This window comes from Pseudomonas tensinigenes (assembly GCF_014268445.2).
GTDB classification, from domain to species: Bacteria; Pseudomonadota; Gammaproteobacteria; order Pseudomonadales; family Pseudomonadaceae; genus Aquipseudomonas; species Aquipseudomonas tensinigenes.
Map to the genome: position 1 here is coordinate 6353015 of NZ_CP077089.1, position 57671 is coordinate 6410685.

A 57671-nucleotide genomic window follows, 5' to 3' on the forward strand; every position below is an offset into this window, starting at 1 on the left:
GGCAGCGGATCTTCGGCACCGCCATCGGCCTGACCGTGGCGTGGGCGCTGTTCGATCTGTTCCCGAGTCCGCTGGTGCAATCGTGCTTCGCCATTGCCGCCGGCGTGGTGTTCTTTACCAACCGCACCACCCGCTACACCCTGGCGACGGCGGCGATCACCATCATGGTGCTGTTCTGCTTCAACCAGGTCGGCGATGGATACGGGCTGTTTCTGCCACGCCTGTTCGATACGCTGCTGGGCAGCCTGATTGCCGGCCTGACGGTGTTCCTGTTCCTGCCGGACTGGCAGGGTCGACGCCTCAACAAAGTGCTGGCCAACACCCTGACCTGCAACAGCATCTACCTGCGCCAGATCATGCAGCAATACGCCGCCGGCAAGAGTGACGACCTCGCTTATCGCCTGGCCCGGCGCAACGCACACAACGCCGATGCGGCGCTGTCGACGACACTGGCAAACATGCTCATGGAGCCGGGGCATTTCCGTAAGGAAGCGGATGTCGGCTTCCGCTTTCTGGTGCTGTCGCACACGTTGTTGAGTTATCTGTCGGGACTGGGCGCGCATCGCGAGACGCAGTTGCCGGCGGACGTGCGCGAGCATTTGATTGATGGCGCCGGGGTGAAACTGGCAACGAGCATCGACGAAATCGCCCAAGGGCTGGCGAACAAGCAGCCGGTGGCGATTCAGAGTGACGAAGAAGAAGCGCTGGCCAATGAGCTGGAGCAGATGCCTGATGAGATTGATGAAGGTCAGCGGTTGGTGCAGACGCAACTGGCGTTGATTTGCCGGCAGTTGGGGCCGTTGCGCACGTTGGCGGCGCATCTGATCAAGGACACCAGTGAGGTCAGCGCTGGCTGACAGGACGTCTTCGCGAGCAGGCTCGCTCCCACACTGGATTTATGCACGACACAGACCCCCTGTGGGAGCGAGCCTGCTCGCGAAGAGGCCATCAGACACCCAGCAAATTCAGGATCAGAAACTCACATCCCATGCTGCCTCAACAACTTGTCATAACTGCCATCCGCCTTCATCGCCGCAATCGCCTTATCAAACCCCGCGACAATCTGCTCATGCTGCGGATTCTTCAGGCTCACCAGAATGTGCAGGCTGTTCTCACTCAACGGCTTAGGCAAAAACTCCACCGAATTGCGCACCTTGGCTGATTCCCGCGCCAGGTAATACTTGGCCACATACTCATCTTCCAGCGTCAGCTTGACCCGATCCGCCGCGAGCATGCGCACGGCCATGGCAAAGTTATGCACAGGGACTTTCTGCAACGCCGTGTCGGCATCGAACGGCGCCGAATAGGCGTAGCCACGCACCACCGCAATCGGATAGGTGTGCAGTTGTTGCAGATTGGAATACTCGAGTGGTGTGTCTTTGCGCTTGAGAAAGCGGATGCGGTTGAGCAGGTATTCCCCGGAAAACTGGCCGAGCCTGGTCCGTTCGTCGTTGTACCAAGCGTTGACCAATACATCGTAGCGGCCCTCGCCAACGCCAAGCAGCGCCCGCGCCCACGGCACCTGCTCGTAGCCGCTGGCATAACCGGCCCGGGCCAGCGCAGTTGTGACGATGTCGGTGGCCAGTCCGCCGTTGATCAGCGTGTCGTCGGTAAAGGGTGGCCAGATATCAAACACCAGCCGCAGCTTATCCGCTGCAGCGGTCTGAGCCAGCAAGAGCAATCCGGTCAAAGCAAAGGCTCGATGCAAACGCGGCATGCTTGAAAATCCTTAGCGGGCGAGTTGCCCAGCATGTTTTCAGTCAAAACCCCAAGGCCCCTTACCGGCAAAACCCAGGCCCTAACATTAGCTCATTGCAGCCAGTGCACAGGGCTCTCCAGCAGATTACACAAAGTCACCGCGGCTGCGAGAAAGGAATGATGGCATTTTGACCTTTGTCACAGACTCTTACGCCATACAGACATCTTTGCCGCAGGCGCTTAGTATCCGGTGACACGTTCAAGGAATCGGCAAATGACAATCGAATGGGTCTGCAAACATCACAGTGATCTGGGCAAGGAGCAGCTGTACGCGCTGTTGAAAATGCGCTCGGACGTGTTCGTGGTCGAACAGAAATGCGCCTATCCGGACCTCGACGGTCAGGATCTGGAAGGCGATACCTATCACCTGATGGGCTGGGAGGATGACCAGTTGATGGCGTACCTGCGCCTGCTGGATCCGGAATCCCAGGGTGGCGACGTGGTGATCGGCCGCGTGATTACCGCACCGCAAGGGCGCGGCAAAGGGCTGGGGCACGAAATGATGGAGCAGGCTTTGAAACAGGCGGAGAAGCATTGGCCGCAAGTGCCGATCTATCTGTCGGCGCAGGCGCATTTGCAGGGGTATTACGGCAAGTACGGGTTTGTTGTGGCGGGTGAAGAGTATCTGGAAGATGACATTCCACACATTGGGATGCGTCGCCCTTAAGTGCCCCTTCGCGAGCAGGCTCGCTCCCACAGGGAAACGCATTCCAACTGTGGGAGCGAGCCTGCTCGCGAAGGCGTCAGCTCAGGCACCGCAGGACTCAGGGATACTCCAGAACAGCCTTGATCTGCCGCAAATTACGCTCGATCCACCCGCGATCAATCGCTCCCCACTCACGAATCCGATAGCGCCCCGCATGATTGCGTGCGCCCTCTTCCTGCTCGAACTCACAAACGATATCCAGATCGGCCAACGCGGCAATCGTGTCCTGCGCCGTGCGCCGGGGCATGCCGGTCACTTCGGTCAGCGTCGGCACACTCGGCGCCAGACCGCTGTCGATCAGGTACGCCACATACAAGCGGCGGTAGAAACTGCTTTTGGTCTTGCTGACGTCCATCCACACCTTCCTGGTTGCGTACTGTTAAGCCTGCATATCCCGCCACGTCAGGTACACGCGCAGATCAAACTCGACCTGGTGATACCCCGGCAGCATGTGCTCGCATAATTTATAGAACGCCTTGTTGTGATCCGATTCCTTGAAGTGCGCCAGTTCATGCACGACGATCATTTTCAGAAAGTCCGGCGCGGCATCCTTGAACAACGAGGCGATACGAATCTCTTTCTTGGCCTTGAGCTTGCCGCCCTGCACCCGTGAAACCGTGGTGTGCAGGCCCAACGCGCGGTGGGTCAGGTCGAGGCGGTTGTCGAACAGCACCTTGTCGATGGCCGGGGCGTTGCGCAGGTATTCCTGCTTCAGGTCCAGCGCGTAGCTGTACAAGGCCTTGTCGCTCTGCACGTCGTGGCGCCCCGAATAGCGTTGATTCAGGTATTCGCCGAGCCGCCCTTCGGCGATCAGTTGGCGCACCTGATCCTGCAATTGCGCAGGATAGGCCTGGAGGTACTTCAGCACAGTCATGGACGAGCGACACGGTTCGAAAAGGTGCGCCAGTGTAGCGAATTCAACCGGGCAGTGCGCTCCAGTCGAACGGCTCGGCGAAGCTCGCAGCGTCCTCGGCGATCAATGGCCGCGCCACGAGGAAGCCCTGCACGTACTCGCAGCCGTGGGCTTGCAGCCATTGATATTGCTCGATGGTTTCAACGCCCTCGGCGATCACCAGCAAACCGTATTGCTTGCACAGACTGATGACCGTGCTGACCAGTGAGGCGTCCCGTTTGGAGTCCGGCAATCGCGCGATGAGATGGCGATCGAGTTTTAGCGTATCGAGTTCCAGATCGCGCAGATGCGCCAACGAACACGGCCCGGAACCGAAGTCATCCAGCGCCACGCGCACACCGAGATGGCGCAGCAAACGCAGCTGTTTGCGGGTTTCATCGGGGTTTTGCATCAGCGCCTCTTCAGTGACCTCGACCTCCAGCTGCCGAGGCTGCAAGGCGTGTCGCTCCATGACCTGGCGCAATTCGGTGACCAGATTCGGCAGGCTGAACTGCGTGTTGCTCAAGCTCACACCGAGCACCAGATCTTCGGCAAACAGGGTTTCCCAGGCTTTGCGCTGGCCGGCACCGCGATGATAAATCCAGCTGCCGAGACGGCTGATCAACCGCGCCTCTTCCAGCAACGGCAGAAACAACCCCGGCGGCACATCGCCGACACTCGGGTGCTGCCAGCGCAATAACGCTTCGAAGCCACGAATCTGGCCAGTGTCGATGGCCACTTGCGGCTGATACACCAAGTTGAAATCGCGGTTTTCGATGGCTGCACGCACGCTCTCCTCGAGCATCAGCCGCGAGCGCGCCCGGCCATTCATTTCATGATCATAAAAGCGATATTGCTGACGTCCGGCGCGTTTGGCCTCGTACATCGCGATATCGGAGGCACGCAGCAATCCGTCAAGGTTGGAGCCGCAGTCCGGGTAAGTGGCGATGCCGATGCTGGCGCCGAGAGCGATGTCCAACCCTTCGATCTGCTGACAGATCGACACCCGCTCGATGAGTTTTTCGGCAATCTTCGCCGCTTGCTCGGGAAACTCCAGATCCAGCAGCGCGGTGAATTCATCCCCGCCCATGCGCGCAAGAATGTCGAACGGTCGCAGGCAGGCTTTCAATTGCTCGGAGACCCAGCGCAGCACACGATCGCCGGCATCGTGACCGAGCGAATCGTTGACCCGTTTGAAGCCATCAAGGTCCAGATACAGCAACACCCAACTGCTATCACTGCGTTCACCACGCAGCAGCAAGTTTTCAACGGTCTGGTAAAACCCGCGACGGTTGAGCAAACCGGTCAGTGGATCGGTGACCGCTTGAAATTCGAGCTGCTGGTGCAAGTGCCGCACCACCGACATATCGAGCACGGTCACCACCATCGCGTGTTGCTCGGAGGGCAGCGCGGCGCAGGACAGCGCCACCGGCACCTGCTGGCCGGGCGCGGTGCGCAGCAAGGCGTCGTGCAGCCTCAACGTCTCGCCACGTTTATAGCTGGCATAAAACTCGGAATCAGCCCACAGCGGAATGTGCGGCTTCTGTAGAAAATCGAGAAACTCCTTACCTTCCAGCTCCTTCACCGGTGCATTCAGCAACCGCGAAATCGCTGGGTTGGCAAAGCGGATCAAGCCGTCCTCGCCCACCACCAATATCCCCTCGGCAGCGTTATCCAGCACCGAGGCATTGAAGGCGCGCGCCACTTCCAGGTCATGACTCAGGCGCTGCAAGGCGCGGCGATTGCGCTGGTGTTCCAGCAACGCCTGCACTTTGGGCTTGAGAATCTGTGGGTCGAACGGTTTGAACAGGTAATCCACCGCGCCACTGGCGTAGCCCTTGATCACGGCGTCCTGGGATTGCTCGTTGGCAGTCAGAAAGATAATCGGCGTCAGCCGCGTGCGCTGGCTGCCACGCATCAGCCGCGCCACTTCAAAGCCGTCCATGCCCGGCATCTGCACGTCCAGCAGCACCAGGTCGACATCGTGGGAGAGCAGAATATTGAGCGCTTCGAAACCGGAGGCTGCGGTGAGGACGTGCCAATCCTGGCGCTGCAGCAACGCGCGCATGCTGATCAGATTTTCAGGGTAATCATCAACGATCAAAAGGACAGAGCTGCCTTCACCTGGCGGGGGTTGCGCGCATTCCATGCTGCTTCTCTTGTCGGGACTTCAGGGCGATTCCGGTAAAACCGTACATACATCGAGCCTTCACTCTAGTCGTGGATCCGAAAAAGCAGAAGCTGTCATCAGGCCATCATTTAACCAAAGCGTAAGTTTGCCGACTAACGGTCACCGCTGAAGCCCCCGGAAACCGGCAGAGATGGCATTTCGACAGGATGTTGACGTCAATCATCCGCCAAACGGGCATTAACAAAAAATCCCTCTACGCTTATAAAGGCCGCCCCAAAACGTGCGGGCTAGAGCTTCTGGCACGTACGTGCAGTGAAACTTGAGTGGAAGAACAGACATGATCGATCTCGCAACCTGGAACCTCAGCGTTCCCGTTGGCAGCCCGCCATACACCGTCGAAACCTCCAAACTGGTGAACGGCTTCAAAGATCAGTACTTCCATTCCGACACCGGCACCTTGTTCTTCTGGTCACCGGTTACCGGGTCAAAAACCGAAAACGCCATTTATCCGCGCACTGAACTGCGGGAGACCTACAGCAACGGCACGCTGCGCAATTGGTATTACCCGGACGCCGACAATTCGTTGCGTGCGACAGTGACGGTTAACAAAGTGCCGAGCTCCGGCAAGATCGTCATCGGCCAGATACACGCTTATGAAAGCCAGAAGCCGATGGTCAAACTCGAATACCAGTACAAAACCAAAACCGAGACCGGCAACCTGGTTATCAAGGTGCGCATGCATCCGGATGACGACGAAAGCCGCGTCATCACCCTGGCGACCGGGATCAAACTGGATCGCGAATTCAACTACCTTATTCACCTGAGTCCTGGCGGTGCACTGGGTGTGAGTGCGGCGGGTTATCAGTGGGATTCACAGATCAGCGCGACCTGGCGCAACAAGCCGCTGTATTTCAAGGCTGGGGTTTATGTGCAGGACAACACCGGGTATACGAGTGAGGGTGGGCAAGTGACCTTCAGCAAGCTTGATATTGATCATGACAAGTAACGACCGCGCGAAAAATATGTTTAGTTTTTGAAATCATTAGATAAATGCAGGTGACGAAACAGACAACCTCTTCGCCACCTGATTTATTATTTACCCAAAACAAAACTATAAAAATAACAACCTATCCCATTACGCAAGCCAAAACAGTTAGTGCTTTTCTCCTTTGAAGTTAAATTTCCCTTCAACCTTTACTCCCGGCTTCGTGAAAAGAAAGCTCCCCTCTGGATATTCGCCGGTTTTTTTCAAAATCAATTTTCCATCACGATAATCGACCTGTCCCTGATCCGGAAAATCCGTGCGAGCGAAAATTTTGTCTTGATTGAATACGATGTCGTACTCACCCACAGCCATCATCCGATCAAATCGCAACATCACGAAGTAGTGTCGACCAGATACTTGCCCGTGCGCTTTAAAATAAAACCAGTCATCATAAGTTTGTCTATATGGTCGGCTTTCATAGGTAATCGGGCCGTTTCCAACGTCCAGTGTAACGTCTACCATTCCAAAATCATCCATCTTTGGATATTTGTCCAAATCTTCCGTTTTGATAGAGCCCATACCTTATTCACTCCAAAAATCAATTGAAGGGCCACAGTAAGAAATCACTCCCCCCTTTCCAACTGTAACTTCTGACAGGTTGTTAGATCATTTGGAAATCAAAAACCATTTCAATAACGAATAACAGGTAGAAACAATCAAAAAAGCTATAAGCGCTGAATATTCGCTCTTATTACCACCGAGAGTACCTACACCGACGGTTGATTGATGACCGACAACGCCGACGCAAAAGGCAGCTGGCAAGGAGAAATAGACTGCTTGAGAGGTCATCCGACAGTCAGTGCCATCCGCGCTCACACGATGGTGGGCACCATGCCTTGACCGGTTATCACTGGAAAGAGAAGCCTCTTCCCCAGTCAATTCACTGCACTCATTCAAGTACGGAGGCACCGCTTTACGGTGGGTTATTCGTTCAATTGAAGCGCTGGATGCTCGGTTGAGCCGCTTTTACATCCAGCCTTTAAACAGCGCTGTTTAGATCTGTCAGCAGTTACTTCCGGATGCCTACAACAGCTTGCGTCGTTGCCTACGGGTACGCCAGAATCCGCCGGCTTGTGCGCCTGGCGGGCCATCGGTAACTTGATTCGCGTCACTGATTTCCAGTGATCGGGTTTAGTAGCCCGTGGTGTTTTTCAGTTTTGTGCAAAGCGCATCCGTCGGTAATTGCTGTCCGACTTGATGGTGGCTGTGTGCAGGGCGCTTCGGCGCGCCGGTTAATGCTGAATACTCCCCGGTCTACTAACCTGCGCACAGCTGCCACCCTTCTTTTAGTAGAGAAGACGAAGCGGCTCCATCAGGAGTTTTCAGCTAATGATCAAATCAACGCCACACCCGCCGGTCACTGACCCGGCCTCCCCGTACGAATCCCTCAATTCCAAAAAACTCAGCGACGCCGCCGAACGCGCCCTCGACCATTACCTCAAACCGTCCGCCTTCATCATGGCCAGCACGCATAAACCCGAGCCCATGTACCTCGCCAACCCGAAGTACAACACCGAATCCCTGCTGGCCAACGCCAGCGAAACCCTGGGTTCAGCCAGCGAAATGCTCAACAACTTCGCCGCCATGCTCGACACCTCACACCGCAAGACCGCGCTAGGCATTGCGCAAGTCGTCATGCTCGGTGAACTGGCGGTGAATCAGGCGCTGGATCACGTTGAACTGAAGGAATAGTCGTCCACAAACGGCCCGCCTCACCGCGGGCTTCTTGAGCCAATTAGATTAAATGTTCCGCATACGCTACATTGACATCAAAATGTGACGGTAGCGCAACATGGATTACTCTCTTTTAATTACCCGTCTCGGCATTCAATTACGTGAAAAACGTATAAATCGTGGCCTGACGCAGGCGCAGCTCGCCGAGCTGGCGGGACTGACGCGATACAAAGTCATCGCGGTGGAGAAAGGCACCCTTTCTGTCGGCATGATCGCTTACGCGCGGGTTTTGGCTGCGTTGGACTGCGAACTCTCGGTGGTTCCAGCAACGATGCCAACCCTTGAAGAGCTTGGAGATTTATTCGAATGAAAATGTCCTCTCTTCAAGTCAGTACCCCTGAGGGTAATAGCGGCAGACTGTTCAGCGATGCCGAGGATTTCACTTTCCGTTATCACGAAGATGCATCGCCACAAATGGCGATCAGCCTCTCGATGCCTGTGCGACATGACGAATTTCGTCGGCGCGAGCTGCACCCTGTTTTTCAGATGAACCTGCCAGAAGGCTATGTATTGGAGCAGTTGCGCAACCGCCTGGCCAAAACTGTGAACGTCGACCCGATGCTGCTACTGGCGCTTTCCGGCAGTACATCGCCGATTGGCAGGGTTCATGTACGCTCTGAAACCGTTGATGCATTGTTGCAGGCGCAAGAATTTCCGGGAGAAAAACTCGAAGAGATTCTCACGTGGGACGGTACGGAAGATATCTTCGCCGACATGCTTGATCGCTACATCCTGCGGGCGGGCATTTCAGGTGTTCAACCCAAGTTGCTGGTGCCGGAGCGGCAAGAAATAGAATTGCCGAGAGTGACATCCAAAACCTCGGATCTGATCATCAAGAGTGGCAGAGACGAATTTCCGGGCCTGGCGATCAACGAATTCCTTTGCATGTCCATGGCGAAAGAGGCGGGTATTCCCGTTCCACCGTTTTACCTTTCCGACAACGCCAAACTGTTTGTCATGCGCCGCTTTGACCGCGACGACCAGCTCAATCCGATTGGGTTTGAAGACATGGCGGTGCTGATGGGGCTGTCGGCTAATCAGAAGTACAGCAGAAGTTATGCGGCAATCGCCAAGGCTGTTCGAGTGTTTTGTCCGGTGAGACACTGGCGTACGTCGCTTGATCAACTCTTCGATAGCGTCGCCCTGAGCTGCATCGTCGGAAACGGCGACGCTCATTTGAAAAATTTCGGTTTGCTCTATTCCGAACCGACGCAACGCGACGCGCATCTGGCGCCGGCTTACGACATCGTCAACACCACGGCCTATATTCCAGAAGATGTTTTGGCATTGGATCTGGCGGGCAACAAGTCAATGTTTGCCTCACGACAAGGGCTCCTGGAATTTGCTCACACCTGTGAAATCGACCAACCCAAGGAGCGCATTCAGCATCTGCTTGCTTCGGTTGAAGCAGTGCTCAAGCGCTATTCCCAGTATCGTGAGCAGGCTCCTCATGTGGTCAACGCCATTGAGCACGCGGCAGCGCCGTTTTCTCTGACTTTTGGATAGCGTTGTAACCACAAGAAATAACCGTCCACACCCACCTAACGACGTTTTTTTATCAGCAGTTTTAAACCACTCAAACTTAGCTAACCCTAGCCTTCAACTCCCCCCCCTCAGATAATGCTTATACATCGCTTCCAGCGAAATCTTACTTAAATAAATCAGCCCACTTTTGACACTGCCTATTTTTTGGCATCTCCTTAGTTCACTTACAAAAAACGCATAACCCTTATAGCAAATAAATATTAAAAACTGTCATTTATTACAGGTACTCGCACGAGCATAAAAAACTATTCTTGTTGAAGCAACATGAAATAGAACAAGGCACACAATTAAATCTATTTCTTTTCGCACATCGAAACAAACCACAAGTCCACCATTCAAGGAGATAGACATGTCACACCCAATAAATGGCGATTACATCAATGGCGGCTACGACGTCGAGCAAGAGGGCTATTAGCTTTGGAATTTCCAGCCATGATGAAGCCAGTGGTAGATTCAGCGGGACATTAACTGAGTACAAGCCCAAACTCCCTACAGCCACCCAGGATATAAAAGGAGGGTTCAAATTTAATAGAGACACTAGTTCTACATCGTTTAACTTCGAGACGCCTACAGACAACTGGGATTTGCAATCACCATACTTGGAGAGCCCGAATCAATTCGCGATAATGAACGCTACCCGCACCCCTAAAGACCAATCGCAACCGCCTCAAAAATTGGTTTTTCTTAAAGCAGGGCCGCGCTCACGTACTTAGTCATTCTTACATTCACCAACGAAGTGCGCCTTCATGAAGGCGCATTTTCATCAGGCGAAACAGTCGCCCACAAAAAACCCGCCTCACGGCGGGTTTCTTTTAAAGCAGTTCAACACTCAGGCTCAGTTAACCTTGGCGTTCAACTCACCCTTCAGATAACGCTGGTACATTGCTTCCAGCGAGATCGGTTTGATCTTCGATGCATTACCGGCAGTACCGAACGCTTCATAACGAGCGATACATACGTCACGCATCGCAGTCACGGTGGCGCCGAAGAATTTACGCGGGTCGAATTCGCTCGGGTTGGTGGCCATCAGGCGACGCATTGCGCCGGTGGAGGCCAGGCGCAGGTCGGTGTCGATGTTGACTTTGCGTACGCCGTATTTGATGCCTTCGACGATTTCTTCAACCGGTACGCCGTAGGTTTCTTTGATGTCGCCGCCGTACTGGTTGATGATCGCCAGCCACTCTTGTGGCACCGAGGACGAACCGTGCATCACCAGGTGGGTGTTCGGGATGCGTTTGTGGATTTCCTTGATGCGGTCGATCGCCAGCACGTCACCGGTAGGTGGTTTGGTGAACTTGTAGGCGCCGTGGCTGGTGCCGATGGCGATTGCCAGGGCATCGACCTGAGTACGTTTGACGAAGTCAGCGGCTTCTTCCGGGTCGGTCAGCATTTGGCTGTGATCCAGAACGCCTTCGGCGCCGATGCCGTCTTCTTCACCGGCCATGCCGGTTTCCAGCGAACCCAGGCAGCCCAGCTCGCCTTCTACCGAGACGCCGCAGGCGTGCGCCATGGCCACGGTTTGTTGGGTAACGCGGACGTTGTAGTCGTAGTCGGTCGGGGTCTTGCCGTCTTCGCCCAGCGAGCCGTCCATCATCACCGAGCTGAAGCCCAGTTGGATCGAACGCTGGCAGACGTCAGGGCTGGTGCCGTGATCCTGGTGCATGCACACCGGGATGTGCGGGAATTCTTCGATCGCGGCGAGGATCAGGTGACGCAGGAAAGGTGCGCCGGCGTATTTGCGAGCGCCGGCCGAAGCCTGAACGATCACCGGGGAGTCAGTCTTGTCAGCGGCTTCCATGATGGCGCGCATCTGCTCAAGGTTGTTGACGTTGAAAGCTGGAACGCCGTAGCCGAATTCGGCTGCGTGGTCCAACATCTGGCGCATGCTGATAAGTGCCATTGTGTGTGTCTCTCCCGGTTGAGGGTCGTTAATCGTGCCAGCCTGCCGGAGCGGCGGCGGCTATTCAAGTGATTGCAGATCGGGGGTTGAGGCCCGGTCTGGTGATTCGATAAAGCAAAATCCTGAGAGCTACACAGAAACCCTGTGGGAGCGAGCCTGCTCGCGAAAGCAATCTTGCAGTCGCTGATGCAGTGCCTGTCAGACCGCTTTCGCGAGCAGGCTCGCTCCCACATTAGAACTGTGGTGTGTCAATTACTGCGCTTTGCAGCCGCGGCCGATCAGGTCATTGGTGGCGACCCAGTACACCAGGCCTTCCTCTCCCTTGACGTGAAACGCCAGCATGCCGTCGCTGTACAGCGTGCCCGAGGCGCCCGGCTCTTCTTTCAGGCGATAGACCTGATCACCGCCGCCCAGTCGAACGTCGACTTCCTTCTGACCGGCATCGGCGTAGCGCCACAGCACTTTGGCCTGGCTGTCGCAGGTCCAGGTCGTCCAGTTGTCCGCCGGAGCAGACGACTGAAACAGGTTCAACTGCGCGCAGCCGCCCAACAATGCCAACGCCGCAATGGCGATCAAGCCTTTCATCCGTGTTCCTCGACTGACGGCGCACGCCGCCAGTCCTGAGTTAAAGAGTCAGACCCGTCAAGGACAACCATGTTCCTTGGCCGGGGTTTGCGTCTCGTATTTGTCCAGGCCATCCGGCCCCGAGCGCTTGTTCAGCACCGGGTTGGTTTCGGCCTGCCAGTCGGCTTGATAACAGCCCTTCTGCGACTCGCTCGGCGCCGGCGTGGCTTCGGCCTTCGGGTTACTCCCGCAGGCCGCCAGCGTACCGGTCAGCAACAACAGCGCTAACGACTTGACCATGAAAACACTCCTTTGCCTGGCCAAACGGGCGGCCTCAGGCCTTGGCCCGACTTTCCAGGACTTCAACGGCTGGCAGCACTTTGCCCTCGACGAATTCGAGGAACGCGCCACCACCGGTGGAAATGTAGGAGATTTGCTCAGCCACGCCATATTTATCGATGGCGGCCAGAGTGTCGCCACCGCCAGCAATCGAGAATGCCGAGCTTTCAGCGATGGCCTGGGCCAGCACTTTGGTGCCGTTGCCGAACTGGTCGAATTCGAACACGCCGACCGGACCGTTCCACAGAATGGTTTTCGACGATTTCAGCAGTTCGGCGAAGTTGGCCGCGGTTTGCGGGCCGATGTCCAGAATCATGTCGTCTGCCGCGACGTCAGCGATCAGCTTGACGGTGGCTTCTGCGGTTTCAGCGAACTCTTTGGCGACCACTACGTCAACCGGCAGTGGCACGCTGACTTTGGCAGCGATGGCACGCGCGGTGTCGAGCAGATCCGGCTCGTACAGCGACTTGCCAACCGGGTGACCGGCGGCCGCGAGGAAAGTGTTGGCGATGCCGCCGCCGACGATCAGTTGATCGCAGATCTGGCTCAGGCTGTTCAGCACGTCGAGTTTGGTCGACACCTTGGAGCCGGCAACGATGGCCGCCATTGGCTGAGCTGGCGCGCCGAGGGCTTTGCCCAGCGCGTCCAGTTCAGCGGCCAGCAGCGGGCCAGCGGCAGCGACTTTGGCGAACTTGGCGACGCCGTGGGTCGAACCTTCGGCGCGGTGAGCGGTACCGAAAGCGTCCATCACGAACACGTCGCACAGGGCCGCGTATTGCTGGGCCAGTTCGTCAGCGTTCTTTTTCTCGCCTTTGTTGAAGCGCACGTTTTCGAACAGCACGATGTCGCCGGCCTTGACGTCAACGCCGCCCAGGTAATCAGCCACCAGCGGCACTTCACGGCCCAAGGCCTTGCTCAGGTAGTCGGCGACTGGCTTGAGGCTGTTCTCGGCGGAGAACTCGCCTTCGGTCGGACGGCCAAGGTGCGAGCAGACCATCACCGCCGCGCCTTTTTCCAGGGCCAGCTTGATGGTCGGCAGCGAAGCCAGGATACGCGCATCGCTGGTGACAACACCGTCCTTGACTGGGACGTTGAGGTCTTCGCGGATCAATACGCGCTTACCTTGCAGATCGAGGTCGGACATCTTCAACACGGTCATGGGTCGCACTTCCTACGGTTTTTTTGAAGTTGCTGTTTGCAGATAGTGTTCTGCAACGTCCAGCATTCGGTTGGCAAAACCCCATTCGTTGTCGAACCAGGCCAGGATGTTCACCAGCTTGGGGCCGGAAACACGAGTCTGACTGGCATCGACGATGGCCGAATGTGGGTCATGGTTGAAATCACAACTGGCGTGCGGCAGCTCGGTGTAAGCGAGCAAGCCTTTGAGCGGGCCATGGGTGGCGGCCTCGCGCAGGATCCGGTTGACCTCATTGGCGTCGGTCGCCGTGGCGGTCTGCATCGTGATGTCGAGGCAGGATACGTTGACCGTCGGCACGCGTACGGCTTTGGCCTGAATTCGCCCGGCAAGTTCCGGCAGCAGGCGCTCGATGCCACGCGCCAGACCAGTGGACACCGGGATCACCGACTGGAACGCCGAACGGGTGCGGCGCAGGTCTTCGTGGTGATAAGCGTCGATCACTGGCTGATCGTTCATCGCCGAGTGAATCGTGGTGATCGACACGTAATCGAGGCCGATGGCCTTGTCGAGCAGGCGTAACAACGGCACGCCGCAGTTGGTGGTGCAGGAAGCGTTGGACACCAGCAGTTCGTCGCCGGTCAGGCAATCCTGATTGACGCCGTAAACGATGGTGGCGTCGACATCCGCCTCGCTGGCCATCGGCTGCGAGAACAACACCCGTGGCGCGCCGGCGGCGAGAAAGCGCTGGCCGTCTTCACGGGTGTTGTAGGCACCGGAGCATTCGAGCACCAGATCGACGCCCAGCGACGCCCAATCGATGCCTTCGGGGGTGGCACTGCGCAGGACCTTCACGCAGTCGCCATTAATATGCAGACAATCGCCTTCTACTCGCACCTCGCCCGGAAAACGGCCGTGGGTGGAGTCGAAGCGTGTCAGGTATTCGATGCTGGCCATGTCCGCCAGATCGTTGATCGCGACAATTTCAAACCCGGCTTTCTCGCCTCGCTCAAACAACGCACGCAAGACGCAACGACCAATCCGGCCGTAGCCGTTGAGTGCAACTTTGTAAGGACGCGGTTGAGGCATGGGGTTCTCGATAGTATTCGCTAACAACACAACCCCATGTAGGAGCTGCCGAAGGCTGCGATCTTTTGATCCTGTTTTTTAAGATCAAGATCAAAAGATCGCAGCCTTCGGCAGCTCCTACAGGGGAACGCGGTGGCTGGGGCCACCGCGTTCGTACTGCTTAGTCTTCCAGCAGCTCTTCAGCCTGACCCAGGATGTTTTCCAGGGTGAAGCCGAACTCTTCGAACAGTGCCGAAGCCGGAGCCGATTCGCCGTAAGTGGTCATGCCGATCACGCGACCTTCCAGACCCACGTACTTGAACCAGAAGTCGGCGTGAGCCGCTTCGATCGCGATACGTGCGCTGACTTGCAACGGCAGCACGGCTTGCTTGTAGCCAGCGTCCTGAGCATCGAACACGCTGGTGCACGGCATGGACACCACACGCACTTTGCGGCCCTGCTCGGTCAGCTTGTCAAAGGCTTGAACCGCCAGACCGACTTCCGAACCGGTGGCGATCAGGATCAGCTCAGGCTCGCCTGCGCAGTCCTTCAGCACGTAACCGCCACGGCTGATGTCGGCAATCTGGCCGGCATCGCGTTCCTGGTGCTGCAGGTTCTGACGCGAGAAGATCAGTGCCGAAGGGCCATCTTTACGCTCCAGCGCGTTTTTCCAGGCCACTGCCGATTCAACGGCATCGGCTGGACGCCAGGTGTCGAGGTTCGGCGTGGTGCGCAGGCTGGTCAGTTGCTCGATCGGCTGGTGCGTCGGGCCGTCTTCGCCCAGACCGATGGAGTCGTGGGTGTAGACGTGGATCACTTGCTTCTTCATCAGCGCGGACATGCGCACAGCGTTGCGCGCATATTCCATGAACATCAGGAAGGTTGCGCCGTAAGGCACCAGACCACCGTGCAGGGTCACGCCGTTCATGATCGCGGTCATGCCGAATTCGCGCACGCCGTAGTACATGTAGTTGCCGCTGGCATCTTCAGCGCTGACGCCTTTGCAACCTTTCCACAGGGTCAGGTTGGAGCCGGCGAGGTCAGCCGAACCACCAAGCAGTTCCGGCAGCAGCGGGCCGAACGCGTTCAGGGTGTTCTGGCTGGCTTTACGGCTGGCAATGGTTTCGCCTTTGGCCGCGACTTCAGCGATGTAAGCCGAGGCTTTTTCGGAGAAATCGGCCGGCAGCTCACCGCTCAGGCGACGTACCAGTTCGTTGGCTTCAGTCGGGAACGCAGCGGAGTAAGCAGCGAAACGCTGATCCCACTCGGCTTCGGCCGCGCGACCTTTTTCCTTGGCATCCCACTCGGCATAGATGTCGGCCGGGATTTCGAACGGGCCGTGGTTCCAGTTCAGCGCCTGACGGGTCAGGGCGATTTCTGCATCACCCAGTGGAGCGCCGTGGCAATCTTCTTTGCCCTGCTTGTTCGGCGAACCGAAACCGATGGTGGTCTTGCAGCAGATCAGGGTCGGCAGCGGGCTCTTGCGCGCGGTCTCGATGGCGGTCTTGATCTCTTCCGGATCGTGACCGTCAACGTTACGGATCACTTGCCAGTTGTAGGCTTCGAAACGCTTCGGCGTATCATCGGTGAACCAGCCTTCGACTTCGCCGTCGATGGAGATGCCGTTGTCATCGTAGAAAGCGATCAGCTTGCCCAGACCCAGAGTACCGGCCAGGGAAGCGACTTCGTGGGAAATGCCTTCCATCATGCAGCCATCACCCAGAAACACGTAGGTGTGGTGGTCAACGATGTTGTGGTTTGGACGGTTGAACTGCGCAGCCAGAACTTTTTCTGCCAGAGCGAAACCGACGGCGTTGGCCAGACCCTGACCCAGCGGGCCGGTGGTGGTTTCAACGCCCGGGGTGTAACCGAATTCAGGGTGGCCCGGGGTACGGCTGTGCAGTTGACGGAACTGCTTGAGGTCGTCGATCGACAGGTCGTAACCGGTCAGGTGCAGCAGCGAGTAGATCAACATCGAGCCATGGCCGTTGGACAGCACGAAGCGGTCACGGTCGGCGAACGATGGATTGCTCGGGTTGTGCTTGAGGTAGTCGCGCCAAAGCACTTCGGCGATATCTGCCATACCCATAGGGGCACCGGGATGGCCGCTGTTGGCTTTTTGCACGGCATCCATGCTGAGGGCACGAATGGCGTTGGCACGCTCACGACGGCTAGGCATCGCTGATCTCCTGGGTTCTGGTAAGTCGAAACGGAAAAAAGGAGGGCATTTTCCCTCACCGGGGCGCCTCGGGGCAATGACAGATAGTCATCCGGGGGCGTTTTTCCAATGGATAGCAGTGGTTTCGGTAGGTGAAACCTTTCCGCTGTTCGTTTGTAGAGTTAACCGTTTCGGGAGAAGTGCCATTTATCGAGCAATATCAAAACTTTTTGATATTGCCCTTGCGATGAATTCCCCCCGTCTCTAGACTGCGGCCCTATGAATTTACGCGTGCCTTCCATTCGCCATGACGATTGCGACGAGCTGGCGGCCCTGTGCAAGGCCGGCGGCGATCCGTTGCGGCTGAATGTACTGCGCGCATTGGCCAACGATTCGTTCGGTGTTCTGGAGTTGGCGCAGATCTTCGGCATCGGCCAGTCCGGCATGAGTCATCACCTCAAGGTACTGGCACAAGCCGACCTGGTGGCGACGCGCCGTGAAGGCAACGCGATTTTCTATCGCCGCGCCCTGCCCCACACCGAACTGCTCGGCGGCAAGTTGCACGCGGCATTGTTAGAAGAAGTCGACAATCTGGATCTGCCTGACGATGTGCAAGCGCGCATCGAGCAGGTTCACGGCCAGCGTGCCGCCGCCAGTCAGGACTTTTTCGCCCGGGTCGCGGAGAAATTCCGTGCCCAGCAAGACTTGATCGCAGGCCTGCCGCAGTACCGTGACAGCGTGCTGGCCCTGCTCGACAAACTGAACTTCGATGGCGCTGCCACGGCCATTGAAGTCGGCCCCGGCGATGGTGCTTTTCTGCCGGAACTGGCGCGTCGCTTCGGCACCGTAACCGCGCTGGACAACAGCCCGGCGATGCTCGAACTGGCGCGTCAGGTTTGCGTTCGTGAACAGCTGGCTAACGTCAGCCTGCAATTGGCCGATGCATTGAATGGCACAAGCCTTCAGGCCGATTGCGTAGTGTTGAACATGGTGTTGCACCATTTCGCCGCGCCGGCCGATGCGCTCAAGCACATGGCCGACCTGCTGCAACCGGGCGGTAGTCTGCTCGTGACAGAGTTATGTAGCCACAACCAGAGTTGGGCCAGGGAGGCCTGCGGTGATCTGTGGTTGGGGTTTGAACAGGACGATTTGGCCCGTTGGGCCACCGCTGCGGGACTCGTTCCCGGGGAAAGCCTCTATGTAGGCTTACGTAATGGTTTCCAGATCCAGGTCCGCCACTTTCAGCGACCGGCTGGCGACACTCACCATCGGTAAATTCAGGAAAACATCGAGATGAGCGAATACTCCCTCTTCACCTCCGAGTCCGTGTCCGAAGGACATCCGGACAAAATCGCCGACCAGATTTCCGATGCGGTGCTGGACGCCATCATTACCCAGGACAAACACGCACGTGTTGCCGTGGAAACCCTGGTCAAGACTGGTGTGGCCATCGTTGCCGGTGAAGTGACCACCAGCGCCTGGGTCGATCTGGAAGAGATCGTGCGTAACGTGATTCTCGACATCGGCTATAACAGCTCCGACGTCGGCTTCGACGGCGCGACCTGCGGCGTGATGAACATCATCGGCAAGCAATCCCCAGACATCAACCAAGGTGTTGACCGTGCCAAGCCTGAAGATCAGGGCGCCGGCGACCAGGGCCTGATGTTCGGCTATGCCAGCAACGAAACCGACGTTTTGATGCCAGCACCGATTACCTTCTCGCACCAGCTGGTACAGCGCCAGGCCGAAGCCCGTAAATCGGGTCTGCTGCCTTGGCTGCGTCCGGACGCCAAGTCGCAAGTGACTTGCCGTTACGAAGGCGGCAAGGTTGTCGGTATCGACGCTGTTGTTCTGTCGACCCAGCACAACCCTGAAGTGTCGTACAAAGACCTGCGCGAAGGCGTGATGGAGCTGATCGTCAAGCACGTGCTGCCTGCCGAACTGCTGAGCAAAGACACCCAGTTCCACATCAACCCGACCGGCCAGTTCATCATTGGCGGCCCGGTAGGTGACTGCGGTCTGACCGGTCGCAAGATCATCGTCGACAGCTACGGCGGCATGGCCCGTCACGGCGGCGGCGCGTTCTCCGGTAAGGATCCATCGAAGGTTGACCGTTCGGCTGCCTATGCTGGCCGTTATGTTGCCAAGAACATCGTCGCGGCCGGCCTGGCCGAGCGTTGCGAGATTCAGGTTTCCTACGCGATCGGCGTGGCTCAGCCAACTTCGATCTCGCTGAACACCTTCGGCACCGGCAAGATCAGCGACGACAAGATCGTCAAACTGGTCCGTGAAGTGTTCGACCTGCGTCCATACGCAATCACCACCATGCTTGATCTGCTGCACCCGATGTACCAGGAAACTGCAGCGTACGGCCACTTCGGTCGCACGCCAGAGACCAAGACCGTTGGCGAAGACACCTTCACCACCTTCACCTGGGAAAAAACCGACCGCGCCGACGCCCTGCGTTCTGCTGCTGGTCTGTAAGACTTCCCCGGCGGTACAAAAAAGCCCCGCACGGTTCGCGCCGTGCGGGGCTTTTTCATGCGCGCTCAATACCCTGTGGGAGCGAGCCTGCTCGCGAAGAGGCCCGAACAGACAATATTACTTTCCAACCGAAACACCCGGCAAAACAGCTCGCCAACCCACTTCAAAATCCTCGCCTAGCCTTCAAGCATTCCCCCTGAGCAAGGACGCTCAACATGCTTGCCACGCTGCGCCTTTTTTCAACTCTTCTGCTGAGCTTCACCCACCTGATCGCTTACGCCGCTTGCCCTGACTGGCCTGCCCCCACCGCACAAAACGAAATCGCTACCCTGCAAAAACAGATCAACCAATGGGACGACGCCTACCACCGCGAAGGCCGCTCACTGATTGCCGATGAGCTCTACGACCAATCCCTTGCGCAACTGAACGAGTGGCGAGCGTGTTTCAAAGTGCCCTCGCCACCCGATCCTTTGCGCACAGTTTCAGGCTCAAACGCGCACCCCATCGCCCATACCGGCCTGGATAAAATCCACAAAGATGAGGCCGTGGGGGCCTGGCTACGTGATCGCAAGGACGTCTGGATACAACCCAAAGTCGACGGCGTCGCAGTGACGCTGATTTATCGCGCGGGCGTTTTGCAACAGGTCATCAGTCGCGGTGACGGGGTTCGTGGGCAAGACTGGACGCCATCAGCGCAGAAGATCGGCGCCATTCCTCAACGCCTGACACAACCGTTGGATCTGCTGGTGCAGGGCGAACTCTACTGGCGCTTGAACGAGCACGTGCAAGCTCGATCCGGCAGCGTTAACGCTCGCTCCACCGTCGCGGGCCTGATGGGACGCAAACCCCTGGATGCCGAGCAAGCCTCCGGTATCGGACTGTTCGTCTGGGACTGGCCACAAGGCCCAGCGCAATTGCCCGAGCGAATAGCCACGTTGGCGACGCTGGGTTTCGCCACGATTGAACCGTACAGTCATCCTGTCGCCGACTTTGCTGCAGCACAGAAATGGCGCGATCACTGGTATCGCTCACCCATGCCCTTTGCCACTGACGGCGTGGTAATGCGCCAGAGCCAACGACCACCCGCCGAGCGCTGGCAGGCTCGCGCTCCGTATTGGGCAGTTGCGTGGAAGTATCCTTTTGCTCAAGCGCTGGCCGAAGTGCGCAAGGTCAACTTCAAGATCGGTCGCACCGGGCGTATCACGCCAGTACTCGAACTCAAACCCGTCATGCTCGATGACCGGGAAATCAAACGGGTCAGCGCCAGTTCCTTCAAACGCTGGCAAGACCTGGATATCCGCCCCGGCGACCAAGTGGCAATCAGCCTCGCCGGCCTGACCATTCCACGGCTCGACAGCGTGGTGCTGCGCGCCGCCGAACGCACAGACCTCAACATCCCCAACGCCGACGACTTCCACGCATTGAGTTGCTGGCATCCCACGCCCGGCTGCGAAAGCCAGTTTCTCGCGCGCCTGACCTGGCTCAGTGGCAAACAAGGGCTGGCGCTGCAACATGTCGGTCGTGGCACTTGGGAGAAACTTTTCGAAACAGGCCGCGTGAACAACCTGCTGGATTGGTTGACCCTCGAGGGGCCGGAGCTTGCTAACATTGCCGGCTTCGGCGAACGCAGCAGCGAACGCCTGATGAACAGCTTTCACAGCGCTCGCCAGCGGCCGTTCGCCCAATGGCTCAAAGCCTTGGGCTTGCCGCCAACCGGTCAGGCACAACTGCCTGATTCGTGGCAGGCGCTGGCACAACGCGACACCGAACAATGGCAGGCCGAAGCCGGTATCGGCCCGGGACGCGCAGCGCAATTAAGCGCATTCTTTCGCGATCCGCAGGTACTGGCCTTGAGCGAAACCCTACATGCCGCCGGAATCGACGGTTTCTGACTACGCAATCCCGGCGCGCCGGGAACCCATCGGTCACTGAGGCGCTCCAACAGCGCAGTGCCTGACCGACCCGATTGCCTTTGCACATGGAGCTTTTATGAAATTTCTCGCACCGCTCGCCATGCTGACCCTTTGCGGCGTGATGGCCGCCCCTGTCATGGCCGACGAAGACGCCCCGGGCCTGACCGGTTGCGCTGCCAAGAAGCAGGGCATCATGAATCAGATCGAACAGGCCAAGTCGCGCGGCAATGCCGATCAGCAGGCCGGCCTGGAAACGGCCTTGCGTGAAGTGACCGAGCATTGCACCGATGCAGGCCTGAAGAAAGAACGCGAAAACAAGGTGCTCGAAGCCAAACACGAAGTGAGCCAGCGCCAGGCCGATCTCGACAAGGCCATGAAGAAAGGCGACCCGGAGAAGATCAACAAGCGCAAAGACAAACTGGCCGAGTCGCGCAAAGAACTGCAGGATGCGCTGGACGAAATCGATAAGTGATAAGTAATGCGGTGGACTTGATGCCCTCTTCGTCGGATCGCCGCCCGGAGCCGGCTCGCTCCCACAGTTGACCGGGTTGTCTAGGTGAACACCGTCTAATGTGGGAGCGAGCCTGCTCGCGAAGGCGTCAGTTCAGCTACAGAAATCAATGATCGCGAAACTGTTTATGGCAAGCGCTGCAGGCATCCTCAACTTTCTGCACCGCCGGCCCGAGATTGCTGGCCTTGTACGGCTGAACCTGACTGGCGACCACCAATTCACCGGTGGCTGCTTCCAGGGTGCGGGCCATTTCCTGAAACTGCGCCTGCTTCTGCCAGACATCGTCTTTGGCGCTGGTGTGATCTTCTTCGCGAACCTGCGGAAAATGCTTCCACGGTTCATGGGACAACGCATCGAGCTTGAGCGCGCCGTCGGCGAACTTCGGCCCGTCGAACGGAATACGCCCACGCAACATGCCGCCCAGGTCTTCGCCGGTTTTGAGCATTTGCTTGAAGATCGTTTTGCGTTGGCCCAACGGAGAATTCGGATCGACACCGCCACAGGCGGACAAGGTCAGACAGGCCAGCAATACAACAGAAATGCTTTTAAGAGTCATGGTGGCTTCAGGTCACGGAATTCGGCGGCCAGTATCCTCGCGTCACCACCAAACACCAATAGCCCTATTAAAATACGGGTTGTTCGAACGCATGGAGCACTCGGGCAACCGGCACAGGAATTACTCCATGAATAGCCGTCTCAAGGCCTGGCGTCACCCGCTGATCGTCACGCTTCCACTGTTGGCGATCCTCGCTGGCTGCACCGGTGGTGACACCGCCAAGCCAAAAACCCATGCGCTGGCCACTTATTCCAGCGCCACTTGGGAGGCCTTGCCAGCAGTGTCCGATAGCGATCTGGTCGCCGGTTTCGGTTCGTGGCGCAGCGCCTGCACCCGACTCAAGGCTGATGCAGTCTGGGGCACAACCTGTGCAGCAGCAGCCAATGTGCCGCAGAGCGCCGCAGAGATTCGGGCGTTCCTCAAACAGAATCTCGATGTCTACGGCCTGCGCGCTGAAAACGATAACCCCAACGGGTTGATCACCGGCTACTACGAGCCAGTCTACCCCGGCAGCCTGACGCCCACCGACGTGGCCAACGTGCCGGTGTATGGCGTGCCGGAAGACATGATCATCGTCTCGCTCGACAGCATTTATCCCGAACTCAAAGGCAAACGCCTGCGCGGTCGCCTCGAAGGCCGAGTGCTCAAACCTTACGACGACGCAGCAACCATCGAATCCAAAGGTGTGAAGGCCCCCGTGGTGGCCTACCTGACCGACCCGATGAATCTGCAATTCCTGCAGATTCAAGGCTCCGGACGCATTCAGACCGAGGACGGCAAACAGCTGCGCATCGCCTACGCCGATCAGAACGGCCACCCGTACCGCCCAATCGGCCGCTGGCTGGTCGAGCAAGGTGAGCTGAAGAAAGAAGACGTGACCATGAACGCGATCAGCAACTGGGCCAAGGCCAATCCGTCGCGCATCCCCGAACTGTTGGGTAGCAACCCGAGCTATGTGTTCTTCACGCGCAATCCGGACAGCAATGAAGGCCCACGCGGTTCGCTGAACGTACCGTTGACTGCCGGCTACAGCGCGGCGGTGGATCGCAAGGTGATTCCACTGGGCAGCCTGTTGTGGCTATCAACCACAAAACCGGATGGCACTGCACTGGTCCGCCCGGTGGCGGCGCAGGACACCGGCGGCGCGATTGCCGGCGAAGTACGCGCAGATTTGTTCTGGGGCACCGGTGATGCGGCCGGGCAACTGGCCGGGGACATGAAACAGCAGGGGCAGATCTGGATGCTCTGGCCCAAAGGTGCCGCGTTGCCGCAAGTGCCGCAGGTGGCTGATACAGAAAAGAAGTAACCCTTAGGATCTTTGTCGTCTGAACAATGGCTTTCGCGAGCAGGCTCGCTCCCACAGTTGGAATGCATATCCATGTGGGAGCGAGCCTGCTCGCGAAGAGGCCATCAGCAACACCCGAGCATCAGACCGAAACAAAGAAGAACGAAGCAATCAGCCCCATCCCCACAAACCACACCAGCGACCGCAAGATCGCCCAGTCCGCCAGGTAGCAAATGATGTACAGCAGGCGACTGGTGATAAACATCACCGCCAGCACATTGACCGTCACCAACTGCGCGGTTCCCACCAGGTGCGCGACGATCACCGCCGCTGCAAACGCCGGCATCACTTCAAAGCTGTTCAGCTGCGCCGCGTGTGCCCGACGAGCCACACCGTTGAGACTTTCAAGAAAGTCGCGCGGATCGTGGTTGTCACTCAACCGGTAGCCGCCCACGGCTTTCGCCACGCCAGTGCAGACATACGGCAGAAAAATCGCAATCAATACACACCACAGAGCCACCGTCATAACGCCGTCCTTTTTCGAGTTATAGAATTCGCGGGCGGTCAGAACTTCATCACCAACATGCCGATCAGCACCAGCCCACAGGCTAAGAGCCGCGGCCGGCCGAAAGGTTCTTTCAAGTAGCGCATGCCGAACAGCACCACCAGAATCACGCTGATCTCACGCAATGCCGCCGCCTCTGCAATCGAGCCCAATTGCATCGCCCACAGCACCAGAGCGTAGCTGGCCAATACGCAGAAGCCCACCGCCAACCCCAGCTTCCATTGCTCACGCCAGAACAACATGAACGCCGGACGCTTGGCGACCCACGCCAGCAACGGAAACGGCCAGGCACTGAGCAGCGTGACCCAGACCAGGTAATCGAGCGGATGCGACCAGCGCCGCAACGCCTGGCCATCGATGTAGGTGTAGCAGCCGATGCACAGGCCAATCAGCGCCACCACCGGCAGCATCGACCACGGCAAATGCTTGCCACCGCCGCCCTGCCACAACAGACAAACCATGCCCAACGGAATCAGCATGATGCCGAATATCTGTTGGGTGGTGAGCACCTCTCCGGCGAAAATCAGGGTCAGCGCAAGCACCACCAGCGGCGACAATCCGCGCATCAGTGGATAGACCAAGCCGAGATCGCCGACCCGATACGCCTGAATCAGCAGGTAGCGATACAGCAATTCAAACGCTGCCGAAGCCAGAATCCATGGCCAGATTTCCATGGGTGGCAAGCTCACGAATGGCAACGCGATGGCGACGACCAGCAGCGCCACAGTGTCCATGCACGCCACCACCAGCAGCCGCTCGGCGCTGAACTTGATTAACGTATTCCACGTCGCATGCAACAGCGCCGCCATCAATACCAACCCCGTCGCCAGCACGTCTTACCTCTTATTTTTATGAGTCCCCATGTAGGAGCTGCCGCAGGCTGCGATCTTTTGATTCTGATTTTTAACAGCAAGATCAAAAGATCGTCCGAACGCGGCCCGAGCCTGCGGCAGCTCCTACAGTGAATCGTCGAATAGTCAGATTATTGATTCGCGATGTGTCAGCAGCTGTTTATACTGCAAGCGACCACGCCGCACTCAGTTGCGCACAGAAAAATTCCAATAACTCTTGCCTGCGCCGCCTCTTTTCGAAAGCGGTCGTCGGCCTGCGTATGCCTGATCAAAGCGTCAAGACTACCGACAGAGACCTTGCGCATGCCACTCGCCTTGCTTGCCCTCGCTGTTGCCGCATTCGGCATCGGCACCACTGAATTCGTCATCATGGGCCTGCTGCCCGATGTTGCTCGCGACCTCGCTGTGAGCATTCCTCACGCGGGTCTGCTGATCACCGGATACGCACTTGGCGTAGTGTTCGGCGCGCCAATCCTGGCGATCGGCACCGCGAACATGCCGCGCAAAGCGACGCTGCTGGGCATGACGCTGATGTTCATCCTTGGCAACGTGCTCTGCGCCCTGGCGCCGAACTACGCGACGCTGATGGCCGCTCGCGTTGTCACCGCCCTCTGTCACGGCGCGTTCTTTGGCATTGGCTCGGTGGTCGCCGCCGGACTGGTCGCGCCGAACAAACGCGCGCAGGCGATTGCGATGATGTTCACCGGCCTGACACTGGCCAACGTCCTCGGCGTGCCATTGGGCACGGCGCTCGGGCAATACGCCGGCTGGCGTTCGACTTTCTGGGCGGTCTCGGTGATTGGTGTCGTCGCCGCCCTGGCGCAGTGGCTGTGGTTGCCGAAACACATCCCGATGGACAAGGCCAACCTCGCCAGCGAATTCAAGGTGCTGGGCAAGGTCAATGTGTTGCTGGCGCTGGGTATGAGTGTGTTGGCCTCGACCAGCCTGTTCAGCGTGTTCACCTATATCGCGCCGATCTTGCAGGACATCACCGGCGTCAGCCCGCACGGCGTGACGGTGATGCTGCTGTTGTTCGGCGTCGGACTGACTGGCGGCAGCATGCTCGGCGGGCGTCTGGCTGATAGCCGTTTGTTGCCGTCGCTGGTTGGTGTAGCCCTGGCGGTGGTGGTGATTCTGGCGGCGTTCAGTCAGACCAGCCGTTCGGTGGTGCCGGCGGCGATCACCTTGGTGCTGTGGGGGATTTTCGCCTTTGCGCTGTGCCCGATTCTGCAACTGCTGATCATCGATCAGGCCCATGAAGCGCCGAACCTCGGTTCGACCTTGAATCAGAGCGCTTTCAACCTCGGTAATGCGGCGGGTGCGTGGATCGGCGGGCTGGTGGTGGCCAGTGGCGCGGATCTGGCGGACTTGCCGTGGACCGGTGCGCTGGTCGGTGTGTTGACGGTGCTGACGGCGCTTTTGTTTATTTATCTGCAACGTCGTGAGGCGGCGGCGGTCAATGTGTCCGGCTAATCGTGTTGTGCCAGACAGTGCCCTCACCCTAGCCCTCTCCCAGAGGGAGAGGGGACTGAATGGGGGATATTTGAGAGATACGCCGACGTGAACCCGCTTTGCTGAATCCATAAGCGATAAGGTCTTCCAGGTCGATGTCTGACGCCAGACACCTCGGTTTGCCCCCTCTCCCTGAGGGAGAGGGGACTGATCGGGGGATGCTTCAGAAGTACGCCGACTTGAACGCGCATTACCGAATCCATAATCGACTCGGTTATTCAGGTCGATGCATGCCGCCAGACAATAAGGTCGGCTCCCTCTCCCTCCGGGAGAGGGCTGGGGTGAGGGAAGCTTGTGCCCTCTGTCGCTCTCAGCCCATCAAACCCCTGCGCCCAAGCATCGGGCGCGCTCCACTCACCCCTCATCCAAAGGACCCCGGATGCTTGAACTTGTCGCCGCTTTCATCTGCCTCACCACCCTCCTGACTTTCGTCAACTTCCGCTTCATCGGCCTGCCGCCGACCATCGGCGTGATGGTCACCGCACTGCTGTTCTCGCTGATCCTGCAAGGCCTGAGCGTACTCGGCTACCCCGGCCTGGAAGAACGCGTACAGCAACTGATCGGCCAGATCGACTTCGGCGATCTGTTGATGAACTGGATGCTGTCGTTCCTGCTATTCGCCGGCGCCTTGCACGTCAACCTGAATGATCTGCGCAGCTACCGCTGGCCCATCGGCCTGTTGGCAACCTTCGGTGTGTTGATTGCCACCACGGTCATCGGCAGCCTCGCCTATTACATTTTTGCCCTGTTCGGCTGGCACGTGAGCTTCTTGTATTGCCTGCTGTTCGGCGCGCTGATTTCGCCGACCGACCCGATTGCGGTGCTCGGTGTACTGCGTACCGCCAACGCTTCAAAGCCGCTGAAAACCACCATCGTCGGCGAGTCGCTGTTCAACGACGGCACGGCGGTAGTGGTGTTCACCGTGCTGCTGGGCATCGCCCAACTCGGCGAAACCCCGACCCTTAGCGCCACGGCGATGCTGTTCGTTCACGAAGCCATCGGCGGTGTGCTGTTCGGCGGCCTGATCGGTTATCTGGTCTATCGAATGATCAAGAGCGTCGAGCAGCATCAGATCACTGTGATGCTGACCTTGGCGCTGGTCATTGGCGGTTCGGCGATGGCCACCGAAATTCATGTTTCAGCGCCGATTGCGATGGTGGTCGCCGGTCTGATCATCGGCAACGTCGGACGCAATCTGGCGATGAATGACATGACCCGGCGCTATCTCGACGGCTTCTGGGAATTGCTCGATGACATGCTCAACGCACTGCTCTTCGCGCTGATCGGCATGGAACTGTTGCTGCTGCCATTCAACTGGCTGCACATGGCAGCGGCAGGGTTGTTGGCGGTGGCGATTCTGCTATCGCGCCTGCTCACTGTGGCCCCGGCGATTCTTCTGCTGCGCCGCTGGCGGACAGTGCCCGCCGGCACCATCCGCATCCTGACCTGGGGCGGTTTGCGCGGCGGTGTTTCGGTGGCACTGGCGCTGGCCCTACCGCTGGGCCCGGAGCGCGATCTGTTGCTCAGCATCACTTACATCGTGGTGCTGTCGTCGATCCTGTTGCAGGGTCTGACCATCGGCAAACTGGTCAAGCACGCGACTCGCAATGAGCCCGAGACCGTGACTGAACCAGCGCACCACTGATCATTTTTTGATCTGCTGCGGATCAGGTTTTTCGGCCTGATCCGCAGATTCCTTCGGCGCACCGCTCTCGCTACGGATCTGCGCATGGCTGATCAGCGCAAAGATAAAGCTGCCGCCAATGATGTTCCCCGCCAGCGTCGGCCCGGCGAAGACCATCCAGAAATCACTCCACGGCAGCTCGCCGGCAAACACCAGATATGACACCTCCGCCGAACCCACCACGATGTGAGTGAAGTCGCCGAGCGCCATCAGGTAGGTGATAAGGATGATGATCCACATCTTCGCGCTCTCCATGGACGGAATCATCCAGACCATGGTGGCTATCATCCAGCCAGACACGATGCCTTTGGCGAACATCTGGCTGGCATGGTTTTCCATGACTTTGCGGCCGATTTCGAGGAAGGCAACGTCGGTCTTGCTGTCGAAGATCGGCAGTTCGAGCATCACGTACGCCACCAGAATCGTGCCGCAGAGGTTGCCGACCAGCACCACCGTCCACAGGCGGATCAGCCGCCCGAAGTTTTGCAGGGTCGGCTTGGTCATGACCGGCAGCACTGCAGTCAGGGTGTTTTCGGTGAACAGTTGCTGACGGGCGAGGATCACCGCGAGAAAACCTGCGCAGTAGCCGAAGCTGGCGATCACTTTGAATTCATCACCGTCGGGCAGGCGCGAATTGAGCAGGCCCATGCCCATCAGCGACAGGCCCATGGTCAGCCCTGCCGCCAATGCCGACCACCAGAGCGCGGCGATGCTGCGCTCCAGTTCCTGATCGCCTTGGCTGCGGATGATTTCATGCAGGACGGCCGCACGGGGCGGCTGGCTTTTCTCGACTTCGTGCTGTTCTTTGGCCGAGAGGTCGGGGGTTTTGCCGTCGGTGGGGGTCGTCATGGCGTGGGAACCGTGGGGGGTGGTGTTTACCTACGACTCCCGCGGCTCACGACTGTTCAGTGGCCAGATGATTCTTCGGTGACAGGACAACCGCTTTCGCGAGCAAGCTCGCTCCCACAGGTACAGCGTGATCCTTGTGGGAGCGAGCTTGCTCGCGAAGAAAGCACCGCCAATGTCACTTGGTGACCAATTCATCTTCCTGAAACTGATCTTTCACATATTTGATTTCAGTGCGCCCGTGCGGCGCCGGCAAACCGTCTTCGCCCAGATTCACAAACACCATCTTCTCAACGGTCAGAATGCTCTTGCGGGTGATCTTGTTGCGCACTTCGCAGGTCAGGGTGATCGAGGTGCGGCCGAACTCGGTGGCGGTGATGCCCAGTTCGATGATGTCGCCCTGGCGTGAGGCGCTGACGAAGTTGATTTCGGAAATGTACTTGGTCACCACGCGCTGATTGCCCAACTGCACAATGGCGTAAATCGCCGCTTCTTCGTCGATCCAGCGCAACAGGCTGCCACCGAACAGGGTGCCGTTGGGGTTGAGGTCTTCGGGTTTTACCCATTTGCGGGTGTGGAAATTCATGGGGGACGGACTCCGAGGTGTTTGGGCATTAGGTTTACTCCCCCAGCTTCAAGTTGCAAGCGACAAGCTGCAAGTAAAAGCCGAGCCGCTGTTACTTGTCGCTTGCGGCTTGCCACTCGCAGCTCAAAGAAAGCTATAATCGCCACCGTTTCAAAACGGTCATCTTCAATTGATACCGTTTTCCCGCCACCTGTCCGAGGGGCGCTGCAGCAGGTTCAACCTGTCAGGCTCGGATGGGGCGTTGACCGGCCTTAGGCTGGACACTAAACGCACAACGGCGCCCATTCGCATACATTACGAATGGAGGCTCTTCATGAGCGCTGTTATCACGCCTGCAGGTTTTAACGATTACAAAGTTGCCGACATGTCCCTGGCTGCCTGGGGCCGTCGCGAAACCATCATCGCCGAATCGGAAATGCCGGCTCTGATGGGTCTGCGTCGCAAGTACTCCGGCGAACAGCCGTTGAAAGGCGCCAAGATCCTCGGCTGCATCCACATGACCATTCAGACTGCCGTGCTGATCGAAACCCTGGTTGCCCTGGGTGCCGAAGTACGCTGGTCGTCGTGCAACATTTTCTCCACTCAGGATCAGGCTGCTGCCGCTATCGCTGCTGCCGGTATCCCGGTTTTCGCCTGGAAAGGCGAAACTGAAGAAGAGTACGAGTGGTGCCTGGAACAAACCATCCTGAAGGATGGCCAGCCATGGGACGCCAACATGATCCTCGACGACGGCGGCGACCTGACTCAACTGCTGCACGACAAGTACCCACAAGTACTGGATCGCGTTCACGGCGTGACCGAAGAAACCACCACCGGCGTACACCGTCTGCTGGACATGCTGGCCAAGGGCGAGCTGAAAATCCCGGCCATCAACGTCAACGACTCGGTGACCAAGTCCAAGAACGACAACAAGTACGGCTGCCGTCACAGCCTGAACGACGCGATCAAGCGCGGTACCGACCACCTGCTGTCCGGCAAGCAAGCGCTGGTCATCGGTTACGGTGACGTGGGCAAGGGTTCGGCTCAGTCCCTGCGCCAGGAAGGCATGATCGTTAAAGTCTCCGAAGTTGACCCGATCTGCGCCATGCAAGCGTGCATGGACGGTTTCGAACTGGTTTCGCCGTTCATCGACGGTATCAACGACGGCACCGAAGCAAGCATCGACAAAGCGCTGCTGGGCAAGATCGACCTGATCGTGACCACCACCGGTAACGTCAATGTTTGCGACGCGAACATGCTCAAAGCTCTGAAGAAGCGCGCTGTTGTCTGCAACATCGGTCACTTCGACAACGAAATCGACACCGCTTTCATGCGCAAGAACTGGGCATGGGAAGAAGTGAAGCCGCAGGTACACAAGATCCACCGTACCGGCCCGGGCGCTTTCGACGCGCAGAACGACGACTACCTGATCCTGCTGGCCGAAGGCCGTCTGGTAAACCTGGGTAACGCCACTGGCCACCCAAGCCGCATCATGGACGGTTCGTTCGCCAACCAGGTTCTGGCGCAGATCTTCCTGTTCGGCCAAAAGTACGCCGACCTGTCGCCAGCCCAGAAAGCCGAGCGCCTGACCGTTGAAGTACTGCCGAAGAAACTCGACGAAGAAGTGGCCCTGGAAATGGTTCGCGGCTTCGGTGGCGTGGTCACTCAACTGACCAAGCAACAGGCTGACTACATCGGCGTCACCGTCGAAGGCCCGTTCAAGCCGCACGCTTACCGCTACTAACAGGCGCTTGCTCGCTCCCACACGGGATTGCAGCGCCTCGAAGGTTCTTGTTTCCAAGGGTATGACCATGTCCCAAGACCGTCGCTACAGCTTCGAGTTCTTCCCGACCAAGACCGATGCTGGGCATGAAAAACTGCTCGCCACTGCGCGTCAGCTGGCCACCTACAACCCCGACTTCTTTTCCTGCACCTATGGCGCTGGTGGTTCGACCCGTGATCGCACCCTCAACACCGTTCTGCAACTGGAAAGCGAAGTCAAAATCCCGGCCGCTCCGCACTTGTCGTGCGTCGGCGACAGCAAGGACGACCTGCGCGGCCTGCTGAACGAGTACAAGGCTGCCGGCATCAAGCGCATCGTCGCTCTGCGCGGTGACCTGCCGTCCGGCATGGGCATGACCAGCGGTGAGCTGCGTCACGCCAATGAACTGGTGGAATTCATTCGTGAAGAAACCGGTGACCATTTCCACATCGAAGTTGCCGCTTACCCGGAGATGCATCCGCAAGCACGCAACTACGAAGACGATCTGGCCAACTTCGTGCGCAAGGCTCGCGCCGGCGCCGACAGCGCGATCACCCAGTACTTCTTCAACGCCGACAGCTATTTCTACTTTGTCGACCGTTTGCAGGCGCAGGGTGTCGATCTGCCGATCGTCCCGGGGATCATGCCGATCACCAACTACAGCAAACTCGCGCGCTTCTCTGATGCCTGCGGTGCGGAAATCCCGCGCTGGATCCGCAAGCAACTGGAAGCCTACGGCGATGACACTCAGAGCATTCAGCGCTTTGGTGAGCAAGTCGTCAGCGAGATGTGCGAACGCCTGTTGCAGGGCGGCGCACCGGGGCTGCATTTTTATTCCATGAACCAGGCTGAGCCTAGTCTGGCGATCTGGAATAACCTGAAGTTGCCGCGTTGAAGCAGCGGCAAGCTTCAAGCTGAAAGTGACAAGCAAGATCAAGAGATCGCAGCCTTCGACAGCTCCTACATTGAGATTTCGTATCCCGTGCAGGAGCTGCCGAAGGCTGCGATCTTTTGCGTTTGAAGGCCCGAAACAGAGCTTGTGCAGGCACTTTCTGGCTCTTTCGCGTTTCTCGTCGTAATCTCAAGCCATGCCTTTGATCACGCAGTTATTCGCCGTGCTGGTTTTTGCTTGCCTGAGCTTCGCCGCTCGAGGCGAGAAACTGCGTATTGTCACCGAGCCATGGGCGCCTTACGTCTATGAAGAGAACGGTAAGAACCTCGGACTGGATTACGAAACCACAGCCATCGTCTTCAAACGGCTGGGCATAGAAGTCGAATGGCAATTCCTGCCGTGGAAGCGTTGCCTGTCGATGCTTGAAACCGGTCAGGCCGATGGTGCTCTGGATATCTTTCACAGCGCTGAGCGCGACGCCACCCTGCTCTACCCGAGCGAGCCGCTGTCGGACGTCGAGTTCGTGATGTTCTACGCCAACGACCGGCCGCACCCGTTCAGCAAACTCGAAGAACTCAAAGGCCTGACCATCGGCACTTCGCCGGGTTATCTCTATAGCCCCGACTTCAGCGAATCAACATTGTTTACCCGTGAGCCGGCCCCGACCCACGAAGCCAATTTCGGCAAACTGGTGCGTGGCCGAATCGATTTGCTGATCACTGATCGCCGCGTCGGTCAGCATTTGCTTGATGAGCTGAATATTCGCGATCAGATCAGCGAAAACCCTACCGTTATTAGCCGTCAGAGCCAGTTTCTCGCGGTTCGGCGCAATGCCGGCATGGATTTGCTGGTACAGCGATTTGGCGCCGAGCTCAAGCGCTTCAAGCGTGAACCGGCCTACGCCGAGCTGAGCGCACGCTACGGCGCCGCCCCCGCCGGCGGCCCTTCACTGAACTCAGCCACGGCCAACCGCAAAACCGTTGAGCAGCAGGAAAGCAGCGCGCAGTGATTGCTCTGTTATACTCCGGCGTTCCCGCCAGGCTCACGCCCGGACGCCCGGAACCGTAACAGGCCTCTCGACCCGCTACAGCGCAGCTTTGCAGCCCGCGCGAGCGCTCCAGACGTGCCTTCGGAACCGCAGCAGGACCGGACGGGATTGCGTCCTCTTAAACGCCATTCGCGCCAGGCAAGACTCCCATTGGGCCAAGCCCTAACTAAAACAGGATTACTCATGTCCTTTGCTTCCCTCGGTCTCTCCGAGGCTTTAGTCCGCGCCATCGAAGATGCGGGCTATACCGAGCCTACTCCGGTGCAACAGCGGGCCATTCCCGCCGTGTTGCAAGGTCGCGACCTGATGGTTGCGGCACAGACAGGTACCGGTAAAACCGGCGGTTTCGCCCTTCCGATCCTGGAGCGGTTGTTCCCCAACGGTCACCCGGACAAATCCCAGCGTCATGGCCCGCGCCAACCGCGCGTACTGGTCCTGACCCCGACCCGCGAACTCGCGGCCCAGGTACACGAGAGCTTCAAGATCTACGCCCGTGACCTGAAATTCGTCAGCGCCTGCATCTTCGGCGGCGTCGGCATGAACCCACAGGTTCAGGCCATGTCCCGTGGCGTCGACGTGCTCGTTGCCTGCCCGGGTCGTTTGCTCGATCTGTGCGGCCAGGGCAGCGTTGACCTGTCCCACGTGGAAATCCTCGTCCTCGACGAAGCCGACCGCATGCTCGACATGGGCTTCGTGCACGACGTGAAGAAAGTCCTCGCGCGTCTGCCGTCCAAGCGTCAGAACCTGCTGTTCTCGGCGACGTTCTCCAAGGACATCACCGACCTCGCCGGCAAGCTGCTGCACAACCCGGAACGCATCGAAGTGACGCCGCCGAACACCACGGTCGAGCGCATCGAACAACGCGTCTTCCGTCTGCCGGCCAGCCACAAACGTGCGCTGCTGGCCCACCTGATCACCGCTGGCGCCTGGGAACAGGTGCTGGTGTTCACCCGCACCAAGCACGGCGCCAACCGTCTGGCCGAGTACCTGGACAAGCACGGCCTGCCGGCTGTGGCGATCCACGGTAACAAGAGCCAGAACGCGCGGACCAAAGCGCTGGCCGACTTCAAGGCCAACCAGGTGCGCATCCTGGTTGCCACCGACATCGCCGCACGCGGTCTGGACATCGATCAGTTGCCACACGTGGTCAACTTCGAACTGCCGAACGTCGATGAAGATTATGTGCACCGTATCGGCCGTACGGGCCGTGCCGGTCGTTCGGGCGAGGCGATTTCGCTGGTCGCGCCGGACGAAGAAAAACTGCTGAAAAGCATCGAACGCATGACCAAGCAGAAAATCGCCGACGGCGACCTGATGGGCTTCGATTCGAGCACCATTGAAGCCGAGAAGCCGGAAGTGCGTGAGCGTCCGGACGTGCGCAACCCGCGCAATCCACGTGGCCCACGCGGCGACGGGCCGAATGGCGGCGGCGGTGGCGGCGGTCGTAAAGACAAAGGCAAAGACAAGGGCAAGGAAAAACCGGCCGGTGAACGTGGCGAGCGTCCTGCCCGTCAGCAGAAGCCGCGCGAAGGCACTCCAGCCCGCGAACAGCGCCCGAGCCAACCGCCACGTGCGGCGGCTGATCGTGCACCGGACGAGTTCCTCGACGACGATGTGGATAACTTCGGCAACCGCGTTGACTACGTGCCCAAGCCTGCCCCGGCTGGCGGTCGCGGCCGTCGTCCAGGCGCACCGGCTCAAGGTGCTGGCGCAGGTTCGGGCGCACCACGCGGCGGTCAGTCGCAGGGTCGTCAGAACGGTCCGCGCAACAGCAACGGCTCGAGCACCGGCACCCCGCCAGCCAAACGCAGCGGCGGCCCGCGCAACGGCGCACCGCGTGATGGTCAGTCGGGTCGTCGCGACGATTCCGCCTCGTCCTCGCGCAACCGCCGTCCGGCCCGTGACGATCAGCCACGCAGCGAGCCAGCCGTGCAGAACCCGCGCAGCAACGGCCCGAAGATCATGCACAAGGAATCGAAAGCCGACCGCTTCCCGACGCCTGAGCAGCTCGATCAACTGCCAAGCCGCCCGCGTGGCGAGAAACCAGCGCTGCTGACTCGCAATCGCTGAGTTAACGCCGCCCTAAAAGATGCCCCGCCTCGCAAGAGCCGGGGCATTTTTTTGCCACAGCGAATACCCCTGAATCACCGCATATCCCCTGTGGGAGCGAGCCTGCTCGCGAAATCGGTCATTCAGCCAACATCATTGCTGATTGACCCGCCGCCTTCGCGAGCAGGCTCGCTCCCACAGGGGATGTGTGTGACGGGCAATAAAAAACGCCCCCGGTCTTTCAACTGGGGGCGTTTTTTTGTGGCGGGGCGAAAGTTATTTAACTTTCACACCTTCCAGCGAGATATCCAGATCCGCGGTTTGCGAGGAAGGACCTGGGCCCTTGATCCCGAAATCCTTCAGGTTGAGGGTGGTCTTGGCATTGAAGCCTGCGCGCTCGCCGCCCCATGGATCCTTGCCTTCGCCGTTGAACGTGGCCTTGAAGGTCACAGGCTTGGTCACGCCGTGCAGGGTCAGGTCGCCAGTCACGTCAGCAGTCTTTTCACCGGTCGATTTAACGGCAGTAGAGACGAACTTGGCGTCAGCGAATTCGCCCACGTTCAGGAAGTCTTTGCTGGCGATGTGCTTGTCACGTTCAGCGTGGTTCGACCACAGGCTGGCGGTTTTCACATCAACCGAGATCTTGCTGGCTTCAGGTTTGGCCGAATCCCACGAGAATGTACCGTCGAAGTCTTTGAAAGTACCGTGGATGAAGCTGTAACCCAGGTGGCTGATTTTCCAGTCAACGAAGGCGTGCTGGCCTTCCTTGTCGATTTTGTAATCCGCAGCCATGGCCTGACCAGCCGAGAGCAGTGCAGAACCGATTGCCAGAGCGGCCAGAGTCTTTTTCAACATGCTTTCTTTTCCTTTGAGTCGAGGTTGAACTTCAGGCTTTGCGACCGAGCATTCGTGTCAGGGTCGCATCACGATCGATAAAGTGGTGCTTCAATGCTGCCAACGCATGGAGACCGGAAAAAATTACCAGCGCCCACGCCAGCCAGAGATGAATCACCCCAGCGGTATCTGCCTGATCCGGTAGCCCGGAAACCAGTGCAGGAACTTCAAACAGGCCAAACACCGGGATCCCGACACCGTCTGCGGTGGAAATCAGGTAACCGGCAAGCATCACAGCAAACAGCGCCAGATACAGAAACCCGTGGCCAAACTTTGCGCCGATACGGGTCATGCGGCTGTAGCTTTGCAGCGTCGGCGGCGGTGGGCTGATAAAGCGCCACAGCACCCGCAACACCATCAGACCCAACAGCACCAGACCGATGCTCTTGTGCAGATCCGGCGCGTCTTTGCGCCAGCTGCTGTAGTAATCCAGCCCGACCATCCACAGGCCCAGCGCAAACAGCCCGAAGACCACCAGCGCCACACCCCAGTGCATGAAGATGCTGACCCAACCATAGCGCGAAGAAGAGTTACGTAGCTGCATTGCCCAAATCCTGTGAGAACTGCGAACCAAGACTAGCGAGTTATCTATCGAATTAAAGCGGAAAATTTCGCTTTGAAATATCGAGAAATACGATCAAGAGTCTGGAAGTGGTGTGTTAAGGAAAGATTAAAGGCGATTTCCCCGCGCAGCGCTCGGGTTATGCGGCTCGACTTTCGCTGTCCGGTCCAGCTCGCCCCCGGAGCAAGCGACGATTTCAAAAAGGTCGCAGAAAGAGAAACTTCTACTCAATAACTATGTATCGCTGACTGCATGCCTGCACCTGATCAAATGATGACTCGACTATTCATTGAAAAGGTAAACCCCTATGGCTATTCGTTATACCCCCTTTCAAGCGAACGGCACTTCCGAGCTACCGCCAAACCAGACAATGTCTCCGGGGCAATATTTGCAGTCCGAAAATGGTCGATACCGTTTGGTATTGCACAGCGATGGCAACCTGGTGATAAAAGAAGGTGAAGCAATAGTCTGGATTGCCGACAACAATCAACCTTACAGTGCAACTCTGCATCCAAAGAAGATGCGTGAGCCACTACAATTTGTCGTCAGTAATAACGGATTTCTCTTCGACCCCTCCAGACGGCGACTATGGATTGCCGAAAGCACCCACAGCCTCGAAAAGTCACTGTGGTACAACACTTACCTGACGATGCAGGACGATGGCAATCTGGTCATTTACGACCAGCGCAACGGCAACCTGCGTTGGTCTCGATTCGGTTTTGTCCCCGGGCGGATTCGAAAACCCAAGCAACGATGGCTCAGAAAGTTACCGAACGGCACCGAGTTCTATAAATGGGACTTTTAACAGGTCACCGCTCTTTTGATTGATCAGTTGGTGAAAAGCGGTGGCGGCTGCAAGCAATCGGCACTATAGGGATCTATCTTGCAGTGATGGGCAAGTTCAGCATTATATCCACCTGGAAAGAAACGCCCATTGGCACAGCCGGAAAGTGTCATTAACAAAAGTACTACCGTTAGCGTTTTCATCGAGCGCCTCCAATTTTTTCAAGCATAAATTTGGAGATCAGGCAGCCGCTATCATTTCGTTCTGATTGTTTTGTGGGAATTGTCCTGCGCAGCGGTAAGCATTGAGACTGCACAGGGAAGGATTGAAGTGTGTGCTTCTGGCAAAAAAAACGCGGCCCATTTGGCCGCGTTTTTTATTGAAGCAAAGGCTTACTGCGCCTTCGTCTCAGTGGTGGCAGCAGGCTTGGCCGCTGGCTTCTTCGCCGGCTCAGCCTTTTTCGCTGCCGGTTTCGCCGCAGGCTTTTTCGTCTCGGTTTTAGCCGCAGGCTTCTTCGCCGCAGGCTTGGCTGCCGCTTTCTTCGCTGGCTCAGCTTTCACCGGAGTCGCTGGCTTCGGCGCTTCCACCGGAGCGGGCGCAGGTGCCGGGGTCGGTGCAGGTGCTGGCGCTACCGGAGCAGGAGCAGGCTCTGGTGCCTTCGCAGGCTCAGGCTTCTTCTCGTCATCCGAACCACCAAACAGGTTGCTGAAGAAGTTGCCCTTCTTCGCCGCCACGGCACCCGCCGCGCCAGCCGCTGCTGCAGCCGGCAGCACTTTCGCCGGTTCGAACGATTTGCCCGCCGCCAGATCTTCAACCTGACTCGCCGCCCGCTGACCGGTGCGCAGCGCGCCTTCCAGAGTGCCCGGGTACAAGGTGTCGGTGTGTTCGCCGGCGAAGGTCACGCGTTGCAGCGGACGTTCCCACAGGCGCCAGAACTTGCTGATCTGGCCCGGGCCGTAAGCCAGGTACGCGCCACCCATCGACGGGTCGGTGCTATAGCGACGGATTTCATACCCGGTGAACGAGCCTCGGGCCTGTGGATAAAACGCGTGCAGGCGGATCAGCACCTGATCGACCATCTGTTTGTCGCCGAACGCCTGCATCACACGGGCATTGTCGCCGGACAGGTTGATCACCACGTTGGCGCCGCCCTTCAGCGCAGGTTCGATCCACAACATGCCGAGGCCGGTGTTGCTGTAGATCTCGCCGGACATGCGCGCCTTGCTTTCCCACACCGGCGTCTTGAACTTCAGCATGATCTGGTCGCGCCAACCGTAGTTGGTGCCTTTGATCGCGGCCATGTGCTGGGCATCCAGCGCCGGGGTCAAAGCAATCTTGTTCAGCGCGCGCAATGGCACGGCCAACACCACGTAGTCGGCCTGATAGCCAACAGCGCCGACCTTGACGGTCACGCCGTCCTTGTCCTGAGTGATCGCCGACACCGGCGAGTTGGTCTTGATGGTTTTGATCTGTTTGACGAAGGCCTGCGCCAGCACCTGGCTGCCGCCGACCAGACGCGAAGCACGCAGGTCACGGTCGGAGATGCCGCGATAGACGCGGTTCTGCTGCGCGAAATACAGAAGCGACAGACGCGAAGGTTCGTCGTAGTGGGTGCGGATGTCCTGGTTGATCAACTGACGTGCAGTGGCCGGCAGGTTCTGCTTGTCGAGCCAGCTCGATACGGTGATCTGGTCCAGCGCGTGCAGGGTGCTGGTCGCCGCCGGGTTTTGCGGATCGTCGATCGAACGCGCCAGATCATCGAGGGTTTTTTGATAGCGCTTCAAGGCATCGGCGGTGGCCGGCTGCTTGGTCGCCAGATCGGCGGCAGAGAAATACTCGCCGTCGATCAGATAGCCCGGGGTCCGCACGAACTCAGGGGCCGGCGTGGTGCCCAGCTTGAAGGTCGAGACGTACTTGTTCAGCACTGGCTGCGTCTTGTCGTTGCCGATCCACTCGCTGGTGGCCATGCCCGAGCGCCCGCCCAGACTAGGTTTGGCTTCCAGCAGGGTGACCTGCCAGCCTTTGTTTTGCAGTTCATAAGCGGCAGTCAGGCCCGACAGGCCGCCGCCGATCACGATTGCAGTTTTATCCTTGGCCAGCGCTGTAACGCTGAACAGCCCCAACATCACCAGCGCACAGGCGCGCAGCCAACCGACAGACATTCAGCGAACTCCGGAAATACACGTAGGAAAAAGCAGTTTTGCGGGTCAGACGACCCAAAGAACCGCGAAGAATACGTTAGCCATCAAAACGCCGCCAGCGACGTCTATCGGCTCATACAAAGTAGCTCAATCGACACAATGGGTTGTTCCCACGCGACGCATTGCATAGGCTTGCGCGATTGTTTGCCCGCGCCTGACGCGAGCCGCCTCGAGGAGACTGTAAATGGGCCAGAATAACCAGTGGATGCAACGCGACCTCGCGGTGTTGTGGCATCCCTGCACCCAGATGAAAGACCACGAACAGCTGCCGCTGATCCCGATCAAGCGCGGTGAAGGCGTCTGGCTTGAAGACTTCGAAGGCAAGCGCTACCTCGACGCCGTCAGCTCCTGGTGGGTCAACGTGTTTGGCCACGCCAACCCGCGCATCAACCAGCGCATCAAGGATCAGGTCGATCAACTCGAGCACGTGATTCTCGCCGGCTTCAGCCATCAACCAGTGATTGAGCTGTCCGAGCGTCTGGTGAAGATGACCCCGGAAGGCCTGAATCGGGTGTTCTACGCCGATAACGGTTCGTCCTGCATCGAAGTCGCGCTGAAAATGAGCTTTCACTACTGGCTCAATCGTGGTCAGCCGAACAAGAAGCGCTTCGTCACCCTGACCAACAGTTACCACGGCGAAACCATGGCGGCGATGGCGGTCGGCGACGTGCCGCTGTTCACCGAAACCTACAAAGCGCTGCTGATGGACACCATCAAAGTGCCGAGCCCGGATTGCTACGGGCGCCCCGAGGGCATGAGCTGGGAAGAACACTCGCGCAACATGTTTGCCGCCATGGAACAGACCTTGGCAGAAAATCATGACAGCGTCGCGGCAGTGATCGTCGAGCCGTTGATTCAGGGCGCCGGCGGCATGCGCATGTATCACCCGGTTTATCTCAAGCTGCTGCGCGAGGCCTGCGACCGTTACGGCGTGCACCTGATTCTCGACGAAATCGCCGTTGGCTTTGGCCGCACCGGGACCATGTTTGCCTGTGAACAGGCCGGCATTCGTCCGGACTTCCTCTGCCTGTCGAAGGCCCTGACCGGCGGCTACCTGCCGTTGGCCGCGTGCCTGACCACCGATGAGGTCTACAGCGCGTTCTACGACGACTATCCGACCTTGCGCGCGTTCCTGCATTCGCACAGCTACACCGGCAACCCGCTGGCGTGTGCGGCGGCGCTGGCGACGCTGGATATCTTCGAGCAGGACAACGTCATCGAGAACAACAAGGCCCTGGCGCAGCGCATGGCCTCGGCGACGGCGCATCTGGTCGATCACCCGAACGTGTCCGACGTGCGTCAGACCGGCATGGTTCTGGCCATCGAGATGGTCAAGGATAAAGCCACGAAAGAGGCCTACCCTTGGCAGGAGCGTCGTGGTTTGAAGGTGTTCCAGCATGCCCTGGAGCGTGGCGCATTGCTGCGGCCGCTGGGCAGCGTGGTGTATTTCCTGCCACCGTACGTGATCACCCCGGAGCAGATCGACTTCCTCGCTGAAGTGGCTAGCGAAGGCATCGACATTGCCACGCGTGACAGCGTCAGCGTCGCGGTGCCGAAAGACTTTCACCCGGGGTTCCGCGATCCAGGCTGATTCAAAATTTGTGGCGCCTGAGCTGCCGCTTTCGCGAGCAGGCTCGCTCCCACAGGGGAATGCATTCCAAATGTGGGAGCGAGCCTGCTCGCGAATGAAGTCGACACCGATCCACCTGATTCACATCTTTCCAGAGACCCGAAATGAGACTGTCCCGCTTCTTTATCGACGCCCCCCTGAGCACCGGCGAACACGAACTGCCGGAAGCCCAGGCGCATTACATCAGCCGCGTGCTGCGCATGGCCGAGGGCGATGCGGTGCAGCTGTTCGACGGTTCCGGCCATGAGTTTCGCGGCGCCCTGCTGGAAGTCGGCAAGAAGCGCGTGACCGTGCAGATCGACGAGCAATTCGCCGGTCAGGTCGAATCACCGCTGCACATCCACCTCGGTCAGGGCTTGTCCCGTGGCGAGCGGATGGATTGGGCGATTCAGAAAGCCACCGAGCTGGGCGTGAATGAAATTACGCCGATCTTCAGCGACCGCTGCGAGGTCCGCCTGAAAGACGAACGCGCCGACAAACGCCTGCTGCACTGGCGTCAGGTGGCGATCAGCGCTTGCGAGCAATGTGGTCGTTCGCGGGTGCCGGTGATTCATCCGCCGGTATTGTTGGCGGACTGGATCAAGCAGACTGAAGCCGAGTTGAAGCTGGTGTTGCACCCGGTGGCTGAGCCAATGGTCAGTCATGCCAAACCGGCGACACTGGCGTTCCTGATCGGGCCTGAAGGCGGTTTGACTGACGCCGAAGTCGAGCAGGCCAAGGGCAACGGCTTCCACGCCGCCCGCCTCGGCCCGCGGGTGCTGCGTACCGAGACGGCGCCGGTGGTTGCGCTGGCGGTGGCCCAGCAGCTTTGGGGTGACTTCTAAGCCCCATCGCTGGCAAGCCAGCTCCCACAAGAGATCCTGAGTTCGCACAAATCTTGTGTTCACTGGATATCTACTGTGGGAGCGAGCCTGCTCGCGAAAGCGGTGTATCAGCCAACATCAGCATCAGTTGGACTGACGCCTTCGCGAGCAGGCTCGCTCCCACAGGGGATTGGGGATGATTCGGTCTAGAGGACATAAAACAAGATCGCGACAAAGTGCAGAAAACTCCCGGCAATCACGAACAAATGCCAGATCCCATGCGCATGCCGCAGCCGGTGATCGAGGGCAAAAAAGATAATCCCCACCGTATACAAAACCCCGCCCGACGCCAGCCAGGCAAAACCTGTCGTACCCAGCGCCGCAATCAGCGGCTTGACCGCCACCAACACAATCCAGCCCATCACCGCGTAAATCACGATCGACAGAATCCGCGCTTCCGAACGCGGTTTGATTTCCTGCAGGATGCCAATCAGCGCCAGCCCCCAGACAATCCCGAACAACGTCCAGCCCCACGGCCCGCGCAGGGTCACCAGGCAGAACGGCGTGTAACTGCCGGCAATCAACAGGTAGATCGAAAAGTGATCAACCTTCTTCATGATCGCTTTCTTGCGCCCGCGCACGCTGTGGTACACGGTTGAAGCGCTGTAAAGCACCAGCAGGGTGAAAGCGTAAATCGCCACACTGACAATCTTCCACGGGCTGCCGTCGAGGCTGGCGATCACCAGCATCCAGACGCCGCCGATAAACGCTGCCACTGCCCCGACCAGATGCGTCCAGGCGTTGAGTTTTTCTCCGTGATACATGTATTGCTCACCTCACATTCGTTACCGCAGCGCGCAAGGCTCGGGCCTTGAGCGTAAAAGCGCAATCAAAAGATCGCAGCCTGCGGCAGCTCCTACCTTCCAACGCATTCCAATGTAGGAGCTGCCGAAGGCTGCGATCTTTTGATCTTCAAGGCACAATCGACGCATTCCAAAAAGAGTCCGCGCCATGCTGATCGACGAAGAATTGACCCTGAAAAAACTCGAGGTGTTCCTCGCTTTCATGCGCACCGGCAACCTCGCCCGCGCCGCTGCCGAGTTGCAGACCAGCAACGTCAGCGTGCACCGCGCGATTCACTCGCTGGAAAGCGCCCTGCGCTGCCCGCTGTTCAAACACGAAGGCCGCAACCTGACGCCGCTGGAAAGTGCCTATGTATTGGAGGAGCGCGCGCAGAAGCTGATCAACGACGTTGTCGAAAGCGTACGCCTGACCCGCGAAGCCGCCGGGTTCTCTGCCGAACGCTTCAAACTCGGCTCGCTGTACTCACTGACCGTGAAAACCGTGCCGCAACTGATCATGGGCCTGAAGATTCGCCGCAGTGAACTCAACATCGATCTGATCCTCGGCTCGAACATCGACCTGCTCTACAAGCTGAAAAACATGGAAGTCGACGCGATTCTGGTATCGCTGGACGACAGCGTCAACGACCCGGATTGCGAGCAGATCGCGCTGTTTTCCGACGATATCTTCCTCGCCACCCCGGCGGACTCAAAGTTCGCGCAACGCAGTGAAGTGGATCTGGCCGAGGTGCGCGATGAAACGTTTATCACGCTGACCCAGGGCTTTGCCACGCATCAGGACGGTAACCGGGTATTCAAGCAGGCGGGGTTCGAGCCGAAGGTGGCGATGCAGGTGAATGACATCTTCACGCTGCTGAGCATGGTCAGCTCGGGGGTGGGTTATGCGTTACTGCCGGGAAGGATTGCGGCGGTGTATGAGAACCGGGTGAAGCTGATTCCGTTGCAGGAGAAGTACCGGTTGCAGCAGCACATTGGGGTGGTGTTTTTGAAGGCCAAGGAGAGGGATCCGAATTTGCTGGCGTTGTTGGCGGAGTGTCGGATGTATGCGAATCGGCAGTTGGCGGATTAACAGCAGATCAAGAGCTTACCCCCTCACCCCAGCCCTCTCCCCCAAGGGGGCGAGGGGGAAAGGGAGCAGATCTCCATGGGTTTCAAAGCCTGAGTTCGACTCAGGAATTTCAGGTCGATGTACCTCCAACATCCACCGCGGTCAGTCCCCTCTCCGCCAAAGGGTAGAGGGGGAAAGGGAGCAGATCTCCGTGGGTTTCAAGCCTGAGTTCGACTCAGGACTTTCAGGTCGACGTACCTCCAACATCCACCGCGGTCAGTCCCCTCTCCGCCAAAGGGTAGAGGGGGAAAGGGAGCAGATCTCCGTGGGTTTCAAGCCTGAGTTCGACTCAGGACTTACAGGTCGGCGTACCTCCAACATCCAACGCGGTCAGTCCCCTCTCCCTCCGGGAGAGGGCTAGGGTGAGGGCAGCTTTTACGGCGGCTACCCCATCAACCCGCGCATCGCCAAAAACAGCAGTGAAGGCCCAAGCAAACACCCGAGCGCGGTATAAAACGCCGCCGTCAGACACCCATAAGGCACCAGTTTCGGATCGGTCGCCGCCAACCCGCCGGCCACACCACTGGACGTGCCCATCAGCCCGCCAAAAATCACCGCGCTGCGTGGATTGTTCAGGCCAATCATCGGCGCCACGAACGGCGTCATGACCATCACCAGAATCGCCTTGATCAACCCCGCTGCAATCGACAACGCCATGACCTCGGAACTGGCGCCAATCGCCGCACCGGTCACCGGGCCGACGATGTAGGTCACCGCGCCGGCACCAATAGTGGTCAGGCTAACGGCATCGGTATAACCGAACGCCATCGCCACACCAACACCCGCCACGAACGACGTGCCTACGCCGACAAACAGCGCCAGTACCCCAACGAATCCTGCACGTTTCAGCTCATCGACACTCACGCCGAAGGCCGTGGCCACAATCGCGAAATCGCGCAGCATCGCACCACCGAGCAAACCGATGCCCGACAACAACGGAATATCCACCACGCCTTTCTGCCCACCGGTTAGTGCACCGCCGACATACGACAGCACCAGCCCCAGCAGAATGGCGATTGCCGAGCCGTGCAAACGACCCTTGGTAAAGGTGTTGGACATCCAGTAGGAGACCCACATGGTCAGCCCGACAATCAGAAACCCGCTGATCAAACCGTAGCCGGTGATGACTTTCATCATTGATTCGTACATGGCGCTTACCCCGCAGTCTTGGCTGGAGCGATCGGGGTCTGCTCCTTGTTGCCCATGCGTGTCAGCACGGGCACCAGGGCAAAAGCGATCACCACAGCGAGGGTGCCGGCAAGAATCGCCATCGGCCCGCCCTTCAGCGCGCCATAGACGTTTTGCTGCGCGGCCATGGCGACCACGATCGGAATGTAGATGGCGCTCCAGAACTCGACGCCCTGCTCGGTCTTGCCCTTGAGCCAGCCGCTTTTATTGAGATAACTGCCGAGGCCGATTAACAGCAGCATCGCAATGCCGACGCCGCCGACGTTGGCCGGCACGCCGATCAGCTTGCCGAGCAGTTCACCGACCCAGATACCCACCAGCGTACAAAAGGCGAGAAACGCCACACCGTAAATAATCATTGTTGTAGTCCTCAAAGTGCATCGTCGAATGTTGTTTTTGTTGTTCGAAGCATGAGTCGGCGGTTTTAGAGTTGGCGGCCACCCTCCTCACGCAACAGCGCTTGCAGGGTGTCGAGACGCGCACTGTCGAAGGCAGTGACGGTGCCTTGTTCGAACACCCGGCGCGCCAGCCCGGTCAGTACCGCACCAGGCGGCAGTTCGATTTGTAGACGCACACCGCGCTCGTAGGCGCTTTGTACGGTGCCGCGCCAATCCACCACGCGGCACATGTTGAAGGTGAGGTCGTCGCGCAGCGCTTCTACTTTGCTCACAGGGCGCGCGCGACTGCCGCTCAGGTAGGCGACCCGAGGGGTTTTCAGTTCAATTTTGGCGAAAGCTTCGGCGAGGGTTTGCGCCGGTTTTTCCAGCAATGGGCAGTGCGACGGCACGCTCACTGCCAGACGTTTCGCCAAGCCGGCACCACGACTGCGCGCCAGTTCGGCCACGGTTTGCATGGCCTTGTCGCTGCCGGCAATCACCACTTGGTTATCGGCGTTGATGTTGGCCAGATACACCGGCGCATCCTCGCTGTGCACCTGCGCCAGCAGCGTTTCGACTGTGGATAATTGCAGGCCGATGATCGCGGTCATGCCGTAGCCCTGTGGATAAGCCTGTTGCATCAGTTCGCCGCGCAGGCTGACCAGATGTAGCGCATCGCTGAAGCTCAAGGCACCGGCAACCACTGCTGCCGGGTAAGCACCGATGGACAGGCCGGCGACATAATCCGCCGTGAGTCCGTCCTGCAATAATTGCCGAGAAGCGGCGACTCCAGCGATCAGCAAACAGAGCTGAACCGCCCTTGTCGTGCGCAACGCTGCACTGGAATCCAGCAGCGATACATCTTCACCGAGCACATCACTGGCCTCGGTCAACGATTCCCGAGGCAAACGCTGAAGCATGCCCGCTTGCTGCGCACCCTGGCCGGGGAACACCAGCAGACTGCTCACGCTGCCTGCTCCTGCGGGTTCCACGGGTCAGTCACCAAACAGGCCTGATACTCGTTTTTCAGCAGCACGCGTGCCGATCCGCTGGCCCACTCGCGCAATGCCACAGCACCGAACGGCGTCTGCAACTGCATGTCGATCCGGCACTCGGCTTGATCAAAAATCTCTACGAATTTACGAGCCTGATTACGCGTGATCATCTGCGGTGTACGCAGAATCAGATCGAGATCACTGGCCGCGTGCATCGCGGTAAAACCACTGGCCAATTCAAACCCGACACTGCCGCTGACACCCCAGATCCAACCGCAATCGTCGAGCATTGGCCGCAGTTGTTTGAGTGCGTGCATGACCGGCAGATCGCGCTCGCAGTCGACGTGACACAGCGCTTCGGGGCTGACCCGACAGGCAATCGAATCAACCGCCATAAACGCCGCCAACCGCTGCTCGCGCAATACACCGCGCACGCCGACTGCGATAGAACCCTCATCGCTCAACGCGCGCCGTACCACCACCGGTTGCCCGGCGGCCAGCGACTCGACTGCCCACTGCGGCACATCCGCCGGCAACTGCGCCGGGGTCATGCCCCAGAGCAGGTCGTGAGCCAGAGGCGTGTTCACCACTGCGCCCTCAGCAGTTCGCGAACCTTGCTGGAGGCCGCACGATTTTTCGCGCCGAGGCGATTGCTCAGATCAGTACTGGAAATATCGCCGATGGCTTGTTTGAGGCACTCGTTGACTCTTGATAGATCTTCCGCCGTCGGCTGCTCAATCTTCTCCACCGACAGGGTTTCCCAGAGCAATCCGAGGCTGGCGTAGCTGTCGATGTCATAAGCCATCGGCGGCACGCTGGCGGCCAGCGCTTCCAACTCTTCAACACTGCGCAACGTCACCCGCGCCGCCGAAGCCTTGCCCATCGCATGCACCATCACGCCCGGATCACGCAGCGCAATCAAACGATTGGCCTGATAACCGTGAGCCAGAAACGCTCCGGACATCGCCTTACCGACCAGCAACGCAATCACCGGATGCCCAGCCAAACGTGCGCGGGCATAACTGTCCGCCGCACCGGCCAGCGCCTGATGAATGCCAAGCGCTTCTTCGCGCCGACCATAAGCCTGGCTCGGCACATCGACGATGGCGATGATCGGGCGCTTCTGCGCTTTATCGCGGTCAGCGCTGATCGCATCATCCACAGCCTTGGCCAGACCCCAGCCCTCAAGCAACCCGACTTCGCCATTGCGAGCACGCGGAAAACGATTGTCCGGATCAGCCACCACAGCGATAAAACGCCCTAGCTCACCATCGGCAACCTTTAACGATGGCGGCAAACCCTCTACCGCTTTCGCCCCGGCGCTCAGGGCGTTGAACCAGTTCAAACCGCGCAATGAATAGCCGCTCATGAGCGCTCTCCTCGATACAGATCGCGAACCACCGACGGTTCGATTTGCGGGTCAGTGTTCAGACTGCTCAGGCGTTGCAGGAACCATTCGGCGCGCTGGCTGCGTGGTTTCGCTGGCAAACCTTGCTCGAGCAATTCACCAACCTGCTGACGAATCTTCGCCACGTCATCGGCGACATAACGATCCACCAGACCACTGGCAAACCGCTGCTCGCCACCGGTCAGACTCCAGATGAAGGGCCGGTCGCGGGAGTCGTATTCCTCGATCCCGGCTTCCTGCTCGATCACCTGCGGGCCATTCAAGCCGAGGCGTGCTTCCTGAGTCACCAATAGATAGCTGCACAGCGCCGCCGCAATCGACATGCCGCCGAAACAACCGACGCTGCCGGCGACCACGCCAACCACCGGTTGGTACTGCTGCAAATCGACAATCGCCGCGTGAATATCGGCAATCGCCGCCAGCCCGAGGTTGGCTTCCTGCAAGCGCACACCACCGGTTTCCAGCAACAACACCGCCCGAGTCGGGATGCCTTTGCGGTTGTCTTCAGCCGCCAGCTCCAGCGCGCCGGCAATCTTCGCCCCGCCGACTTCGCCAAGGCTGCCACCCTGAAACGCGCCTTCAATCGCGGCAATCACCACCGGCAAACCGTCGAGGCTGCCCTTGGCAATCACCACACCGTCATCGGCCTGCGGCACTACGCCTTGGCGTTCAAGCCACGGCGACATTACCCGTTGAAACGGATCGAGCAATTCGCGAAAGCTGCCGGCATCGAGCAGGGCTTGCGCCCGTTGTCGCGCGCCGAGTTCGACGAAGCTGTGTTTATGGAGAAGCGCGGCGCTGTCAGTCATGGCCGACCTCCTCGAAACCTTGTTCCAGACGCAAGCGCACCACCCCCGGCGTCGCGCCGAAATCGTGTATGTCGATGGCCATCGCCGGCGGCGTGGTGCCGTCGAACATCCGCGCAAACAGGTGCTGCCAACGCAGCTGTGCGCCGTTGACCGAGGTCTGCACATTGATCGTCAGCTTGCCGGCCAGACCCGGTTCGATCAGCACTTCCAGATCACCCGAACCGACACAACCGACCAGCGCGCGACCGCGTGGCGGCTGCCCGGCGGGGAATTCAAACGATAGGGTTTCCATCAAAACGCTCCCTGAAGGATGCCGTCGCGCTCAATACGGTCGAGCAGCAGCGTCGCGGCGAGCAAGTCGGCGGCGCCACCGGGCGAGGCATTCAATGCGATGAGTTGTTGATCGAGTTCGTGCAGCCGGCGGCGACCGCTGAGGCTGGCGCTGCCACCGGCGTCGAGCACCGCTTGCGCGCCGGACTGCATGGCGTGCAGGCCCTCTTCGCCAGCGCGGTAGAGCACGCAGGTGTCGGCGAGGTCAGTCATGATCGCGAGCAACGCGTCGAGCCGGGCGTTCTGTTCGCCGTGGCCGTTGGCGCGGCTGCGTTTGAGTTGTGGCAGACCGCGTTGCAACACCGAAGGGAAGCCGAGTTGTGCTTCTTCACGAGCGCCACGGGCGCCGTAACGCAGGGCGACTTGGGCGCCGTGGCTCAGTGGTTTTGGTGCGTAGCGGTCATCTAGTAAGGCTAGGCGCGCGGCGCGCAGAGATACCGCGTTGGCGCTGGAAGATTGCGGTTCCAGTGCAGCGGCCGTCACCAACAGACCCAAGGCCCAGATCGCCCCGCGATGGGTGTTCACACCGTTGGTGGTCGCGAGCATCGATTGCTCACCTTCACGACCAATCCGGCCAATCGCTTCGCGTAACGTTGAATCGACGTCACCGATTTCAACCGCCGCTTCGGCCATCTCTTTGAACGCCGGCCACAACGACAGCGCCGAAGCGTGCATCAGACCCAAGTGCAAATCGGTGTGGGCGCCATTGCCGCGACGGTCGACCAGCGCCGGTTTCGGCGACAGATCCGCTTCGTCAATCAACGCGTCCACCGCCAGATCAGCCAATCGATCAGCCAGAGACAGCGGTTTCGCTTGCAGGTTAAGTGCGTGCATTACCAGCTCCTGAATTTGGCGGGCGGGTTGTACAGGCCGCCGGACCACTCGACCAGATCGGCCACGCTCTTCGCCGCGAGCAGTTCGCGGTTGGCGTCGGTGCGGCGGATACCGAGGTCTTCGGGCAAGGCGATCAGGCCTTCGCGGCGCATGCGTTCGGTGTCTTTCGGGTTGTGGCGCAGGCCGATGGCGGTGACGCCGGCGACCGCTGCAATCATCGCCTGGCGCTCTTCCAGCGAGCGCGCCTTGTACAGGTAGGCGATGCCTTCTTCGGTGAGCAGGTGGGTGACGTCGTCGCCGTAAATCATGATCGGCGCCAGCGGCATGCCGCTTTTCTTCGCCACTTCCACGGCGTCGAGGGTTTCGACGAAGGTCGGTTTGCCGCCCTCCTGGAACGTCTCAACCATCTGCACCACGAGTTTCTTGCCGCGTTCGAGCATCGGTTGCTGCGAATCATCGTGACGCATGTCCAGCCACGCCGGGGTGCCGTGACGGCGACCGCGCGGGTCGTGGCCCATGTTCGGCGCACCGCCGAAACCGGCGAGGCGGCCTCGGGTCACGGTTGAGGAATGGCCATCGCCATCGACTTGCAGCGTCGCGCCGATAAACAGATCCACCGCGTATTGCCCGGCGAGTTGGCAGAACATCCGGTTGGAACGCAGCGAACCGTCGCGGCCGGTGAAGAACACGTCCGGGCGCGCGGCGATGTAGTTTTCCATGCCCAGTTCGGTGCCGAAGCAATGCACGCTTTCGACCCAGCCGCTCTCGATCGCCGGGATCAACGTCGGGTGCGGGTTGAGCGTCCAGTTGCGGCAGATCTTGCCTTTTAGGCCGAGGGATTCGCCGTAGGTCGGCAGGATCAATTCGATGGCGGCGGTGTTGAAACCGATGCCGTGGTTGAGCGACTGCACGTTGTGTTTTTCGTAGATGCCGCGAATCGCCATCATCGCCATCAACACGTGCACAGGCTTGATGTGGCGCGGGTCGCGGGTGAACAGCGGTTCGATGTAGAACGGCTTGTCGGCGACCACGACGAAATCGACCCATGAGGCGGGAATATCAACGCGTGGTAGCTCGCTGACGTCGTCGACCAATTGGTTGACCTGGACGATGACGATGCCGTCGCTGAACGCGGCCGGTTCGATCAATGCCGGGGTGTCTTCGGTACTGGGGCCGGTGTAGATGTTGCCGGAGCGGTCGGCCATAAACCCGGCCGAGAGCACGACGTTGGGGATCAGGTCCACCACCAGCCGTGCATAGAGTTCGATGTAAGTGTGGATCGCGCCGATTTCTAGCAGGCCGTCTTCGAGTAACTGGCTGATGCGCAGGCTCTGGGTGCCGGCGAAGGAGAAATCCAGCTTGCGGGCGATGCCGCGTTCGAACAGATCGAGGTGCTCGGAGCGGCCGACGCTGGGCATGATCATGTGCAGGTCGTGGAGCTTTTCCGGGTCTGCCTTGGCCAGTGAGCGCGAAAGGAAATCCGCTTGCTTCTGGTTGTTGCCCTCGAGTACCACACGGTCGCCGGGGTGGATCAGCGCTTCGAGCGCGGCGACGATCTTGTCGGTGGGCAACACCACACCGTCGGCCAGCCCGCGCACCTTGTCGAGGCGGCGCTGCTTCTCATCGCGCCGCCGCGTCCAGCGCGAGTCGGGGGAAATTGTTGTTGTCATGCTCACTCCACGGGTTTCGCTGTCGTGGAGCTAAGGTAGGCGTGTGGGGTGGGGGCATCAATCAAGCGCAGTGGTGAATCATTACGCTCAGGGTAACGATCAAGAGCCGCCCTCACCCTAGCCCTCTCCCGGGGGGAGAGGGGACCGATTGGGGGATGCTCAAGGGATACGCCGACCTGATCGTGCTTTACCGAATCCATAATCGACTCGCTTTACCAAACCCATAATCGACTCGGTTTTTCAGGTCGATGTATGACGCCAGACACCTCGGTCGGCCCCCTCTCCCTCCGGGAGAGGGCTGGGGTGAGGGTCAGCTTTTTCGCTACTCAGTCGGTACTAATCTGTCCAACAAACGATTGACGGCCATCTCCGCCACCATCACCACCTGCGCAATACCCTGCACAGTCTTGCGGTGCGTACCCTCCACCATTGCCGCATGGTTGTTGAGCATCACCGTAGCCGAACCGAGGGTTTCGCTGGCGTCGGCCAACAGCGATTCGGTGTCGGCATTGGGGTTGGCCATGTACAGCGTGTTGGGGGTGTAGGGCGTGGCCATCAGATCGGCGTTGGTCGGACCGAGATAATGGTCGAGGGCGCGTTCGGCGGCTTCGTGGAATTTCTTCGAATCGGGGGATTCGTAAGGGGATGCCGGGTCTGCGAGCGGGGGGTTAGGCGTTGGTTTAATCATCTTCAGGTTCCGAAATAAAGCTGGAACCGCTTCTCTGCTAAAAGAAGGGGTGGCAGCTGAACGCAGGTTAGCAGACCGGGGAACCTAAGGAAGCCGGCGCGCCGAAGCGCCCTGCGCACAGCCGCCATCGAATACAGGCGCGGAGCCTGACGATGATGCATGTGCACCCTTAGATTAACCACGGGCTGCTAAACCCGATCACTGGAAATCAGTGACGGAATCAAGTTACGCAGCATGCCCAAGGCGCACAAGCCGGCGGATTCTGGTGCATGCGTAGGCAGCGGCGCAAGGATTTGTAGGCTAGGGAGCCGTAACACCTAGTGTCTTTAAACAACGCGACTGAAAGGCGTTTATTGCGCACAGAGATTGAGGATTTGTCTGTCGGAACTCAGTGCTACGACTGGCGCTTTCGCGAGCAGGCTCGCTCCCACAGGGGGTCTGTGTCGTACGCAAAATCCGGGATCACTGAAGATCAACTGTGGGAGCGAGCCTGCTCGCGAAGAGGCCAGTCGCAGTACCGAAAAGGCTGGATCAGCCCGCCGATGATCGTTCCCACGCTCTGCGTGGGAATGCCTCAACGGACGCTCCGCGTTCGGCTTTTTGGGACGCGGAGCGTCCCGGGCTGCATTCCCACGCGGAGCGTGGGAACGATCAAAACTCTGGATCAGTGAACCAGCCCCGCCTCCACCAACAACCTCTCCAGCCCCAACAAATCCGGCACCTTCGCCACCTGCTCCCCCACCTGCACCGCCGCCTGCTCCAGCGCACACAACGGCACGTCGACATAACTCAACTGACTATCAAGCTTGTACGACCGCGGAATCCCCTGCACCAGCAGCGCAATGAACTTCAACTCCGGCAATCCGCCCAGCGCATTCAAAATCACGATCCGCGCGCGCTCGCCAATAACGATTTTCTGCCCGCACGCCGATTCAAAACTCAGCAACGGAATCTGCCGCTCCCGCCACGTAACCTTGCCGAGATACCACGGCGGCGTATCCAGATCGAAGGCGCTGGCCTGGTAATCAATCAGCTCAGCGACAGCGACGTTAGGCAGGATCAAATTGCGATCCGCCAACGGCAACAACAGACCAGTGAGTTGGCTGCTGCGCTGATTATGCCGGCGCTCATGCATGTTTCTTGCTCCACTGGGCAATGCTTTCAAGCAGCACCGACTCTTGATACGGCTTGCCGAGGTAGTCGTTGACGCCAATCGCCATCGCGCGGTCGCGGTGTTTCTGCCCGGTGCGCGAGGTGATCATGATGATCGGCAGGTGTTGCAGGCGTTCGTCGTTGCGCACTTGGGTGGCGACTTCGAAGCCGTCCATGCGCGGCATTTCGATGTCGAGCAGCATCAGGTCGGGCATGTGCTCTTCGAGCAGCAGCATGGCGTCGACCCCGTCCTTGGCGGTCAGCACGTTCATGCCGTGGCGTTCGAGCAAACGACTGGTGACCTTGCGCACGGTGACCGAGTCGTCGACCACCATCACCAGCAGCGGTTTGTGCGGTTCGCTGTCGATCTCCGGCAGCGTTGGCGTCGGCGCAATGCGTGCCTGCATGGCGCGGATCGGTGCGAGCAAATCGAGAATCAGCACCACCCGGCCATCGCCGAGAATCGTCGCCCCGGACACGCCCTGCACTGCCGCGAATTGGGCGCCAAGGCTCTTGACCACGATCTCGCGGGTGCCGGCCATGGTATCCACCAGCACCGCGATGCGCCGGTCGTTGTAGTGCACCAGCAGCACCGGCAACGGCAGGTTCTGGCCGAGTAGTTTCGGCCGTGGCGCGGTTTTCAGCAGTTCGCCGAGGTAGCACAGTTCATAGGTCTGGCCGCCGTATTGGTAGCGCGGCGGATCAACCCGGAAGTGCCCCTCCAGGTCATTCGGCAACACGCGGACGATGCCTTCGATGGTGTTCAGCGGAATCGCATATTGATCTTCCCCGCACTGCACCATCAACGCGCGGTTGACCGACACGGTGAACGGCAGCCGAATACGGAAATGCACGCCCTGCCCCGCCACCGAGTCGATGCTCATGCTGCCGCCGAGCTGCCGCACCTCTTCGTGTACCACGTCCATGCCGACCCCGCGCCCGGAAATCTGCGTGATTTTTTCGGCGGTCGAGAATCCCGGCTGAAGGATGAACTGCAACACGTCGCGGTCGCTGATCTCCGCTTCCGGCGCGAGCATGCCACGCTTGATCGCCTTGCGCCGCACCGCTTCCAGCGGCACCCCGGCGCCGTCATCGCGAATATCGAAAACAATGTCGCCGCCCTCGCGGGACAGGTCGAGGCTGATCTGCCCTTGCGCCGGTTTACCCGCTGCCAGCCGCACCTCGGCGGACTCCAGACCGTGGTCGACGGCATTGCGCAGCATGTGTTCCAGCGGCGCGGCCATGCGTTCGAGCACATTGCGATCCATCTCGCCTTCAGCGTTGCCGATGACAAACGCGACGTCTTTATTCAGCTCTTCAGCCACCTGGCGGACGATGCGTTTGAGGCGCGGCAACATGCGCTCGAACGGCACCATGCGCGTACGCATCAGGCCTTCCTGCAATTCGGTGTTGATGCGGCCCTGTTGCTGCAACAGGTTCTCGGCATCGTGATTGCGGCGGTCGAGGGTTTCCTTGAGGTCGAGCAAGTCGGAGGCGGATTCGAACAGCGCCCGCGACAATTGCTGCAACTGCGAATGGCGGTCCATTTCCAGCGGATCGAATTCTTCGTAACCGAGGCGTTCGGCATCGACTTGCTGGCGGCTGAGAATCCGCCCCTGGGTTTCCGTGTCGAGCCGGCGCAACTGATCGCGCATCCGTTCGATGGTGGTTTCCATCTCGTTCAGGGCAATTTGTGCGTCGTTGACCTGCTGTTCGATACGACCACGGAAGATCGAGGTTTCCCCGGCCAGATTGACCAATTCGTCGAGCAGTTCGGCGGAGACCTTGACCATGTCCGCGCCCGCTTCGGCAGTCGGCGGCGCCGCGTCAGTCTTGACCGGCACAGGCAGCAATGGCGGCGTTTCCAGCGTCACCGGGTGGCTGAAATTCTGGATCGCGTTGATCAGCCGATCCGCTGGCGGACACGGTTGCCCGGCGCGCACGCCATCGAGCATTTGCGCCAAGCGGTCATGCCCGCGCTGCACCAGTGCAAACAGCTCCGGCGACGGCTGCAAAGCGCCGCTGGAAAGACTTTCGTAAAGGTACTCCAGCTCATGGGCGAGGTCGCCGATCGGTCCGATCTCGACCATCCGCGCGCCGCCCTTGAGGGTGTGCAGATCGCGCAGCAGGGTTTCCACTTCCTGACGATTGCCCGGCTCGGCCTGCCAGCGCAGCAGCGCGGCGCCGGAGTTTTCGATGATGTCGAAACCTTCCTCGAGGAAGATCTCCAGCAGCTCCGGGTCGTGGCCAGCGCTGTCATGATCGGCCGCTGGCTGGGGCGTTTCGCTGACGGTCTGGCCTTGACGCACCTGACGCAGGGTTTCGATCAAATCCTGCGCCGGGGTCAGTGGCTGATGTTGTTGCAGTTGTTCAAGCAGCAGCGCCAAACGCTCATGACTCTTGAGCAGCAGACGCCTCAAGGTTTCGCTGTAGTTGAAGCGACGATCGACCAGACCTTCGTAAAGGCTTTCCAGCTCCTGGGCCAGATCGCCAATGGCCTCGACTTCGGCCATCCGCGCGCCGCCCTTGAGGGTGTGCAAATCGCGCTGCAACGAGGACAGCGGCGCGGCATTGTCCGGGTCGCTCAACCAGCGCTGCAAGGCCTGGCCTGAGCTGTCGAGAATGTCCACCGCCTCTTCGAGGAAGATCTCGACAATCTCGTCATCGGGTTCAAGCGCCGTTGCCTTTTGCTGCAACTCGGCGGTGGCGCTGCCCAGTTCACGGATGCTCAAAGTACGGCTGCCATCGCTGCGAATCAGGCCCATGGAAGAAGGATCGAGGCTCTGATCGAGCAGATCATGCAACGCCCGAATCCGCTCTGGCTGCGGCGTGACTTCCTGACCGGCAGCCAGTTCATCGAGCATGTTGATCAGCGCTTCATGGGCGTTCTGCGCTTCGCGGAAAAACTGTTCGCTGACCGCCAGACTGCTTTCTTCCACCGCGCCATACAGGTCGAGCAAGGCTTCGCACAACACATCCACCGGCAGCAAATCCGCCAAATGCGCGCCTTCGCCAAGGGTGGTCAGTTCATCCAGCAAGGCGCTGAGTTCCTGACGCTCGCCGGGGTGTTGCTGCCAGCGCTGTAGCAGGCTCTCAGCATCCAGCAGGATATCCATGCCCTGAGCGAGAAAGTTGTTGATCAGTTGCGGATCGCGCTTGATCCGCAGGCCGGTATTCGGCGCATCGAGGATCGACGCCAGACGCTCGGCAAGCAGGGTTTCCGAGCGTTTGATCAGCGACTGCGCACCGACAATCGGCGCCAGCGGATCATGCTTGAGCTGACGCAGGCCGACGCGGAACAGGCCTTCGGCTTCGAGGAGCAACTCCACTTCGTCGAGGTCGAGCGGCAACTGGTGCGCCTTGAACTCGCGGGCCAGTTGATCGAGCGGCGCGGCCAGTTCGGCAATCGGCAACACACCGGCCATCGACGCACTGCCCTTGAGCGTGTGCAGGGCGCGCTGCAACTCGTCACTGGCCTGCAACGGCACATGCTCGGCGGCCTGATCTAGAAAACGATTGAGACTGGCGAGGTGGGTTTCCGCTTCGTTACGGAAGATCTCCAGCAACAGCGGGTCGAGCGCCGTCACGTCGTCGACGTCTTCGGCCGCCAGTGGTTCGTCACCCTTGGCCAAGGCATGTGCGCGTGCGGCGAGTTGATCGACATCGCTGCGCTGACGCTGACTGTTGGTGGCGAATTCGTTGATCAACTCGGGCAGCAACAACACCGTGTCGGTGAGCAGTTGCTGCACCACCGAACCGGGTTCGACGCTTTGTTCGAGGACACGGTTAAGCAGGTTTTCCACCGACCACGCCAGCTCGCCAAGGATCAACGCGCGGACCATGCGCCCGCTGCCCTTCAAGGTGTGAAAGGCGCGGC

At 59.1% G+C, this 57671-nt stretch carries 53 protein-coding genes and 1 riboswitch (2 of these 54 running past the window's edge); of the genes, 21 read left to right on the plus strand and 32 right to left on the minus strand.

What is annotated here, in order from left to right:
* Nucleotides 1-857: the 3' portion of a YccS family putative transporter gene (yccS, locus tag HU718_RS28285; RefSeq protein WP_186616173.1), read on the plus strand. The gene continues 1336 nt to the left of window position 1, outside the view; the window shows 857 of its 2193 coding nt (coding positions 1337-2193); its start codon lies off the left edge, out of view; its stop codon occupies nt 855-857.
* Between the two features lie 122 nt (nt 858-979).
* Here yccS and HU718_RS28290 read toward each other — a convergent pair whose 3' ends face one another.
* Nucleotides 980-1717, minus strand: a complete 738-nt coding sequence (locus HU718_RS28290) for a substrate-binding periplasmic protein (protein ID WP_102900063.1) — start codon at nt 1715-1717, stop codon at nt 980-982.
* Between the two features lie 255 nt (nt 1718-1972).
* Here HU718_RS28290 and HU718_RS28295 point away from each other — a divergent pair, with 255 nt between their 5' ends.
* On the plus strand, nt 1973-2425 hold the full coding sequence (locus tag HU718_RS28295; RefSeq protein WP_186616172.1) for a GNAT family N-acetyltransferase: 453 nt from the start codon (nt 1973-1975) through the stop codon (nt 2423-2425).
* A gap of 97 nt (nt 2426-2522) precedes the next feature.
* On the opposite strand, the gene HU718_RS28300 is transcribed toward HU718_RS28295, so the two are convergent.
* The 3 genes from HU718_RS28300 to HU718_RS28310 are packed head-to-tail and all read right to left on the minus strand — an operon-like array spanning nt 2523 to nt 5505.
* Nucleotides 2523-2819: a winged helix-turn-helix domain-containing protein gene (locus tag HU718_RS28300; RefSeq protein WP_007913779.1), complete on the minus strand. Its 297-nt coding sequence runs from the start codon at nt 2817-2819 to the stop codon at nt 2523-2525.
* 24 nt (nt 2820-2843) lie between these two features.
* Nucleotides 2844-3338, minus strand: a complete 495-nt coding sequence (locus tag HU718_RS28305) for a M48 metallopeptidase family protein (RefSeq protein ID WP_034153713.1) — start codon at nt 3336-3338, stop codon at nt 2844-2846.
* 43 nt (nt 3339-3381) lie between these two features.
* Nucleotides 3382-5505 (minus strand): putative bifunctional diguanylate cyclase/phosphodiesterase, encoded by a 2124-nt coding sequence (locus HU718_RS28310; RefSeq protein WP_186616171.1) that lies wholly within the window; start codon nt 5503-5505, stop codon nt 3382-3384.
* Between the two features lie 319 nt (nt 5506-5824).
* Here HU718_RS28310 and HU718_RS28315 point away from each other — a divergent pair, with 319 nt between their 5' ends.
* A complete protein-coding gene (locus HU718_RS28315; RefSeq protein WP_150708253.1) occupies nt 5825-6493 on the plus strand; it encodes a polysaccharide lyase family 7 protein in 669 nt (222 codons plus the stop codon).
* Between the two features lie 147 nt (nt 6494-6640).
* Here the strand turns inward: HU718_RS28315 and HU718_RS28320 are convergent, their stop codons facing one another.
* On the minus strand, nt 6641-7051 hold the full coding sequence (locus HU718_RS28320; RefSeq protein WP_150729906.1) for a hypothetical protein: 411 nt from the start codon (nt 7049-7051) through the stop codon (nt 6641-6643).
* An 810-nt stretch (nt 7052-7861) separates the two neighbouring features.
* Here HU718_RS28320 and HU718_RS28325 point away from each other — a divergent pair.
* From HU718_RS28325 to HU718_RS28335, 3 genes are all read left to right on the plus strand, one after another.
* Nucleotides 7862-8224: a DUF6124 family protein gene (locus HU718_RS28325; RefSeq protein ID WP_186616170.1), complete on the plus strand. Its 363-nt coding sequence runs from the start codon at nt 7862-7864 to the stop codon at nt 8222-8224.
* A gap of 100 nt (nt 8225-8324) precedes the next feature.
* Nucleotides 8325-8576, plus strand: a complete 252-nt coding sequence (locus tag HU718_RS28330; protein ID WP_186616169.1) for a helix-turn-helix domain-containing protein — start codon at nt 8325-8327, stop codon at nt 8574-8576.
* Nucleotides 8573-9772 (plus strand): type II toxin-antitoxin system HipA family toxin, encoded by a 1200-nt coding sequence (locus HU718_RS28335; RefSeq protein WP_186616168.1) that lies wholly within the window; start codon nt 8573-8575, stop codon nt 9770-9772. The genes HU718_RS28330 and HU718_RS28335 overlap by 4 nt, the downstream gene beginning before the upstream one ends.
* 874 nt (nt 9773-10646) lie before the next feature.
* On the opposite strand, the gene fba is transcribed toward HU718_RS28335, so the two are convergent.
* The 6 genes from fba to tkt all read right to left on the minus strand — a co-directional run bounded on the left by fba (nt 10647) and on the right by tkt (nt 16996).
* A complete protein-coding gene (gene fba, locus HU718_RS28340; protein ID WP_007913760.1) occupies nt 10647-11711 on the minus strand; it encodes a class II fructose-bisphosphate aldolase in 1065 nt (354 codons plus the stop codon).
* A 252-nt stretch (nt 11712-11963) separates the two neighbouring features.
* Nucleotides 11964-12296 (minus strand): MliC family protein, encoded by a 333-nt coding sequence (locus HU718_RS28345; protein ID WP_016987235.1) that lies wholly within the window; start codon nt 12294-12296, stop codon nt 11964-11966.
* Nucleotides 12297-12353: 57 nt separating this feature from the next.
* Nucleotides 12354-12575 carry a hypothetical protein gene (locus HU718_RS28350; protein ID WP_007913756.1) on the minus strand — a complete coding sequence of 74 codons (222 nt, stop codon included), beginning with the start codon at nt 12573-12575 and terminating at the stop codon, nt 12354-12356.
* A gap of 34 nt (nt 12576-12609) precedes the next feature.
* Nucleotides 12610-13773 (minus strand): phosphoglycerate kinase, encoded by a 1164-nt coding sequence (locus tag HU718_RS28355; RefSeq protein WP_007913753.1) that lies wholly within the window; start codon nt 13771-13773, stop codon nt 12610-12612.
* A 12-nt stretch (nt 13774-13785) separates the two neighbouring features.
* Nucleotides 13786-14838: an erythrose-4-phosphate dehydrogenase gene (epd, locus tag HU718_RS28360; RefSeq protein ID WP_186616167.1), complete on the minus strand. Its 1053-nt coding sequence runs from the start codon at nt 14836-14838 to the stop codon at nt 13786-13788.
* A gap of 160 nt (nt 14839-14998) precedes the next feature.
* Nucleotides 14999-16996 carry a transketolase gene (tkt, locus tag HU718_RS28365; protein WP_150729909.1) on the minus strand — a complete coding sequence of 666 codons (1998 nt, stop codon included), beginning with the start codon at nt 16994-16996 and terminating at the stop codon, nt 14999-15001.
* Nucleotides 16997-17254: 258 nt separating this feature from the next.
* On the opposite strand from tkt, the gene HU718_RS28370 reads away from it, so the two are divergent.
* The 4 genes from HU718_RS28370 to HU718_RS28385 all read left to right on the plus strand — a co-directional run bounded on the left by HU718_RS28370 (nt 17255) and on the right by HU718_RS28385 (nt 21844).
* Nucleotides 17255-18250 carry an ArsR/SmtB family transcription factor gene (locus HU718_RS28370; protein WP_102901300.1) on the plus strand — a complete coding sequence of 332 codons (996 nt, stop codon included), beginning with the start codon at nt 17255-17257 and terminating at the stop codon, nt 18248-18250.
* Between the two features lie 18 nt (nt 18251-18268).
* On the plus strand, nt 18269-19459 hold the full coding sequence (gene metK, locus HU718_RS28375; protein ID WP_016987231.1) for a methionine adenosyltransferase: 1191 nt from the start codon (nt 18269-18271) through the stop codon (nt 19457-19459).
* 215 nt (nt 19460-19674) lie between these two features.
* Nucleotides 19675-21351: an NAD-dependent DNA ligase LigB gene (ligB, locus tag HU718_RS28380; RefSeq protein ID WP_186616166.1), complete on the plus strand. Its 1677-nt coding sequence runs from the start codon at nt 19675-19677 to the stop codon at nt 21349-21351.
* Nucleotides 21352-21448: 97 nt separating this feature from the next.
* Nucleotides 21449-21844 carry a DUF1090 domain-containing protein gene (locus HU718_RS28385; protein WP_095121460.1) on the plus strand — a complete coding sequence of 132 codons (396 nt, stop codon included), beginning with the start codon at nt 21449-21451 and terminating at the stop codon, nt 21842-21844.
* Nucleotides 21845-21989: 145 nt separating this feature from the next.
* Here HU718_RS28385 and HU718_RS28390 read toward each other — a convergent pair whose 3' ends face one another.
* Nucleotides 21990-22439: a c-type cytochrome gene (locus HU718_RS28390; RefSeq protein ID WP_150708260.1), complete on the minus strand. Its 450-nt coding sequence runs from the start codon at nt 22437-22439 to the stop codon at nt 21990-21992.
* 127 nt (nt 22440-22566) lie between these two features.
* Here HU718_RS28390 and mltA point away from each other — a divergent pair, with 127 nt between their 5' ends.
* Complete coding sequence (mltA, locus tag HU718_RS28395) at nt 22567-23745, plus strand: murein transglycosylase A (protein WP_186616165.1); 1179 nt, start codon at nt 22567-22569, stop codon at nt 23743-23745.
* Between the two features lie 121 nt (nt 23746-23866).
* Here the strand turns inward: mltA and HU718_RS28400 are convergent, their stop codons facing one another.
* Together HU718_RS28400 and HU718_RS28405 are read right to left on the minus strand one after the other, a co-directional pair.
* Complete coding sequence (locus HU718_RS28400) at nt 23867-24250, minus strand: MAPEG family protein (RefSeq protein WP_077574861.1); 384 nt, start codon at nt 24248-24250, stop codon at nt 23867-23869.
* 38 nt (nt 24251-24288) lie between these two features.
* A complete protein-coding gene (locus HU718_RS28405; protein ID WP_095121467.1) occupies nt 24289-25122 on the minus strand; it encodes an EamA family transporter in 834 nt (277 codons plus the stop codon).
* A gap of 321 nt (nt 25123-25443) precedes the next feature.
* Between HU718_RS28405 and HU718_RS28410 the strand changes: the two genes are divergently transcribed.
* Together HU718_RS28410 and HU718_RS28415 are read left to right on the plus strand one after the other, a co-directional pair.
* Nucleotides 25444-26613, plus strand: a complete 1170-nt coding sequence (locus tag HU718_RS28410; protein ID WP_150708263.1) for an MFS transporter — start codon at nt 25444-25446, stop codon at nt 26611-26613.
* 418 nt (nt 26614-27031) lie between these two features.
* Nucleotides 27032-28297: a cation:proton antiporter gene (locus HU718_RS28415; RefSeq protein ID WP_186616164.1), complete on the plus strand. Its 1266-nt coding sequence runs from the start codon at nt 27032-27034 to the stop codon at nt 28295-28297.
* Here HU718_RS28415 and HU718_RS28420 read toward each other — a convergent pair whose 3' ends face one another.
* Nucleotides 28298-29185, minus strand: coding sequence for a formate/nitrite transporter family protein (locus HU718_RS28420; protein ID WP_186616163.1), 888 nt, complete (start codon nt 29183-29185; stop codon nt 28298-28300).
* Nucleotides 29186-29360: 175 nt separating this feature from the next.
* A complete protein-coding gene (locus HU718_RS28425; protein ID WP_016984776.1) occupies nt 29361-29768 on the minus strand; it encodes an acyl-CoA thioesterase in 408 nt (135 codons plus the stop codon).
* A gap of 190 nt (nt 29769-29958) precedes the next feature.
* Nucleotides 29959-30058, plus strand: a riboswitch (S-adenosyl-L-homocysteine riboswitch).
* A 23-nt stretch (nt 30059-30081) separates the two neighbouring features.
* On the opposite strand from HU718_RS28425, the gene ahcY reads away from it, so the two are divergent.
* The 4 genes from ahcY (at nt 30082) to rhlE2 (ending at nt 35519) form a co-directional block, all read left to right on the plus strand.
* A complete protein-coding gene (gene ahcY / locus HU718_RS28430) occupies nt 30082-31491 on the plus strand; it encodes an adenosylhomocysteinase (RefSeq protein ID WP_102901307.1) in 1410 nt (469 codons plus the stop codon).
* Nucleotides 31492-31558: 67 nt separating this feature from the next.
* On the plus strand, nt 31559-32404 hold the full coding sequence (metF, locus tag HU718_RS28435) for a methylenetetrahydrofolate reductase [NAD(P)H] (RefSeq protein WP_007913720.1): 846 nt from the start codon (nt 31559-31561) through the stop codon (nt 32402-32404).
* Between the two features lie 193 nt (nt 32405-32597).
* Complete coding sequence (locus HU718_RS28440; protein WP_150708265.1) at nt 32598-33410, plus strand: substrate-binding periplasmic protein; 813 nt, start codon at nt 32598-32600, stop codon at nt 33408-33410.
* A 222-nt stretch (nt 33411-33632) separates the two neighbouring features.
* Nucleotides 33633-35519 (plus strand): RNA helicase RhlE2, encoded by a 1887-nt coding sequence (rhlE2, locus tag HU718_RS28445; protein WP_034153634.1) that lies wholly within the window; start codon nt 33633-33635, stop codon nt 35517-35519.
* A 255-nt stretch (nt 35520-35774) separates the two neighbouring features.
* Here rhlE2 and HU718_RS28450 read toward each other — a convergent pair whose 3' ends face one another.
* Together HU718_RS28450 and HU718_RS28455 are read right to left on the minus strand one after the other, a co-directional pair.
* A complete protein-coding gene (locus HU718_RS28450) occupies nt 35775-36353 on the minus strand; it encodes a YceI family protein (protein ID WP_095121478.1) in 579 nt (192 codons plus the stop codon).
* Between the two features lie 31 nt (nt 36354-36384).
* On the minus strand, nt 36385-36936 hold the full coding sequence (locus tag HU718_RS28455; protein ID WP_150749734.1) for a cytochrome b: 552 nt from the start codon (nt 36934-36936) through the stop codon (nt 36385-36387).
* A gap of 325 nt (nt 36937-37261) precedes the next feature.
* Here HU718_RS28455 and HU718_RS28460 point away from each other — a divergent pair, with 325 nt between their 5' ends.
* A complete protein-coding gene (locus tag HU718_RS28460; protein ID WP_186616162.1) occupies nt 37262-37759 on the plus strand; it encodes a hypothetical protein in 498 nt (165 codons plus the stop codon).
* A 371-nt stretch (nt 37760-38130) separates the two neighbouring features.
* Here the strand turns inward: HU718_RS28460 and HU718_RS28465 are convergent, their stop codons facing one another.
* On the minus strand, nt 38131-39900 hold the full coding sequence (locus tag HU718_RS28465; protein WP_186616161.1) for a flavin monoamine oxidase family protein: 1770 nt from the start codon (nt 39898-39900) through the stop codon (nt 38131-38133).
* A gap of 223 nt (nt 39901-40123) precedes the next feature.
* Between HU718_RS28465 and HU718_RS28470 the strand changes: the two genes are divergently transcribed.
* Both HU718_RS28470 and HU718_RS28475 read left to right on the plus strand, forming a co-directional pair.
* Complete coding sequence (locus tag HU718_RS28470) at nt 40124-41530, plus strand: adenosylmethionine--8-amino-7-oxononanoate transaminase (RefSeq protein WP_186616160.1); 1407 nt, start codon at nt 40124-40126, stop codon at nt 41528-41530.
* Between the two features lie 143 nt (nt 41531-41673).
* Nucleotides 41674-42393, plus strand: coding sequence for a 16S rRNA (uracil(1498)-N(3))-methyltransferase (locus HU718_RS28475; RefSeq protein ID WP_186616159.1), 720 nt, complete (start codon nt 41674-41676; stop codon nt 42391-42393).
* 185 nt (nt 42394-42578) lie between these two features.
* On the opposite strand, the gene trhA is transcribed toward HU718_RS28475, so the two are convergent.
* Nucleotides 42579-43196 (minus strand): PAQR family membrane homeostasis protein TrhA, encoded by a 618-nt coding sequence (gene trhA / locus HU718_RS28480; protein ID WP_186616158.1) that lies wholly within the window; start codon nt 43194-43196, stop codon nt 42579-42581.
* A gap of 187 nt (nt 43197-43383) precedes the next feature.
* On the opposite strand from trhA, the gene HU718_RS28485 reads away from it, so the two are divergent.
* Nucleotides 43384-44304, plus strand: a complete 921-nt coding sequence (locus tag HU718_RS28485; protein ID WP_186616157.1) for a LysR family transcriptional regulator — start codon at nt 43384-43386, stop codon at nt 44302-44304.
* 423 nt (nt 44305-44727) lie between these two features.
* On the opposite strand, the gene madM is transcribed toward HU718_RS28485, so the two are convergent.
* The 12 genes from madM to HU718_RS28545 all read right to left on the minus strand — a co-directional run.
* A complete protein-coding gene (gene madM, locus HU718_RS28490) occupies nt 44728-45492 on the minus strand; it encodes a malonate transporter subunit MadM (protein WP_038861195.1) in 765 nt (254 codons plus the stop codon).
* 5 nt (nt 45493-45497) lie between these two features.
* Entirely contained in the window at nt 45498-45890 is a 393-nt protein-coding gene (gene madL, locus HU718_RS28495; RefSeq protein WP_016984760.1) for a malonate transporter subunit MadL, read from the minus strand.
* A 65-nt stretch (nt 45891-45955) separates the two neighbouring features.
* Nucleotides 45956-46876 carry a malonate decarboxylase subunit epsilon gene (mdcH, locus tag HU718_RS28500; protein ID WP_186616156.1) on the minus strand — a complete coding sequence of 307 codons (921 nt, stop codon included), beginning with the start codon at nt 46874-46876 and terminating at the stop codon, nt 45956-45958.
* Nucleotides 46873-47493 (minus strand): malonate decarboxylase holo-ACP synthase, encoded by a 621-nt coding sequence (locus HU718_RS28505; protein ID WP_150706388.1) that lies wholly within the window; start codon nt 47491-47493, stop codon nt 46873-46875. Before HU718_RS28505 ends, mdcH begins: the two co-directional genes overlap by 4 nt.
* Nucleotides 47487-48272 carry a biotin-independent malonate decarboxylase subunit gamma gene (gene mdcE / locus HU718_RS28510; protein WP_186616155.1) on the minus strand — a complete coding sequence of 262 codons (786 nt, stop codon included), beginning with the start codon at nt 48270-48272 and terminating at the stop codon, nt 47487-47489. The genes HU718_RS28505 and mdcE overlap by 7 nt, the downstream gene beginning before the upstream one ends.
* Entirely contained in the window at nt 48269-49120 is an 852-nt protein-coding gene (locus HU718_RS28515) for a biotin-independent malonate decarboxylase subunit beta (protein WP_186616154.1), read from the minus strand. Before HU718_RS28515 ends, mdcE begins: the two co-directional genes overlap by 4 nt.
* On the minus strand, nt 49113-49412 hold the full coding sequence (locus HU718_RS28520) for a malonate decarboxylase subunit delta (RefSeq protein ID WP_150706385.1): 300 nt from the start codon (nt 49410-49412) through the stop codon (nt 49113-49115). Before HU718_RS28520 ends, HU718_RS28515 begins: the two co-directional genes overlap by 8 nt.
* A complete protein-coding gene (locus HU718_RS28525; RefSeq protein WP_186616153.1) occupies nt 49412-50284 on the minus strand; it encodes a triphosphoribosyl-dephospho-CoA synthase in 873 nt (290 codons plus the stop codon). Before HU718_RS28525 ends, HU718_RS28520 begins: the two co-directional genes overlap by 1 nt.
* Nucleotides 50284-51954, minus strand: coding sequence for a malonate decarboxylase subunit alpha (gene mdcA, locus HU718_RS28530; protein WP_186616152.1), 1671 nt, complete (start codon nt 51952-51954; stop codon nt 50284-50286). The genes HU718_RS28525 and mdcA overlap by 1 nt, the downstream gene beginning before the upstream one ends.
* Nucleotides 51955-52276: 322 nt before the next feature.
* Entirely contained in the window at nt 52277-52642 is a 366-nt protein-coding gene (locus tag HU718_RS28535) for a DUF6124 family protein (RefSeq protein WP_077574893.1), read from the minus strand.
* A 664-nt stretch (nt 52643-53306) separates the two neighbouring features.
* A complete protein-coding gene (locus HU718_RS28540; RefSeq protein WP_150731490.1) occupies nt 53307-53777 on the minus strand; it encodes a chemotaxis protein CheW in 471 nt (156 codons plus the stop codon).
* Nucleotides 53770-57671, minus strand: partial view of an Hpt domain-containing protein gene (locus HU718_RS28545; protein WP_186616151.1) — the 3' portion only. It continues 2008 nt past the right edge of the window; the window shows 3902 of its 5910 coding nt (coding positions 2009-5910); its start codon lies beyond the right edge, outside the window; its stop codon occupies nt 53770-53772. Before HU718_RS28545 ends, HU718_RS28540 begins: the two co-directional genes overlap by 8 nt.

Coding starts and splice junctions, on each gene's coding strand:
- HU718_RS28290 (WP_102900063.1), bottom strand. CDS start 1,717: ATGCCGCGTTTGCATCGAGCCTTTGCTTTGACCGGATTGCTCTTGCTG.
- HU718_RS28295 (WP_186616172.1), top strand. CDS start 1,973: ATGACAATCGAATGGGTCTGCAAACATCACAGTGATCTGGGCAAGGAG.
- HU718_RS28300 (WP_007913779.1), bottom strand. CDS start 2,819: ATGGACGTCAGCAAGACCAAAAGCAGTTTCTACCGCCGCTTGTATGTG.
- HU718_RS28305 (WP_034153713.1), bottom strand. CDS start 3,338: ATGACTGTGCTGAAGTACCTCCAGGCCTATCCTGCGCAATTGCAGGAT.
- HU718_RS28310 (WP_186616171.1), bottom strand. CDS start 5,505: ATGGAATGCGCGCAACCCCCGCCAGGTGAAGGCAGCTCTGTCCTTTTG.
- HU718_RS28315 (WP_150708253.1), top strand. CDS start 5,825: ATGATCGATCTCGCAACCTGGAACCTCAGCGTTCCCGTTGGCAGCCCG.
- HU718_RS28320 (WP_150729906.1), bottom strand. CDS start 7,051: ATGGGCTCTATCAAAACGGAAGATTTGGACAAATATCCAAAGATGGAT.
- HU718_RS28325 (WP_186616170.1), top strand. CDS start 7,862: ATGATCAAATCAACGCCACACCCGCCGGTCACTGACCCGGCCTCCCCG.
- HU718_RS28330 (WP_186616169.1), top strand. CDS start 8,325: ATGGATTACTCTCTTTTAATTACCCGTCTCGGCATTCAATTACGTGAA.
- HU718_RS28335 (WP_186616168.1), top strand. CDS start 8,573: ATGAAAATGTCCTCTCTTCAAGTCAGTACCCCTGAGGGTAATAGCGGC.
- fba (WP_007913760.1), bottom strand. CDS start 11,711: ATGGCACTTATCAGCATGCGCCAGATGTTGGACCACGCAGCCGAATTC.
- HU718_RS28345 (WP_016987235.1), bottom strand. CDS start 12,296: ATGAAAGGCTTGATCGCCATTGCGGCGTTGGCATTGTTGGGCGGCTGC.
- HU718_RS28350 (WP_007913756.1), bottom strand. CDS start 12,575: ATGGTCAAGTCGTTAGCGCTGTTGTTGCTGACCGGTACGCTGGCGGCC.
- HU718_RS28355 (WP_007913753.1), bottom strand. CDS start 13,773: ATGACCGTGTTGAAGATGTCCGACCTCGATCTGCAAGGTAAGCGCGTA.
- epd (WP_186616167.1), bottom strand. CDS start 14,838: ATGCCTCAACCGCGTCCTTACAAAGTTGCACTCAACGGCTACGGCCGG.
- tkt (WP_150729909.1), bottom strand. CDS start 16,996: ATGCCTAGCCGTCGTGAGCGTGCCAACGCCATTCGTGCCCTCAGCATG.
- HU718_RS28370 (WP_102901300.1), top strand. CDS start 17,255: ATGAATTTACGCGTGCCTTCCATTCGCCATGACGATTGCGACGAGCTG.
- metK (WP_016987231.1), top strand. CDS start 18,269: ATGAGCGAATACTCCCTCTTCACCTCCGAGTCCGTGTCCGAAGGACAT.
- ligB (WP_186616166.1), top strand. CDS start 19,675: ATGCTTGCCACGCTGCGCCTTTTTTCAACTCTTCTGCTGAGCTTCACC.
- HU718_RS28385 (WP_095121460.1), top strand. CDS start 21,449: ATGAAATTTCTCGCACCGCTCGCCATGCTGACCCTTTGCGGCGTGATG.
- HU718_RS28390 (WP_150708260.1), bottom strand. CDS start 22,439: ATGACTCTTAAAAGCATTTCTGTTGTATTGCTGGCCTGTCTGACCTTG.
- mltA (WP_186616165.1), top strand. CDS start 22,567: ATGAATAGCCGTCTCAAGGCCTGGCGTCACCCGCTGATCGTCACGCTT.
- HU718_RS28400 (WP_077574861.1), bottom strand. CDS start 24,250: ATGACGGTGGCTCTGTGGTGTGTATTGATTGCGATTTTTCTGCCGTAT.
- HU718_RS28410 (WP_150708263.1), top strand. CDS start 25,444: ATGCCACTCGCCTTGCTTGCCCTCGCTGTTGCCGCATTCGGCATCGGC.
- HU718_RS28415 (WP_186616164.1), top strand. CDS start 27,032: ATGCTTGAACTTGTCGCCGCTTTCATCTGCCTCACCACCCTCCTGACT.
- HU718_RS28420 (WP_186616163.1), bottom strand. CDS start 29,185: ATGACGACCCCCACCGACGGCAAAACCCCCGACCTCTCGGCCAAAGAA.
- HU718_RS28425 (WP_016984776.1), bottom strand. CDS start 29,768: ATGAATTTCCACACCCGCAAATGGGTAAAACCCGAAGACCTCAACCCC.
- ahcY (WP_102901307.1), top strand. CDS start 30,082: ATGAGCGCTGTTATCACGCCTGCAGGTTTTAACGATTACAAAGTTGCC.
- metF (WP_007913720.1), top strand. CDS start 31,559: ATGTCCCAAGACCGTCGCTACAGCTTCGAGTTCTTCCCGACCAAGACC.
- HU718_RS28440 (WP_150708265.1), top strand. CDS start 32,598: ATGCCTTTGATCACGCAGTTATTCGCCGTGCTGGTTTTTGCTTGCCTG.
- rhlE2 (WP_034153634.1), top strand. CDS start 33,633: ATGTCCTTTGCTTCCCTCGGTCTCTCCGAGGCTTTAGTCCGCGCCATC.
- HU718_RS28450 (WP_095121478.1), bottom strand. CDS start 36,353: ATGTTGAAAAAGACTCTGGCCGCTCTGGCAATCGGTTCTGCACTGCTC.
- HU718_RS28455 (WP_150749734.1), bottom strand. CDS start 36,936: ATGCAGCTACGTAACTCTTCTTCGCGCTATGGTTGGGTCAGCATCTTC.
- HU718_RS28460 (WP_186616162.1), top strand. CDS start 37,262: ATGGCTATTCGTTATACCCCCTTTCAAGCGAACGGCACTTCCGAGCTA.
- HU718_RS28465 (WP_186616161.1), bottom strand. CDS start 39,900: ATGTCTGTCGGTTGGCTGCGCGCCTGTGCGCTGGTGATGTTGGGGCTG.
- HU718_RS28470 (WP_186616160.1), top strand. CDS start 40,124: ATGGGCCAGAATAACCAGTGGATGCAACGCGACCTCGCGGTGTTGTGG.
- HU718_RS28475 (WP_186616159.1), top strand. CDS start 41,674: ATGAGACTGTCCCGCTTCTTTATCGACGCCCCCCTGAGCACCGGCGAA.
- trhA (WP_186616158.1), bottom strand. CDS start 43,196: ATGTATCACGGAGAAAAACTCAACGCCTGGACGCATCTGGTCGGGGCA.
- HU718_RS28485 (WP_186616157.1), top strand. CDS start 43,384: ATGCTGATCGACGAAGAATTGACCCTGAAAAAACTCGAGGTGTTCCTC.
- madM (WP_038861195.1), bottom strand. CDS start 45,492: ATGTACGAATCAATGATGAAAGTCATCACCGGCTACGGTTTGATCAGC.
- madL (WP_016984760.1), bottom strand. CDS start 45,890: ATGATTATTTACGGTGTGGCGTTTCTCGCCTTTTGTACGCTGGTGGGT.
- mdcE (WP_186616155.1), bottom strand. CDS start 48,272: ATGAGCGGCTATTCATTGCGCGGTTTGAACTGGTTCAACGCCCTGAGC.
- HU718_RS28515 (WP_186616154.1), bottom strand. CDS start 49,120: ATGACTGACAGCGCCGCGCTTCTCCATAAACACAGCTTCGTCGAACTC.
- HU718_RS28520 (WP_150706385.1), bottom strand. CDS start 49,412: ATGGAAACCCTATCGTTTGAATTCCCCGCCGGGCAGCCGCCACGCGGT.
- HU718_RS28525 (WP_186616153.1), bottom strand. CDS start 50,284: ATGCACGCACTTAACCTGCAAGCGAAACCGCTGTCTCTGGCTGATCGA.
- mdcA (WP_186616152.1), bottom strand. CDS start 51,954: ATGACAACAACAATTTCCCCCGACTCGCGCTGGACGCGGCGGCGCGAT.
- HU718_RS28535 (WP_077574893.1), bottom strand. CDS start 52,642: ATGATTAAACCAACGCCTAACCCCCCGCTCGCAGACCCGGCATCCCCT.
- HU718_RS28540 (WP_150731490.1), bottom strand. CDS start 53,777: ATGCATGAGCGCCGGCATAATCAGCGCAGCAGCCAACTCACTGGTCTG.